Here is a 57,671-nt window from a genome sequence, read left to right as displayed (position 1 = left end):
TGCAATTGCCTGCAGTCTCTAGCGAGCAGCAACAACGCAGCGCCCTAGAGTACGTTTATAAACACAACTACCAAATAAACAGCGCGCGAGTGGGAGCAGCCAATTTAGTTAGCCGCTACGGCGAGACTAAAGAGTGGGATAATTTTCAAGCTCACGATGTGTGGATTGGAGTGCAATACTCTTTGGTAAACGCCATGGCTGCCTTGGGCATGCAACAGCAAGCGGCGGATTTACTCAGCGCCTGCTACCGAAACTTGTACCTAGATGCTCGCGTTCCTTTTGCAGCACCAGAGGGCTTTAACGCCAGTTGCCGCTTTGACGCCACGCAGTTTGCCCAGCTAGATGAGCCAGCAGCAATCGAGCTTAGCAAAGCGCTTATCGAACTAGGTTTACTCTATCCCGATGGCCGAATCGCGGCTGATATTCCACGCCAGCTCAACGAATTTAAACTGCGCAGTGCCGCTGTGTGTCAACAATTTCAGTTAGACAGCCAAACGCTGTTTTACGCCCTTCACCATACCGGATTGAAGTACACCGCTGGTCGCTACTTCCGCCCTGGAATGATCTTTTCACTGCCTTTGGTTAACTCAACAACCAAATCAGAACAGCATTCAGCTTAATAATTTGAGGTAAATATGAACAAGCAATACGGTTACTTCGATGACCAAAACAAAGAATACGTTCTAACTACGCCAAAAACGCCGATAAAATGGGCGAACTACGTAGGAACTCTAGACTTTGGTGGCTTAATTGATACCACTGGTGGCACCGTAGTATGTAAGCAAGATCCGGCATTAAACCGTATCACCAAGTATATTGCTCAGCTGCCTCAGTCTGAGTTCAAAGGCTCAACCATTTACATACGTCGTAAAACTGAGCAGGGCTATCAGCTGTTTTCTCCGTTTTATACGCCGTGTTTAGAAGCCTTAGATAAGTTTGAGTGTCGTGTGGGTTTGTCTTACACCCGCTGGGTTGTGGAAGCACAAGGCCTACAAATTGATGTAAAAATCTTTGTACCACAAGGCTCTAGCACCTTATTGCAAGACATTAAGGTGACTAACATTAGCCAGCAAACGCAAGCAGTAGATGTAGCGCCGGTGTATGAATTCACCCATTTCGATGCACTAAAGCAGCTGGTTAACGCCGACTGGGTTCCACAAACCATGACCTTAAAGGCTCACGCTGAAGATAGCGGCCATGTAGTGTTAGAGCAATACGCTTATATGAAACGCGATAGCGCAGTTAACTACCTTAGCTGTAACCGCCCTGTTGATTCATGGGAAGGTGATCGCCGAGCATTTTTAGGCGATAACGAATTTGGCTCTTGGTCTAAGCCTTTGTCTTTACAAGAGGAAAGCTTAAGTAACTCTGAATGCGACCGCGGTGATAACGTGGGTGTGTTGTTGGTTAAACTGGGCGAACTGGCACCAGGACAAACAGAGCGAGTAATCACTCAACTTGGCCAAGTACCTAGCTTGCAAGAAGCTGAAGCAGACATTGCCTTATACCGCAACGAACAAGCCGTTGACCAAGCCTTTGCCGAGCTAAGCAACTTCTGGGAAAACTATCTTGATGTAATGCAAGTAGACACCCCAGACAACGCCATGAACTCTATGCTAAATGTGCACAATCCACGTCAATGTCATACCACCAAAAACTGGTCACGCTACTTGTCGCTTTACCAGCTAGGTTATGGCGCTCGAGGTATTGGTTTCCGTGACTCCTCGCAAGATTTAATTGGGGTAATGGCGCATATGCCGCAAGAGGCACGCGAATTTGCCGAGCGCTTACTTTCGGTACAGCTAGAAAATGGTTCAGCCATGCACCAGTACTTCCCACTCACTATGGAAGCCAATGAAGGTGACTCACGTGAAGAGCCTGATTGCCCGGATTACTACGGCGATGACCACTTATGGATTGTGCTTACCGTTGCGCAATACTTAAAAGAAACTGGCGATTTAGAGTTCTTAAACAAACCCATTACTTACTACAGCAAAACTCTGGAGCTGGCCGACCGTAGCCAAGGTAGTGTTTACGAGCACCTACTAAAATCCATTGATTTTACTTGGAACAACATTGGTGAGCATGGCCTACCGCTATTGGGCTTTGCCGATTGGAACGATACAGTTAACTTACCAAGTGGCGCAGAATCTTTATTTGTAGCCAACCTATTTGGTAAAGCCTTAAAAGAGTTAATCGACATTGCGTCAGCCATTGATGATAAAGCTAGTTTAAAGCTGCTTAACGGCTACTACCAAGAAATGAAACAACGAGTGAACCAACATGCTTGGGATGGTGAGTGGTGGGTACGCTACTTTACTAACGAAGGCGAGCCTATCGGTTCTCATAAAAACCAGCATGGTAGCTTGTATACCAACGGACAGTCTTGGCCGGTTATTTCAGGTTTTGCCGAAGGCGACCGGATGCTGGCAGGCCTAGATGCTGTAAACCACAAACTAAATACCAAGTACGGCATTATGTTATCGGGCCCTGGCTACAACGGCTTTGACCCTCAACTTGGTGGGGTAAGTACTTACCCACCGGGAGCAAAAGAAAATGGCGGCATTTTCCTGCACTCTAACCCTTGGGTAATGATGGCTGAAACCATTGCTGGCAACGGTGACCGAGCATTTGAGTACTACAACCAAATTAACCCGGCTTTCCATAACGACAACTTGGATGTGTTCCAATCAGAACCTTACTGTTACCCACAAAACATACTAGGTGCAGAGCACAAACAATTTGGTATGGGGCGCAATGCTTGGTTATCTGGCACCTCAGCTTGGACTTACGTAGCGGGTACCCAATACATACTAGGTATTAAACCTACTCTGGTAGGCCTAGAAGTTGACCCATGTATTCCTAAAGCTTGGCCAAGCTTTAGCGTGAAACGTCGCTACCGTGGCGCCCAGTACAATATCACTGTGAGTAACCCTCAAGGCGTTAGCTCAGGCGTTGCAAGCATTAAAGTTAACGGTGAAGCAATTAGCGGTAAGGTGCTTCCGGTATTTAACGATGGTGAACATCAAGTAGAAGTAGTGCTAGGCTAAGCCTCGCAACAAACACAAAAAAGCCAGCGTAATGCTGGCTTTTTTATTTTGTGTCATAGCTTGGAGAATATTAAGGCTGAGCTAAAGACTCTTGAGTTTCACCATCAAACAAGTGTACGAAGGTAGCATCCAAAAAGATGTCTAATGCACTGGGTAATTTAGTGTGCTCAGCCGGCGCTTCAATAATAATGTTCTGTCCACCAAGTTCGGCTTTTACATGCATAGTTGCGCCCAATAGCTCACTATCTGTGAAAGTCGCTTTGGCAGCAATCACATGGCTAGGCTCTAGCTGCTTTTCATGCAAATGAATATCGTTAGGACGAATGCCCAAGGTTAGCTCTTGGCCTTCTTGCAACTTCCCAACGAACTTCTCAGGAGCTTTAATCTCTTGGCCTGCGAGCTCCAATAGCCACTCACCCTGCACCTGCTTGGCCTTAGCTGGGATCATATTCATTGACGGAGAACCGATAAAACCAGCAACAAACTGGTTTTTAGGTTGGGTAAATACTTCATAAGGCGTGCCGATTTGAGCAGTAACCCCTTTGTTCATTATCACAATGCGGTCGGCAAGAGTCATTGCCTCGACCTGGTCGTGAGTCACGTATAAAGTGGTTACGCCCAATTTGTTGTGCATATCTTTGATTTCTGCACGCATTTTGCCACGCAGTTTAGCATCTAGGTTAGACAGCGGCTCATCAAACAAAAATAGCTTAGGTGTGCGCACCATAGCACGCCCCATAGCAACTCGCTGGCGTTGACCACCCGACAACTGCTTAGGTTTGCGATTAAGGTAATCAGTTAGCTGCAGCATATCTGCGGCCCACTCTACCGACTTCTTAATCTCTTCTTTCTTAACCCCTTGAACCTTAAGTGCAAATGCAATGTTTTCATAGACTGTCATATGCGGGTAAAGCGCGTAGCTTTGAAACACCATCGCTAAGTCACGGTCTTTTGGGTCAACATCATTCAGGCACTTATCACCCATTTTGATTTGACCCGAAGTGATGGTTTCTAAGCCAGCCACCATCCTCAAGATGGTTGACTTACCACAACCCGACGCACCGAGTAATACAACAAATTCACCATCACTCATCTCTATGTCGAAACCTTTTACGATTTCGACCTTACCGTAGCTCTTACGAAGATCTTTAAATGACAGTGACGCCATAATTATGCTCCTGCGCGTTGTTTTAGAAACTGCTGAAAGTAAGTAGCACTTTGTTTAGGTACCCGTTGCTGGGTATCGTAATCAACATATACGATGCCAAAACGCTTTTCGTAACCAAAGGCCCACTCGAAGTTATCCATTAAGCTCCAAGCAAAATAACCTTTTAATTCAACCCCTTGCTCAATGGCATCGGCAACCGCATTTAAATGTGATTGATAGTAATCACAGCGCTGCTGATCAATCACCTTGCCATCTTCTAGAGTATCTGCCCCTGCCATACCATTTTCAGTAATGAAAATAGGCGGGAGTTCATAGCGCTCATTTAGCTTGGTGAGCAAGCCAGTTAAGGCTTGTGGACACACTTCCCAACCCATGTCGGTGCGCTCAACGCCCTCTAGGGTCACCTGTTTAGGGCCATTATCGGTGGCTTTGATCACATGGCGGGTGTAATAGTTGATGCCCAAGTAATCGATGGGCTGTTTAATTAGCTCCAAATCACCCGGCAGAATGGTTGGCCACCATAGCGGCTGCTGCTGGCGAACAGCATCTGGGTATTGCCCCTCGATGATTGGCTGTAAAAACCAATGAATACCTTGCTGCTCGTCAAAGTCGGCTGCCAATACATCTGCAGCATTATTCGGATCTGCTGGATAAGCCGGAGTGAAGTTAAGCACGATGCCATGTTCGGCGCTTGGTGCATTTTCACGCATCTTAGGCAGGGCTAAGCCATGGGCTAAAAGAATATGGTGAGCAGCCTGAAAGCCAAACTTATCTTCAGTTAAACCTGGGGCATGTTGACCATAACGATAGCCTAAAAAGGCACTACATAAGGGCTCATTAAAGGTGGCATAGCTATAAACATCATCACCAAGCGCTTTGGTCATGATGTCGGCAAACTCGGCAAACTTATACGCAGTTTCACGACTTAACCAGCCACCTCTATCTTCAAGGTATTGCGGTAGGTCCCAGTGATATAGGGTCACAAACGGCTTAATGCCTAGCTGTTTAAGTTTGGCAATTAGCTGTTGGTAAAATGCGATTCCTTTGTCATTAATTTGGCCTTCTACCGGCATAATTCGTGGCCAAGCAATTGATAAGCGATAAGCATCAACACCTAGCTCTGCAATCATCTCTAGATCTTCTTCCCAGCGATGGTAGTGATCACAAGCAATGGTTCCATCATCACCGTTGGCTACTTTTCCTGGAGTGGCACAAAAGCGATCCCATATGGATTCGCAGCGCTCATCTTCTTGGTTAGCACCTTCAATTTGGAAGGCAGCTGTCGCTACACCAAAAATAAAGTCAGAACGGCGAAACGGGGACGACTTTGGAAAATCAAAAGACATACAACAACCTCAAACTGCGCCCAATGGGTCGCATGTTACACATTTTATGGGATTAAAAAGACGACCAGTTTTCACTGGAGATCGATGTTAGCTATAAATTTGAAGAAACCTATAGCTAACACCAAGCAAGGAGTCGTTTAATGCTGGGGGGGAATAATCACATTCAAACTCCTTACATATAGATAAGCTTGTTAACTAACTGGTGGGGCAGTAGATTCACGCACAATAAGCGAGGGCTCTAATTGCACACCGTTTACTAAATTTTTGTCGGCCAAATTTTGCAGCACCATATTGGCGGCAATAGTGCCCATTTCCTCAATCGGGAAACGAATGGTGGTAAGCTTAGGGCGCAAATAACGTGAATAGAACATGTCATCGTAGCCTACCACCGAGATACGCTCAGCCGGTGATTCGTTATCTCGCGACAAAATGTCATAAACACTAATAGCGATGTTATCGTTACCACACACCACACCAGTAAAATCGATACCACGTTGAAACAACTTAGCCGCCGCTTTAGTACCACCATCTTCTTGATACAAGCCTTCAACAATAAGTTGCGGATCGTATTCTATGCCTGCTTCACTAAGCGCATTTCGATAACCTTGCAGACGCTCTCGAGCATCAAAGTGCACCAATGGACCGGTGATCGAAGCAATCCGAGTATGGCCTAAATCAATTAAATGCTTGGTGGCCAAATATCCACCTAACTCATTGTTCAAATAAATACAGCGATGCGCTAACTCTGGCACATAGCGGTTTAATACAAATACATTTGGGTTGCGGGTACACAGCTCAATCAATTCGTCATCACTCATGGCTTGAACCACCAGCAATATGGCGTCAACACGGCGCGAATTAAGAAAACGAATCGCTTCACGCTCTTGCTCGATATTGTCGTGCCCACTAGTGGCAATAAGGTGCTGACCTTCTTTGCGTAATACCGATTCAATACTGTGCATCATAGGCCCAAAAAATGGGCCCGATAAAGTACCTACTACAATCCCAACACTGTAAGAGCGGTTGGTAGCCAGAGCCTGTGCAAAAGAGTTAGGTTGGTAACCCAATTTGTCCATGGCGGCCATAACTCGCTCACGATTAACATCGGAAACTTTGTTATTACCGTTCATTACTCTGGATACGGTTGCTTGCGAAACACCCGCTAGATCAGAGACTTCCTTGATTGTTGCCATTATTACTATAGCCTCTCTGTATTTGTAAGCGCTCTCACACAAAACCTTTCTGGGCACAGTCAGATTTCAAGTTTACTCGTGAAAGCGCTTTCTCTTAATATGACCGATTAAAGTCATTTGTGTCAATTGCCTTTCTAGGCAGCAAATCTGATATGTGAGCCGCCGCAAAGTTTCGATTTTATTGATGAAAATTAAACCTGCAGCCAAAAAGTCATAGGCCCGTCATTAACCAAAGATACCTGCATATCGGCAGCAAATTCACCTGTTTCAGTAGGCATTCCGCGGTCACGACAAGCGCTAACAAAGTATTCATAAAGGTGATTGGCCTGCTCTGGGCTAGCGCCTTTAGAGAAGCCTGGGCGTAAACCTTTGTCGGTGTCTGCCACCAAGGTGAACTGAGATACCACCAATAGGCTGCCACCCGCTTGCTGCACGTTAAGATTGGTTTTGCCTTGTTGGTCAGCAAAAATACGGTATTTAATTACTTTTTCACAAAGCTTGGTGGCCTTTGCTTGGTCATCACCTTGCTCAACACCCAACAACACTAATAAGCCAGGTCCTATTTCACCAATAGTTTGATCAGACACATACACGCTGGCTTGTGTCACCCGTTGAATCAACGCAATCATTCAGACTCCTCAATGATACTACTGCTATCTTGTACTTGTTGGCCCTCGGTAAATTCGCCTAAAGCGGCGGTAATTTCGGCGCCAATTAACACCACTATCCAACTCACATATACCCATACAAATAAAATGGGTATGGTGGCGAGAGCACCATAAATAACTTGGTAGGAAGGGAATGAGGCAACATAGAAAGCAAAACCTCGTTTACCCAGTTCAAACAACAAGGCCGCCACCACAGCGCCACTTAAACCATGGACAAAGCGGATCGACTTATTTGGCACCAGCAAATACAGCAAACAAAATGCCCCGACAGAAAATAACAAGGGCACCGTGCGAAGCATTTTATTCCATATACCTAACAATGTTTCATCGGCAAACAATTGCATGGAGAAGATGTAAGAACTTAGCGCCAAGCTGCCGCCCATTAACAAGGGGCCTAAAGTTAGAATCATCCAATACATAGGAAAAGCACTACGCCAACGGCGTTTTTCCTCAACCCGCCAAATCATATTCAGGCTCTTATCAATCGCCGAAATGAGCATTAAGGCCACTACGGCTAAAGCTGCGATACCAACCGCTGTCATTTTTGAGGCGTTTTCAACAAAGCCGCGCAAGCTCTGCTTCACCACTTCACCAGAGGCCGGTACAAAGTTACTAAACACAAAATCTTCGATTAAGGTTTGAAAGCCGGAAAATACTGGGAAGGCGCTAATAATTGAAAACGTTACTGCTACTAAAGGCACCAAAGAGAGCAAGGTAACGTAAGCTAATGAGCCGGCAATCATGGTCAGTTTTTCTTGTTTTATCCGCTCAAACAAGAAAAGCGCAAACGCTTTGCTTTGCTGGAAAAGCGCTTGCCAATTAGGCGTGTTTTTCTGCCCACTCATGATTCATTTCACTCCTTTGCATTATCTCGCTAAAGGATGAACTAGTTAATGACGCAACTCAAGTTTAACAAGGGCTTAAGCCGCAAACTTGGCTAAAAAAAGCTGAACAAAAGCTGATGTTTTTTTGAACTGAATCACATTAAGTGCTAGACTCCCGCCCCATTTCCTTTCGTTCTTTATTGGATCCTAAGAACATGTTTGAATTTCCTAAATTTCGGGGAGCAACAGTCAAAAATGACTTACTCTCCGGTTTAACGGTTGCGCTAGCTTTAGTTCCTGAAGCAGTTGCCTTTGCCTTTGTTGCCGGCGTAGAACCTTTAGTAGGTTTATATGCAGCATTTATGGTGGGGTTAATTACCGCTGTAATTGGTGGCCGCCCAGGTATGATCTCGGGTGCAACTGGCGCGCTAGCAGTAGTAATGGTGGCCTTGGTAGCAGATCACGGTGTGGAGTATTTATTTGCCACCGTGGTTCTCATGGGTATTTTGCAGGTCTTAGCCGGGGTCTTCCATTTGGGTAAGTTTATCCGCATGGTGCCACACCCGGTAATGCTAGGCTTTGTAAACGGCTTGGCCATTGTGATTTTCTTGGCTCAGCTTGGTCAGTTTAAAGTGCCCAATGCCTTTGGCGAACTAGAATGGATGCAAGGCAGCCAGCTTTGGATCATGCTAGGTTTAGTGGCTATCACCATGGCAGTTATCCACTTCTTGCCTAAGCTTACTAGCGCAATCCCTGCTTCATTGGTGGCGATTGTGGGTGTTACCGTAGCAGTGCAGGTATTAAACTTAGATACCCGCACAGTGGTAGATTTTGTGCGCGGTATGACCGGTGACGCTAACGCAACTATTGCTGGCGGTTTACCAAGCTTCTCGATCCCAAGTGTGCCATTCAACTTAGAAACACTGAAAATCATCTTCCCTTATGCCATCGTACTGGCGGCTATCGGCTTAATTGAGTCACTACTAACCTTAACCGTAGTTGATGAAATGACCGGTACTCGTGGACATGGTAACAAAGAGTGTATTGGCCAAGGTGTGGCTAACGTAACCACTGGCTTCTTTGGTGGTATGGGTGGTTGTGCAATGATTGGCCAGAGCATGATTAACATTCGCTCTGGTGGTCGTGGCCGCTTATCAGGCATCACCGCAGCATTAGCACTACTGGGTTTCATTCTATTTGGTTCTTCACTGATTGAGATGATTCCTCTTGCCGCTTTGGTCGGTGTAATGTTTATGGTTGTGTTAGGCACCTTTGAATGGGCCAGCCTGCGCATGATTAACAAAGTGCCTAAAGCTGACTTCTTTGTGATTGTGCTGGTATCTGTAGTCACCGTATTCACCGACTTAGCGGTAGCGGTGGTAATTGGTGTAATCGTATCTGCGTTAGTATTTGCATGGAACCACGCTAAGCACATTTACGTAACGACCACTAGCGTAGATGACGACCATAAAGTTTATGAGTTGGATGGCCCCTTGTTTTTTGGCTCAACGGCTAACTTCTTAGAGCTGTTCAATCCAGCTAACGATCCAAAAGATGTAGTGATTGATTTTGCCAAGTCGCGAGTAAGTGATCACTCAGCGATTGAAGCCATCGATACCTTGGCAGAGCGTTACGAAAAAGCCGGTAAAACTCTTCACCTTAAGCACCTTAGCCCAGAGTGTCGTAAACTGCTGACTAAGGCAGGAAGCGCGGTGGAAGTTAACTTAATAGAAGATCCAAGCTATAAAGTGGCCACCGACACGCTCGACAACTAAGCCTATCAGTAACTAAATCTAAAGCCGCTACTCGTTTGAGTTAGCGGCTTTTTTGTGCCCTTCATGCTAAGTTATCAATAGGTTTTTTATCTAAAGGCCAAACGGTGACGAATACCTACTTATCCGACTTAGGGTTGCTCATTTATGCCTTGCTAATTGTCGCGGTGGCGCTGCAAGTAATGCTAAAGCGGCGGCCTGTGGGAGTTACTTTAACTTGGCTACTGCTGATATTTGCACTGCCACTAGTAGGTATTATCTGTTATCAACTGTTTGGCGAACGTTACCTAGGGCGACTGCGAGCCAAACGTGCTCGCCTAATGGAAACTAAGTACAAACAAAGCGTGCACCTGTTTAATCGCTCCCCTCACGTAGTTAAACAATCCTGTTCCGATGTAGCGGAGCCGCTGAATCAACTTACCCGCCGCTTACTGGGTTTACCAATTCTAGGGGGGAATCAACTGACTAACTTCGAAGACTCTCTGGAAACGTTAACCCAGCTCACTAAAGACATACAGCAAGCAAAATCTAGCATCTACATGGAATTTTACATTGTTCAGCAAGGTGGGTTGCTTGACCCTTTACTTGAGGCCCTAGCCGAAGCAGCTCAACGAAAGGTGAGTGTTTACTTACTGGTAGATTCGGTTGGTTCGAGTGAATTTCTTAAGTCTAGCGCTTCATCTCAGTTATTGAATGCCGGCGTAAATGTGGTAGAAGCACTGCATGCCAACCCAGTGCGCATGTTGTTACAACGTATCGACTTACGCCTACACCGAAAAATTGCAGCGATAGACCAACAAATTGCTTATACCGGTTCAATGAACTTAGTCGATCCACGCTTTTTTAACCAACAGCGCGGCGTCGGACAGTGGATAGACCTCATGCTAAGAGTAGAAGGCCCTGCAGCTTTGAACCTACAAGCGGTAGTTGCCTACGACATAGAAATGGAAACCGGCGAAGCACTTATCGAACAGCTTGATTTACTTTCTACAACGGCTTCGGTAGGCCAACAACGAATGCAAATAATGCCATCAGGGCCGGGTATTTTTGGCGACCACATTATTCAGCTGCTACTTACCTCGCTATACCTCGCTAAAAAACAAATAGTGCTCACCAGCCCTTACTTTGTGCCTGACGAAAGTTTACAAATGGCGCTGGTTACCGCGGCCAGCAGAGGCGTTGAAGTAAACCTGATCCTACCCGCTAGGAACGATTCATTTTTGGTCCGCTACGCAAGCCACTCTTTCTACCAGCAGCTACTAAATGCCGGGGTAAACATCTACAAATTTAACGGTGGCTTGTTGCACACTAAAAGCCTGTTAATAGACCAACAAGTTGCTCTAGTGGGAACAGTAAACTTAGATATGCGAAGTTTGTGGCTAAACTTTGAGGTGACTTCGATAATCGATGACAAATCCTATGCTGAAGATCTAGATCGCATCATGCAGCATTATCTTCAACAAAGTACACGTATTAATGCACTCGCTTGGCGAAAACGGCCAATTTACCGTCGGCTATTAGAGAATATCATCCATATATTCAGCCCATTGCTATAGAAGTCGACAATCAAAAGCTCTAGTCGGACCAACTCAAAAACGCATAAATATGCGCTATCATTCATTTCCGCCCACACTATTCCAAACCCTCTCGAATAGCTAAAAATGTCATGCACCTCCCAGAAAGGCTAATGGCACTACAATATGCCAATAAAATGAATAAGGCTTTCATAACACCAAATATGCGCTAGGACACAGTTATAGACAATAACCACCCATAAAAAGTGACTAAATTCATAAAAACCACTCTAATTGATAAAAATATAACTATGGTGAATAACTAGCCTTGCTAGACATTTAAGGGACTAATTAGGTTTACTTGTGAGTTATCAACAACCCAGTGCAATTGCTCCTAGAAAATTGCAATTATCAGCATCGTCAGTAAAGCAACTAGCTATACAGCATCAAGCGGACGAACTCGCGCAACGTTACCAACGTTACTTTCAAGCCAGTATTGCGAGCAATCAGGAAGAGGTAACCAAAATCTATCAATTACGGCATCGTGTTTACTGCGAAGAGTTTCAGTTTGAGCCAAGCAATCACCAGCAAATGGAGCGCGATGTTTACGATAGTTATTCCCATTACTGCCGAGTTCAGCACCTTAACTCCGGTTTAGATGCTGGATGCCTAAGAATGGTTAGCCCCAGCAAGCAGCAAAGCATACCTTTGCTAGACACCGGCCAATCAGTGATTAGTCATCAAGAGCTACACCCCGATAACTTTGCTAAAGAGAGCATTTGTGAAGTATCGAGGGTGGCCTTAGACACCCAATTTCGTCGCCGCAAAATCGATCTCAAAAATGGCGCTGCGCCAGCTGGAGCGGGTTTAAGCGCATTTAGCCAAAAGGAACTGCGAACCTTTCCTTATATCACTATGAGCTTGTATTTAGCGGCATCAATTGTTGCCGAGCAGTGCGGAATAAAACATGCGTACGTAATGGTTGAGCCCAAACTTGCTCGAAGCCTTTCTATGTTCGGCATTAAAATGACCAGAATTGGGCCAAATATTGATTATCACGGCATCCGCGCGGCTTACCATATTACGGTCGAACGCTTCCAAGAGCACTTACCGCTACTATATCAACCTTTGTTTGAACTAATAAAACAAACGGTCAACTCCAGCCCTGCACTATTAGCGAGCACTAATCAGTTAGATGCAGTGGGCCAGAATAGATAGTTACTTCAGGTATAAACATGCAATAAAAAAGGCAGCCTAGGCTGCCTTTATAAATCTTAGCTCACCTTAAGCTTTAGGCGGGCGAGATGCACGTTTACGCTCGTTTTCAGTTAAGTGACGTTTACGAATACGGATATTCTCTGGCGTTACTTCTACCAACTCATCGTCGTCAATAAACTCAAGCGCTTGCTCAAGGGTCATTACGATTGGCGGCGTAAGTACTTGCGCTTCATCGGTACCAGATGCACGAACGTTCGTTAGCTGCTTACCTTTCAAACAGTTTACTGTTAAGTCGTTGTCACGAGCGTGGATACCCACAACCTGACCTTCATATACTTCATCAGCATGCTGAGTAAACAAACGGCCACGCTCTTGAAGATTAAACAAGGCGTACGTTAAGGCTTTACCGGTTGCATTAGAAATAAGCACACCATTTTGACGTTGACCAATTACTCCACCTTTGTGTGGACCATAATGATCGAACGTATGGTAAAGCAGACCAGAACCAGAGGTTAAGGTCATAAACTCGGTTTGGAAACCAATCAAACCACGTGACGGGATCATAAAGTCCATACGAATACGGCCTTTGCCATCTGGCGCCATGTCAGTTAGCTCGCCTTTACGCAAACCAAGCTGCTCCATAATGCTGCCTTGATGCTCTTCTTCAACATCAATAGTCACTACTTCATAAGGTTCTTCTAACTGACCATCTACAGTGCGCAGAATTACTTCTGGGCGAGACACCGCTAGCTCGAAGCCTTCACGACGCATGTTTTCAATCAAAATGCCTAAGTGAAGTTCACCACGACCAGAAACACGGAACTTATCTGGATCATCAGTTTCTTCAACACGTAGCGCAACGTTATGCACTAACTCTTGTTGTAAACGCTCAAGAATATTTCGAGAGGTAACGTATTTACCTTCTTTACCAGCAAACGGAGAAGTGTTTACTTGGAAAGTCATGGTTACGGTAGGCTCATCCACTGACAAGGCAGGCAATGCTTCAACATTGGTTTGATCACAAATGGTGTCTGAGATTTTTAACTCGCCTAAACCAGTAATAGCGATAATGTCGCCTGCGTTAGCTTCGGTTACTTCATGGCGATCTAGGCCTAAATAACCTAATACTTGACCTACTTTTCCGTTACGGGTTTTACCATCGGCACCCACAACCGTGATTTGTTGGTTTGGTTTAACACTGCCGCGTGATACACGACCAACACCAATAACACCAACATAAGAGTTGTAATCAAGCTGAGAGATTTGCATTTGCAAACCTTCGCCTTCTTTAGCTTCAGGTGGAGCAACGTTATCAACGATAGCTTGGAACAAAGGCTCCATGTTATCAGTTTCTACGCCTTCTTCTGAGCTAGCCCAGCCGTTTAACGCAGATGCGTAAACCACTTGGAAATCTAACTGGTCATCGGTAGCACCTAAGTTATCGAACAAATCAAATACTTGGTCCATTACCCAATCAGGACGAGCACCTGGCTTATCGATTTTGTTGATTACCAGAATAGGTTTTAAACCTTGAGCGAATGCTTTCTGAGTAACAAAACGGGTTTGCGGCATTGGGCCTTCTTGGGCATCTACCAACAACAATACAGAGTCAACCATAGATAAAACACGTTCTACCTCACCACCGAAGTCGGCGTGTCCAGGGGTATCTACGATATTGATGTGGTAATCGTTCCACTCAATCGCCGTGTTTTTTGCCAAAATGGTAATACCACGCTCTTTTTCAAGATCGTTTGAGTCCATTACCCGCTCTTCAGCATCACCACGCGTTTGTAGGGTTCCAGATTGCTGCAGTAATTTGTCTACCAGGGTAGTTTTCCCGTGGTCTACGTGAGCAATAATGGCGATGTTTCTTAACTTATCTAGCACGGCTTTCAGCCCTTTTTATTGTGAGGTAAAAGTAAAAAGTGCGCCATTGTACATATAAACGGCAAATTCTCATAGTTTTAAGTTGATCACGGTTTTTCCGCTACCCAATTAGGGTATGATAGCTAAGGCCAAAAACTCACTGCACCAAAATGGACAAGAATAGCACCAACAAAGTGCAAAGCTCTGCACTAAATTGATGCCTAATCAATTTTTAGCCATTAAAATCAGCACCTTATGTGTTGGCATAGTTTTAGCTTGATGCAACACAACCACGATTATTCGTATAAATAACTATTAAATCGATTGAACCATCAATTTTGATGACACTGGAGGTTAAAAACATGTCTGCAGAAGTTTTAGCTTTGCTTAAAGAGCAAGAAGTTAAATTTGTTGACCTACGCTTTACTGATACTAAAGGTAAAGAGCAACACGTATCTATTCCATCTCACCAAGTTGACGAAGATTTCTTCTCAGACGGTAAAATGTTTGATGGCTCTTCAATCTCAGGTTGGAAAGGCATTAACGAATCAGACATGGTATTGATGCCTGATCCAGCTACTGCTGTATTAGACCCATTCACAGAAGAAGTTACACTAAACATCCGTTGTGACATTCTAGAGCCTTCTACAATGCAAGGTTACGACCGTGACCCACGTTCTGTAGCTAAGCGTGCTGAAGAGTACATGCGTTCTACTGGTATTGCTGACGCAGCATACTTTGGTCCAGAGCCAGAGTTCTTCTTGTTTGACGATGTTAAATACAAAACTGACATGTCAGGTTCTATGTACAAAATTGATGCTGATGAAGCATCTTGGAACTCAGACAAGCACTTCGAAGACGGCAACACTGGTCACCGTCCTGGCGTTAAAGGCGGTTACTTCCCAGTAGCTCCAGTTGATTCTTCACAAGACCTTCGCTCAGCAATGTGTCTAGTTCTTGAAGAAATGGGTCAAACTGTTGAAGCTCACCACCACGAAGTAGCTACAGCTGGTCAGAACGAAATCGCAACTAAATTCAACTCTATCGTTGAAAAAGCCGATGAAACTCAGGTTCTTAAGTATGTTGTTCATAACGTAGCTCACGCTTACGGTAAAACAGCAACCTTTATGCCTAAGCCAGTTGTTGGTGATAACGGTAGCGGTATGCACGTTCACCAATCAATTTGGAAAGACGGCGAAAACTTATTTGCTGGCGACCTATACGGCGGCCTATCTGAAACTGCATTGTTCTACATTGGCGGTATCATCAAGCACGCTAAAGCTATTAATGCTTTTGCTAACGCTTCAACTAACTCTTACAAGCGTTTGGTACCAGGCTTCGAAGCACCAGTTATGCTAGCTTACTCAGCGCGTAACCGTTCAGCGTCTATTCGTATCCCAGTAGTACCATCGCCTAAAGCGCGTCGTATTGAAGTACGTTTTGCGGATCCAACAGCCAACCCATACTTAGCATTCTCTGCAATGTTGATGGCTGGCCTTGACGGAATCAAAAACAAAATCCACCCTGGCGACGCTATGGACAAGGATTTATACGACCTACCTGCAGAAGAAGCGGCTGAAATTCCACAAGTGGCAACTTCACTTGAAAATGCACTAGCGAACCTAGATGCTGACCGTGAATTCTTAACTGCTGGCGGCGTATTCAGCAACGATTACATCGATTCTTACATCGCATTGAAATCTGCTGACGTTGAGCGCATCAACATGACAACTCACCCACTTGAGTTCGAATTGTACTACAGCGTATAAACAAAACGTTACACGGCTTAAAAAACCCGCTTTAAAGCGGGTTTTTTTATTGCTTTTCAATACGTTTTTGCCCACCTTTAGCAAGTTGAATGGAGGAATTATCAATGAGCAAATGGTTTGCTATAGCTTTATTAATCAGTGGCGCAGTCTTTGGTACCCAAGCTGCTGACAAAATTTACCAATGGGTTGATCAGGATGGTGTAACGCATTTCTCAGACCGCCCTCAAGTTGGCGCTACTGAACTCAAGGTAGATGTTGCTCCGCCAGCCACTGAAGGCCCTATTGTTACGCCTCGTACTCCCTTGAAGAAAAAACAAAAGCCGATTCAATATCAAGTTAACATCACTAGCCCGAGCCATGAGCAAACCATTCGTGATAACGAAGGCAAGATCTCAATCAGTGCTAGCTCTACTCCACTTCCCTTAAACAGCATGGGCTACAAATTGGTGCTTGATGGCGTACCTCAGGGGCAAATCACTAAAATGGGTAGCTTCCAGCTCACCAACATTGATCGCGGCGCCCATACAATTCAGGTGCAGCTAGTTGATGATTCAGGCAAGGAAATTGCATCGTCTAAGCCCATAACCGTATTCTTGCACCGCGCTAACGCATTTGGCGCTGGAGCGGCCGCAGCAGGGGGAGGCTAATTAGTCACTCTCTGCTTTTTGAGGCTAAACTCAGTGCAGGAGCACCAAAGTGGTGCGCATCATTCAGGAGAGAGTAGTGTTAGATATTTCTGGGCTCGAGCGCTTAGTATTGGAAAATCAAGTAACTGCCATAGTGCTGCTTGATGCAGAGCTAAAGATTCAATACGTTAATGCTTCAGCTGAACAACTACTCGGTCAAAGTGCTAAGCGGCTTATAGATGAGCCGCTGGCCACCCAAGTAAAACACAGCTCACTGGACCTTAGTAAACTAGGCACTGTGTGTAGCTCTGGGCAAAGTTTTACCGATAATGAAGTGACCTTGGTTTTCGATAGTCATCATGCGCTGGTTGAGCTTTCTGCTACGCGTATCAACAACCAAAACCAAAATTTACTCATGCTGGAAATGCGTGCTATTGGCCAGCAGAAGAAGATCTCTCAAGAACTTTATCAACACGCCCAGCAACAAGCAGCTAAAGAACTGGTTCGTGGCTTAGCCCATGAAATTAAGAACCCACTTGGCGGCTTGCGTGGGGCGGCACAGCTACTAGAAAAAGAGTTAGTTAACCCAGAGCTAAAAGAATTCACCGGCATTATTATTGAGCAAGCTGACCGTTTAAGAAAACTAGTTGATCGTTTGCTTGGCCCACAGCGTCCAGGCTTGCATGAACTGCACAACGTGCATTCAGTACTCGAGAAAGTACGCCAGCTGGTTAAGCTTGATCTACCAGAAGGCATTAGCGTTGAGCGTGACTACGACCCTAGCATTCCAGATTTTGAGATGGACCATGAGCAACTGCTACAGGCTTTCCTCAATATTGTTCAAAATGCGGTTCAAGCCTTGGGTGATAAAGGCGGGAGTATCAACATTATTACCCGTACCGCTCATCAAGCAACAATTGCCGGCCAGCGCTTTAAATTGGCCGCAGAAATAAGAATTATCGACAATGGACCAGGCATTCCAACCGAACTGCTCGATACCCTATTCTATCCAATGGTAACGGGGCGCGAAGGCGGTACCGGTTTAGGTTTGTCTATTGCACAAAATTTAATTAATCAGCATAAAGGGAAGATTGAATGTGCCAGTTGGCCAGGTCATACCGAATTTACCATTCACCTTCCTCTCAGACGTTAAGGAAGTACTAACATGGCAGCAACAATATGGGTCGTTGATGACGACAGCTCCATTCGGTGGGTGTTAGAAAAAGCGTTAAAGACTGCGGGTTACGACTGCTTGAGTTTCGCCGACGGTGAAATGATGCTTCAGCAGTTAGATTATGAACAGCCCGACGTAGTGATCTCAGACATTCGCATGCCTGGTATGGACGGTTTGAGCTTATTGGAAAAGATCCAAAGCCATTTCCCAGAGATGCCGGTTATTATTATGACCGCCCACTCAGACCTAGATAGTGCAGTAAACGCTTATCAGCGCGGCGCTTTTGAATACTTACCTAAGCCCTTTGATATCGATGAAGCGGTGGCCTTAACCGAGCGTGCAGTAACGGTTTCTCGTGAGCAAAAAGGTAATAAAGCGAATAACAAACCTAGCTCGCCAGCACCAGAAATCATCGGCGAAGCACCTGCAATGCAGGAAGTCTTTCGCGCCATAGGACGTTTATCTCGCTCGAGTATTTCGGTGCTGATTAACGGACAATCAGGTACCGGTAAAGAGTTGGTAGCCCACGCGTTACATAAACATAGCCCTCGAGCCAGCGGCAGTTTTATTGCGTTAAACATGGCGGCCATTCCAAAAGATCTTATTGAATCAGAGCTATTTGGCCACGAGAAAGGCGCGTTTACTGGCGCCAACAACATCCGCCATGGCCGTTTTGAGCAAGCCAATGGTGGCACCTTGTTTTTGGATGAAATTGGCGATATGCCGCTAGATATTCAAACCCGCTTGTTGCGTGTTCTAGCCGACGGGCAGTTCTATCGCGTAGGTGGCCACTCACCAGTGCAAGTAGATGTACGAATCATCGCTGCTACCCACCAAAACCTCGAGAAAAAAGTAGCCGAAGGCGACTTCCGCGAAGACTTATTCCACCGCCTAAACGTAATTCGTATTCACTTACCGTCGTTATGTGAGCGCCGTGAAGACATTCCGGCTTTAGCTAAGCACTTCTTAGAAATAGCCGCAAAAGAATTAAATGTAGAAAGCAAATTACTACACAAAGATACTCAACGCTTTATGATGCAGTTAGCGTGGCCAGGTAACGTTAGGCAACTGGAAAACGTTTGTCGCTGGCTAACGGTAATGGCCAGTGGCCAAGAAGTGCTGCCAGCAGACCTGCCGCCAGAATTGAGCCAACCAGTGGTGGCAGAAACAGGCGAGACAGCCGATGCTAATTGGCGTTCGCTGTTAAAAAGCTGGGTTTCTCAACAGTTAGTCTCCGGCCAAATAGACATTCTTGGTGAAGCGATGCCCGACTTTGAGCGAATCATGCTAACTACCGCGTTAGAGCATACTCACGGTCATAAACAAGAAGCTGCTAGGCTTCTGGGTTGGGGGCGCAATACTCTTACCCGTAAACTTAAAGAGCTAGACGTAGAAGCCTAGAGCGCGACTAGCAGCAAAAAGGAGAACAATGAGTTCTCCTTTTTTTATGAGCGCTTACAACTACCGATGTTGTTAAGCCTCCACCAAAGGTGCGCTTTTATAGCTGCAGGCTTTTTGCGGACAAACTTCTCGCTTACCAGCTGCCGTTTTCTTTAAGATCAATAGCTTCCAACCACAATCCGGGCAAGGCTTGGCGATAGGCTGGTCATTCACTGCATAGGAGCATTTAGGGTAAGCGTTGCAGGCATAAAACGTTTTACCATAGCGCGATTGTCTCGCGGCTAGCTTCCCATTATTGCATGATGGGCAGTTTATTTCAGGCGTGCTTTGTGCCTGCGGTTGAGCCGATTCAATATGCTGACAGCTAGGAAAAGTGCTACATCCAATGAACATGCCGTAACGCCCTTGGCGCAGCATTAACTCTTCACCGCATTCTGGACACTCAGTCCCAGGCAGTACTTTATCCAAAGAATGATCTTGCTGGTGCAAAGCTCGGCTATAGTCGCAGCTCGGATACTGGCTGCAGCCTAAAAAGGGACCTGATTTACTATTTCGATGCTGCAGCTCACCACCGCATTTAGGACAAACATCGTATTCTTTTTCTAAGGCGTGTTCGTGGGCAGAAAATAACTTTGGATCTATCTTTGACATGCTGACACCTCGTTAAACTTTGCTAAGCATAACAAAATGGCGCGAATAGGCTATTGATTCGACGCAAGCACAGCCTTTATCGAAGCAATAATTGGTGCACAGCCCTAATTGCAGCGCACCTTTTATCGTTGAGTCAGTGTTTAATGCAGCGGACCATCACCCAAATCGAATAATAACTCTTCCATTTGCTGATAAGCCGATTCACTGCCTGGAACATTAAATAGCACCATTAAAATGACCCATTTTAAGTCTTCCAGTTCTAACTCTGGTCCATCAAGTTCCATTACGCGGTCAATTACCATTTCGCGAGTTTCCGCATTAAGTACCTTCATCTGCTCTAAGAACAGTAAAAAGCCTCGGCACGGTACGTCCAACTTGGCGATTTCTGGTGCGGTATACACCCGTAATGAGGGAATCTCAGAAGGATTTAAATAAGGCTGTTTATCGCTATCTTGCAAAGCTGCAAGCTGCTCCAACCAATCTAGTGCCTTATAGATTTCTTCTTTATGAAACCCTGCGCGACTGAGCTCTTCTGTAAGCTCATCGTGATCCATCAACAGCTCTACATCACTATGAATGTAGGTTTCGAACAGATACATGAGGATATCAAACATAGTTAGTTCCTCCTCAGCTTGACGTAACCACCTGGCACAACGGCCACAACACCCAATATCTCTAACTCAGTTAACTGAGCCAGTACAGCATCAACAGGTTGTTGAGTGCTTAAGACTAAATCATCAATTGTTGTAGTCTCATAAGCTACGTTATCCAACAATTGCCGATAAGGCAAATCTTGTTCTTGCATATTTTGCTCCACCGCATGCAACGGTAAAGCTGTTTGCCCAGAAAAAACGCCTAACTCTTCTATTATATCGACCGGACAAGTCACCAATTTAGCTCCTTGTTGAATCAAATGATGACAACCGGCATGTAAGGGATCATCAATAGAACCCGGCATAGCAAATACATCACGGCCTTGTTCAGCAGCGTAATTCGCAGTGAGTAAAGAGCCACTGGGTAACCCCGCTTGCACCACTAAGGTTGCCAAACTTAAGCCACTAATAATGCGATTACGTCTTGGAAAATGATTGGCTTTGGCGGCTGTACCGGGCCAAAACTCACTCACTATTGCACCCTGTTCACTGATTTGATGCGCTAGCGCCTGATGACGCTTTGGATATACCCTATCTAAACCCGTTGCCACAACCGCAATAGTGGCATCAGGTTTTGCTAGCAGCGCTCCTTTATGCGCGGCGGCATCAATTCCCAACGCCATACCACTAGTAATGGTGATCCCTTGCTCTGCAAGTTGCTGAGCAAAGCGCTTGGCATGATTTAAACCCGAAACACTAGCATGACGACTACCAACTATTGCTAGCTGAGGTTTAACTAATAGTGCGGGATTACCACGCACAAATAGCAACAGAGGCGGACGTTGGATATTGCGTAAGCATTCCGGGTAGCGCGGGTCAAAACACCCCAATAAATGGCAATCGTCTTGTTCAAGCCAGGCTAGTGCTTGTTCAATGCGCGCCTGTTTGGGTTGCAGTAGTGCAGATATTTGCGGAGGGCTAAATTGCCAAGCAGCCAATTGGCTGGCATCAGCAGCAAATAACTGCTCGACACTGCATTGGCTTAAAGCAGCTTGCAAACGTGCCGTCGAGAAACGGGGCACGCCTGCAAGTTTAAGATATTGAACTACCGATAAATTCGGTAGCAACTATAGGTTCTCCACCAAATAGTGTGGGCGAAGAATAACTTTACTATCGGTAATAATCGCGTAGCTCAATTTCTCATAGCTCTTAAATACCATCAGCTCACCCACTTTCTCGTTAGGCAGCGATACGCGCTCGTCATCGCTATTAAAGGCACGGTCGAAGTGATTAGCGGTTTCTTCGTAAGACTTGCGTCTTACCTTATCAATCATCACTTTACCTGGCTGCGCCACGGCAAACATATCACCTGGGGCCACGTTATCGCGAGTACCTTTGTTTATCACCACTACATCGTAACGACTCATTACTGAGGTATCAGTTGCTGCAGAAAGGATGTAGCCACTGCTTTCCAACTGTTTATTATTTGGAATGAAATAAGCAGGCAAGCGATCTTGGTCTGGTAGCTCCAGCATAATATCGCCTTGGCGAATTTCTTTTAATACCTGCGTCACCTTAAACTGGGTGATGTTATCTTCATGCTGACGCTCAGACACTCCAACACCAATAAAGTTAAGCACCTGGCCTAGCTCTTCTTTAGTTTCCGGATCATAGTATTTATCCGCAACGCGATATATTCCGTAGTACTGGCCTGGCTTAGTTTCGCCACGAGCATACATTGCACGGCCAATGGCAATACGCGACTGCGCATCATTGTCACCAAGCACATAAGGTGCGCCTTTCAGCATATCTTCATCAGCAATGTGGTCATGTGATAAAAATGCGCTAATTGAGGCCAGTGGCACCGTAGGAATAGGGCTAGCCTTTTCTTCAATGCGTGCCTTAGGCGTGACTTTTACAATACGCTTACGTACTAAACGAGGCTCACCGTCTTCATAAACTAACGATAAGCGATCACCTGGATAAATCAGGTGCGGATTCTCAACTTGTGGGTTGTATTGCCACAAGCGCGGCCAAAGCCACGGAGAATGTAAATACAAGGCAGAGATATCCCATAAGGTATCGCCTTTTTTCACAACATAGACTTCGGGAAAATCCTCCTTTAGTTTCAGTGTGTCAGCAATAGCACCTCCCACTAAAAACAACAAAGAGGCCCAAAGCCAAACTAATTTTTTCCCTTTCATAGTGTCTCCCAGCGACATCCCTATATCCAAAGCTGTTTTTTAGTCACATAAATGACTAGAATTACCGACAATCTACCAAAACCTGATTGAAGACAGAAGTTATGGCTGTACTTGAAGTATTGCGTTTTCCTGATGAACGCCTGCGTACTATAGCGCAACCCGTTAATAATATTGACGATAAAGTTAAAACTATAATCGAAAACATGTTTGAAACCATGTATCAAGAGGAAGGAGTTGGCCTAGCTGCGACACAGGTCAACATTCACCAGCAAATTGTAGTGATTGACGTATCAGATACGCGAGATCAACGACTTGCGTTAATTAATCCTGAAATCATCGAAACTGATGGTGAAGCATTAAATGAAGAAGGTTGTTTATCGGTTCCTGAATATCGTGCCCAAGTGCCAAGAGCAGAAAAAATCAAAGTGAAATCTTTGGATGCCGACGGTAACGAGCAGATATTTGAGGCTGAAGGCCTACTGGCTATTTGCGTGCAACACGAACTAGACCACTTAAAAGGTAAATTGTTTATCGATTACTTGTCGCCTCTTAAGCGCCAACGAGTAAAAACCAAACTCGAAAAACTTGCTCGTCGCAAGTAAGCAACCACAAAGGTACAACACAGCATGACGCCATTGCGGATCATCTTTGCCGGCACGCCGGATTTTGCGGCGCGCCACCTAAGCGCATTAATTGCCAGTGACCACCAAGTCGTAGCCGCCTATACCCAGCCAGATCGCCCTGCGGGTCGCGGTAAAAAGCTGCAAGCTAGCCCGGTAAAACAGCTAGCGCTTGAGCACGACATTGCGGTTTTCCAACCGGAAAACTTTAAGAGCGAAGAAGCACAACAGCAGTTAGCCGCGTTAAACGCCGATTTAATGGTAGTAGTGGCTTACGGTTTGCTACTGCCTCAAGTTGTTTTAGATACACCGCGTTTAGGTTGTATTAATGTGCATGGTTCTTTATTACCCCGCTGGCGCGGAGCGGCACCGATTCAGCGCTCAATTTGGGCTGGCGATAGCCACTCGGGCGTGACCATCATGCAAATGGACATTGGTTTAGATACCGGTGACATGCTGTTATTAGATAAAGTTGAAATCGCCAAAGATGAAACCAGTGCATCACTGTATGACAAACTGGCCGAAGTAGGCCCGCATTCACTGGTTAAAGCTGTTGAAGGTTTGGCAAACGGAGAGTTGAGCGCTACACCGCAAGACGATAGCCAAGCAAATTACGCCAAAAAGCTTAGCAAAGCAGAAGCCTGTATTGATTGGCAACAAGATGCCGAATTTATCGAACGCTGCATTCGCGCCTTTAATCCTTGGCCAATGAGCTACTTCACCCTAGCGGATAAAAATATCAAAGTATGGCAAGCCAGCGTACAGCAGAACTCTGGCCAACAAGCTCCAGGCACTATCATTGCGGCAGATAAACACGGCATTGTAGTGGCCACCGGCAAAGATGCTTTGCGCCTTGAGCAAATTCAAATCCCAGGCAAAAAAGCCTTAGCCGCCGCAGACGTACTAAATGCTCGAAAAGAGTGGTTTGAACTTGGTGCTAAGCTGGAGAGTGCTAATGGCTGAACAGCCAAAAAATAAGCAAATAAATGCCCGTGCAGCCGCTGCAAACATTTTGTATCAAGTGGTAGACCAAGGCCAGTCACTAAGCCAAATGCTGCCACGAGTATTGCCTCAAGTAGTAGCGCGCGATCACGCCTTGGTAAAAGAGCTATGTTTTGGTGTGCTGCGTTGGCTACCGCGTTTTGAAGCGGTTTTGCAACAGCTAATGGATAAACCCCTAAAGGGCAAAATCCGTAATGGTCACTTTTTGCTAATGGTTGGCTTGTACCAGCTGTTCTATATGCGAGTACCAGCCCACGCTGCGGTGTCGGAGACGGTATCTGCCACCAGCCAGTTAAAACTGCATAGCCTAAAAAAACTGGTTAATGGTGTATTACGCAATGCCGAACGCCAACGTGAGCAATTAGAGCCCCAGCTAACTGCCAACGACAGCTTGCAGTATTGCCACCCGAGCTGGATAAGCAAACGCTTAAAAGCCGCTTATCCAGAACAATGGGCGCAAATACTTGAAGCTAACAACCAACATGCTCCAATGTGGATCAGGGTAAACACTCTACAAGGTGAACGCGATGCTTACCAAACAGAGCTTGCGGCTTTAGAGATCACCAGCCAAAGTTCCACGCTGGCGCAGCAAGCCTTATGTTTAGACAAAGCACAGCCCGTGCATAAACTACCTCGCTTCGCCGAAGGTGCATCTTCGGTGCAAGATGGCGCCGCGCAAATGGCAGCCAGTTTATTGGATGCGCAGCCCGGTGAGCGTGTATTAGATGCCTGTGCTGCACCAGGCGGTAAAACTTGTCACATTCTAGAACTACAACCAGCATTAGCTGAGCTGGTTGCGGTAGATACCGAACAAGCACGCTTAAACCGTGTTACAGAAAATCTTGAGCGAATAGGTTTAAAAGCCACTTTACATTGTAACGACGCCAGCAAACCAGAACGTTGGAATGATCAGCCTTTCGATCGAATTTTGTTAGACGCTCCCTGCTCGGCCACTGGCGTTATTCGCCGCCACCCCGACATCAAATGGTTGCGCCGTGATAGCGATATTGCAGAATTAGTGAAGCTACAAAAAGAAATCTTAGAGGCACTTTGGCAGCAGCTAAAACCCGGTGGAGTTATGCTTTACGCGACCTGCTCGGTGTTGCCCGACGAAAATAGCCAGCAAATTGCGGCATTTTTGCAACAAACCGCGGATGCTGAACTGGTGCCAATTAACCAAGATGAAACAGCGACTCAACCTGGTTGGCAACTTTTACCCGGCAACAATAACATGGATGGTTTTTATTATGCTCGACTACGGAAAACCACTGCTTAGGCTTGCCTTTCGCGCCATCAAGAGTAACACTAAAAAATAGCAATAAACGCTTAAGGTATTGTTAGCAAATGAAAATCATTATTCTTGGAGCGGGCCAAGTAGGTGGCACGTTAGCGGAAAACCTCGTGGGTGAGAAATCAGATATCACCCTGGTAGATACTAACCAAGACCGCTTGCGAGAGTTGCAAGATAAGTTTGATTTACAGGTTGTATTTGGTCATGCCGCCCACCCCAGCGTATTACGTGAGGCAGGTGCGCACGATGCCGACATGTTAGTCGCGGTAACGAACAGCGATGAGACCAATATGGCGGCTTGCCAGATTGCTTACACACTGTTTAATACGCCAAATAAAGTGGCGCGAATTCGCTCTGAAGAGTTGCTTGCCGAGAAAGAAGCACTGTTTTGTAATGAGGCGGTTCCGCTCGACCACCTGATTGCTCCTGAGCAACTGGTTACCGACTACATCAGCCGTTTAATTGACTACCCAGGCGCACTGCAAGTGATGCAATTTGCCCGAGGTCGAGTAGGTCTGGTAGCGATTAAAGCCTACTACGGTGGTCCTTTGGTAGGTAATGCCTTATCGGTATTACGCGACCACATGCCTGATATTGAAACCCGAGTTGCAGCAATTTTCCGCCAAGGTCGCGCAATTCGCCCACAAGGCACCACTGTGATTGAAGCAGATGATGAGGTGTTTTTTGTTGCAGCCAGCGACCATATTCGCAAAGTCATGGCCGAACTGCAGAAACTTGAGAAACCTTATCGGCGCCTAATGATTGTTGGCGGCGGTAACATTGGCGCTGCGCTAGCTAAGCGCTTAGAAAGCCAATACAGCGTTAAGCTTATCGAGCGTAACCAACGCCGCGCCGAGCAACTGGCAGAAATGCTAAACAATACCATTGTATTTTGTGGTGATGCATCCGACCAAGAGTTGCTCAGCGAAGAGAACATCGAACAAGTTGATGTATTTATCGCGGTAACTAACGATGATGAAGCTAACATCATGTCGGCCATGTTAGCCAAACGTATGGGCGCTAAAAAAGTGATGGTGCTAATTCAACGTGGCGCTTACGTAGAGTTGGTACAAGGCGGCACTATTGATATTGCTATCTCTCCGCAACAAGCAACCATCTCAGCCCTGCTTACCCATGTTCGACGTGCCGATATCGTAAATGTTTACTCACTGCGCCGCGGTGCAGCTGAAGCCATTGAGGCGATCGCGCATGGCGATAGTAATACATCAAAAGTGGTGGGGCGAAGCGTTGGTGAGTTAAAGCTTCCTCCCGGTACAACCATTGGTGCAGTAGTGCGCGGTAACGAAGTGATCATCGCCCACGACGATACGGTGATTGAGCAAGATGACCACGTAGTGATGTTCTTAGTGGATAAGAAGTTTATCCCTGAAGTTGAGCGTTTATTCCAGCCTAGTCCGTTCTTCCTGTAGGTTTTTTCACATGATGATTGCCCCCGATCTAAGGCCCATCATGTTTGTGACGGGTTTGGTATTGTCCAAGCTCAGCCTACTAATGCTAGCGCCCTTAGCCATAGGAATGGCTTACGACGAACCCGATTACGTCGAGTTTTTCTATACCATCGTTATCACCCAATCTGTGGCTTTTGCCCTCATTCGCTGGGGTAAACGGCCCAACTTTAAACTCTCGGTGCGAGGCATGTTTTTGCTTACCACCACGGTCTGGTTAGTCGCCTGCTTATTTGGTGCGCTGCCCCTTTATCGAATAGACCATATTAGCTTTACCGATGCTTTTTTCGAAACCATGTCTGGGCTAACCACCACTGGTTCTACAGTACTGGCGGGTTTGGATGAGATGCCTAAAAGCGCGTTGTTGTGGCGCTCTATGCTGCAATGGCTCGGTGGAATAGGCTTTATTGTTTTAAGTGTAGCGATATTGCCATTTTTGAATGTTGGCGGAATGCGTTTATTCCAAACCGAATCATCTGATTGGTCTGATAAAAACACCCCAAAAACCAAAAATGTCGCCAGCAACATGCTCAAAGTGTATTTGTTGCTATCCATTCTTTGCGCCGGTGCTTATCACTTAACTGGCATGGACTGGTTTGAAGCGATTAATCATTCAATGACCACCATTTCAACTGGCGGTTACTCCACCTCCGATGAATCAATGGCGCATTTTAGCAATGCCAGCCACTGGGTAGGCAGCGTATTTATGTTACTCGGCGGCCTGCCCTTCTTGCTCTTGGTGCAATCGATTCGCCATAAAGATCCTCGCTACATCTGGAAAGACGCTCAAGTTAGGGGATTTGTGAGCTTAATATTGGTGGTGGGTGGTATGATGAGTATTTGGCTATGGATGCACGGTACCTTTTCACTATTAGATGCGCTGCGCATCAGCATCTTTAATATCATTTCAATTGTTACCACCACCGGTTACGGACTCACCGACTTTAGCCATTGGGGTAACTTCACCACCGTGTTATTTATCTTTTTAATGCTAGTTGGTGCCTGTTCGGGCTCTACGTCTGGGGGAATAAAAATATTTCGTTTTCAACTGGCTAGCGGCTTGTTTTCGCGCCAACTGAAACAGCTAGTTCACCCTAATGGCATTTATCCACACCGCTACAACGGCCGTTTAGTCAGCGAGCAACACATTCGCTCCTTGGTGGCTTTTATTTTTGCTTTTTTCTTTACTCTCATCTTGCTAGCCAGCGGTTTAGCCTTGCTGGGTTTAGACCCAATAACAGCATTGTCAGGCGCAATGACCGCCTTAGCTAACGTTGGCCCAGGTTTGGGTAGAGTAATTGGCCCCGACCATAACTTCCACTTACTGCCAGACTCAGCCAAGTGGCTGCTGTCTTTAGGAATGTTATTAGGGCGATTAGAAGTACTAACAGTACTGGTATTGTTTCTGCCAGCCTATTGGCGTTACCGTTAATTTTGGCGGCGATTTCGCGCCAAATAGGGGTTTAACCACCACCATAAGCCAAGATAAACCAAGTACAAACCAACGATTATGGTTTTATGTTGGTTGGTGCCTGTATCCACAATCTCAAAATCTACATTCATAATGTGGCAATACAGCCAAGCAATCACAATCGAACTGTAGATAATCGAGAAGCGCCACAAAGTAAGTAACAATGAACGCAAAGCACCAAGTAGCATAAGCAATACCTAAGCAAATAAGCCCAACGGAGAGCGACTAAAAGCCACTACGAGTATTTGGGCAAATACAGCAATGGCGGCTAAACCCGCCAATATTCTCACTAGCTGATTTGGCGCGCGCTTAAGAGCAAACATCCCCAACACAATATACACCACCAAAAGCACCACTTTAGCGGTCAGCCAATCTTGCGCGATGGGGTATTGCTGCAGCATCATGCAAAGCAAAATTGCCGCAACCAGCAAGCCTGTATCAATAATATGCGGTAGCACTTTTAACCAAGTACGCTTGAGTAATGACGAACCAAATAAGGCAAGAATCCAGCGAAAAATAAAGCCTAATATGCTTAGCATTGCCAAGGTCATATGTAGGTGTTTTACCATTGGATAGTATTCGAGCATTGCTTGTCCTTTCTGTATTCGCAAATTTTAGTCCGACCAGTGTATTAACTTGCATTTAATACCACAAACCTTTTTCTTAAGTAACAAACTCACAACATCTGCTAGGTGGCTGATTAACAAAAGAATAACTGGACAATAGTCACACCATGGCAGCAATACTGCTGTTTTATTCATCAATCCATCGCTAATAACGTGATCTAGCTCTCTTGGGGGATCTGCTAAACTGTGGGAGAGTGTCGCCACTATCTTATCTTTTTATTAACAAATGCCGGAGCTGGCCATGTCAGAAGCACCCAATATGCTACCTGCCATCGACATATTAATGTGTCATACAGGAGCCTCGTTTTTAGATGCATGCCAAGAATTAGGCGTAGACCCTAACGAAATGGCAGAATTTGGTTCCGCAGACCCAATAGACTCACAAGAAAATTAAATTAAAGGCAGCATTAGCTGCCTTTTTCATTTAAAACACCGCCTAATTCCCCACCTGAAAATTCAGCAATCACTAAATAAAATTATGCTTAAAAGGCTTTTACAACATAGTCTTAGCTTAATTTGCAAATAAGTGTAAATAGCTCACTTCTTCACTAGCTTTGCTTTCGTTTTTACGGGTACAATCGTTCGGATTCATGCCTATTTGTAGGTATTTTTAACCAATACTTCGCTTTAAAAATGGATTAAACGGGTATCTCATGTCACAGCTGTATCGAGTGAATTTCATCTGTAACGGCAAAACCTACGAGCTGTATGCTAAACACGTAAATCAAGCCAGTTTATTTGGCTTTATTGAAGTGGGTGACTTTGTATTTGATGCTCGCGCCCAATTGGTCGTTGACCCCAGCGAAGAAAAGTTAAAGACAGAGTTCTCTGGAGTAAATCGCACCCTGGTACCTATGCATAACATCTTACGAATTGATGAAGTGGACAAACTAGGTAAATCTAAAATCCATGAAGCCAGCAACATAACGCCCTTTCCTTCTGCCATTTACACGCCTAAACCATGAACCAACAGAGCCCTATAGATTGGTTTAAACTAAAAGCACAGTTTGGCAACGAACAGTTGCTTAAAGTGTGGTTAGCAGATGTTGTTAATGGCAGCGAACAAGAAGCTCAACAGATTAGACAAGCCATTGAAGACGGCAAAGTAAATAGCGGCTTATTACAACAGCTTCAAGGCATAGCCGCTTTGGTTTGTAGCCCAGCGCTTAGCACTTGGGTTAAACAGTTGAAACAGAGTGAACAGCCCCAAGCAGATCTTGAAAAATGCTTAACTTGCTACCTTGAGGTAGTAACTGAAATCACTCACTACCTCAAGCAACACTAGGGTCTGTTGATCTTTGCTGATGGTTTTTGCAGCAATTTATTAGCCATTTAGGCAAGGCAGTGAGTGTGCAGTTAAGTGGGCTTAATAATCACTCGCTAACGCTGAATAAATGGCTAAGAAATGCTGCCCGAAGGGTTCGGATAAGCGAACTTTACTCTTTGTTAAGCACTTCTTGCTTAGCCCACTAGGCTTCTAGTGCTCGCCGCGATTAAAGCCCGCTTATCTCGAACAAAATTTCAACACCAAAGATCAACAGACCCTAACTACGCTGTAAATGTCGTAGTTAAGGTTTTTTCACCCAATCGCCCGAGGGAGATTGAATATAAGCGCCACTATCACTGCGCTCAATCGCTTTTTTGCCCGCCAGCGCAGCCACTTGTTGCTCAGTTAAACCGTTCTCTTTAGCAATTTGCTTGTATTTGGTTAAACGCTTTTGGTTAATACCATCGACTAAGGCCTTTACTTCAGCATTGTGGCTAACAATGCCTAACAAACCATTGGTTTGCTCACCCACCCAACCATTATTCTTTGCTTCACCTAAATCCAAGGCCGCCACAGAAAAGCTAAGGCTTAACAGTAAGGCTAGTATCCAGCTATTCCTTTTCATCATGCTCTCCTAAAACAGTCCGCTTTCATCACTAAATAAATCATCAAGTTGCTTATCAACGCGCACTCGAATTTCATGATCAATTTTTACATTTAGATTAACCGTAATCGGCTTATCTACCGCTACCTCTACCTTAGGTGTACAGGCCGCAAGGCCTAACACTAAAACTAGGGGGAAGAAGAAGTATCGTCTATCCATTGCTGCAGTTGTCCTGACAGTTGTTCGCCAATACGCAAACTACGTAGTAGCTGATAAATGTTTTCTTGGTGACGATAATTCAATGTCACCAACCGTGGGCTAACCTGCTGATTGCGCCCAATAAGTTTTACCTGCATGTCGAGTTGCCCATCTTCGGCAAAATCGACTTCAGCTGCAAGTGTTTCATAATCAAAGTCTTCTAATAAGCTTAACGCAAAATCGAGCGACGGGTGTTGTGCTTTAATCGCCACCAGCGATTGGTGAGTAAGTGCAATATGCCCTCTTGGCTCTTCTACAGCCAGTCTCCCTGCAGAAATCGCGATGCCTTGCTCAGCAAAATGTACTGGTAGATTGCCCGATACCGATCCTTGCATGGTTAAGCCTAGTTCTGGGTAAAGTTTTACTAACTCAGCGAGTTGCACCTTTTCCAGCTCAAGATTGGCGACATTAGGCAATGCTAGCGCTAGCTGAGCTACCTTCGCTTCGCCGCCCAATACCTTAAAGCCAATATTTCGCATCATTACGCTCTGCCACTGCGCCAATGGTGCAAATTCTGTTTGCTGCCAATTAAGGGCTAACCGCGATAAAGGAATGCCGATATCCCATTGCGCTAAGGTAAATATTCCAGAATGCTGCCAGCCCAACTGAGGCTGAAATTTGAATTCACTAGTTAACTCTCCACCATCAAAGCGGAGCTCTCCCCATAGGGCATTAATATTCTGAGCCTTAAGCTCCCCATTAAGCTGCTCATTTTGCCAAGTAAACTGCAGCTCAGCTGCTGCTGACAATAGATTGGCTGGTTTAGGCAAAGTGTAAAAATACTGCTGAAGCGCAATTAAGTCTTCACCGTTTAAGCGTCCGTTAATCGCCAACTCAGGCTGTAACCGCCAACCCCCTTCCCCTTTAAGCTGCCAATCTGCAACATTAAGTTGCCATTTATGCTGTTCAAACTGCCAATCGGCTGCCGGTAGTGCTGTTTCATCAATGCTAAAACCAGAGTGGGAAGCAGCTAACTGCCAATTGTCCCAACCAGACAACTGCGCATCAATTGTTGCTGCTAAGCTTGGCAGTTTTAGATTGGCGTTAACCAGTAGGTCATCCGAGAAGTTTGCCGCAATAGAAAACTGTAGCTTGGCCAAGCGCTCGTCAGCTAACCAAGCTTGCTCAAAGTGCTGAGCTAACGTTTTAAGTAGAAGCGGCGATAGTTCCCCGCTAAGCTGCATGGTCTGCGCTTGCACAGCAACGCTTAGCTCAATGTGACTGCCTTGTGTTTCACTTAAGCTCAACTGCCATTGCTGGTCTTGCTGGCTTAGCTTTAGCTTTCCTTCAACAAGAACTTGCTTACTGTGCTTTACAATTAGCTGCTCAACTTCGATGCGGCTGCCATTAAACGCCACAGGAATGCTGAGAAGCTGAGTAAATAGTTGTTCAACCGGCGCTTGCCATTGGGCAGGTTCAAAGGTGGCTTTTCCCTGCTTGCCTGAGCTCAGCAAACAACTCACATCCAGCTCTAGATGCTCAACCTTTAATAACAGGGGAAAGCTGCTTACCTTAAGCCCTTCAATATTTAGCTGCGGGCAAGCGCCCCACGCGCCTTTGCCTAATGCGGCTTCCATTTTAGGGTTTGCGTAACAGGCAGCAGTAAACAACACGCTAAGCACCATGCTTAGTTGTAAAAATGTAGAGAAGCCCAAGTATAGGGGCTTGTGGTAACAACCACCCAAGCTAGATTCCTTTATTGCTATATCTCTAGCAGGAATACTAAGCGCTTTTGAGTGGAATAACGAGAAAACAAACAACACAATAAGCATTTGGGCTTGACGAATTGGGGCTATCCGACAAAAACTTAGTAAAACCAGCAGCTAAGGCTGCAAAACAGGAAACAACTATGATTCTACCAATCACACTAAGTAAGTGATCAGCAATAACGCAGGAAAAATACTAGAGAACAAGGCAGGATTTTTCGATGAGTAGTTATTCTACAATCAAAAATTCTAACGCAGTTATCGAGCATTTTAACCAGATAGAATGAACAGTTACTTAGTACGATTGGTATTACACAGCAAAGCAGGAGGAAGCGCTAATGCCTTGGTGGTGGTTTTTAGTCATGCTCATCATCGTGGGCATGGTGGTATATCAATTATGGCGTAATGTTCAGCAACGTCGCTGGGACTCAGCCCAACCGCTACACAGCCTTTGGGTAACTGTATCAAAACGCGATGAGATCCCCATTACTCGTCCCGGTAAAGAAAATGAAGACAGGCATAAGCGTTATCGCTATTTTGTGGAGTTCACCCCAGTGGAAGGCGGCGAGTCGCGCCGTTTTCAAATAAAACGTAAGCAGTTTCAAGATCTTACTCAAGACTTAACCGGTGAACTCACCATTCAAGGAAGCCGACTAGTGAGTTTTGAAGCTGGCGAGCCGCCCGCGGATAGCAGCGAAGGGCAATAACGCTACCAGTAAGCCAGCGGCGATTAACAGTGCCCCTAAAGCATGATAAGCCGCTAATTGCTCACCTAAAAAAGTCACGCTCAGCACGGCGCCAAATAATGGCATTAGGTGAATGTATTGGCCAGCGATATTGGCTCCCACGCTTTTAACACCATAATTCCAAGCCAAATAAGCCAGCAGAGAAGGAAAAACCGCTACATAAGCCAATGCTGCAATAGCATCATTAGTTACCTCAAACGCGGCTTCAGGTAAATTTAGCCAATAAAATGGACTCAGCACTAAGGACCCAACAACCAGCGTGCAACCTAGAAAAGCTGCGCCACCTAGCTCGGCAGGTTTATAGCGTAAGCCAATGGAATAAAGCGCCCAAACTAAAGAGGATAAAACAATCCAACCATCGCCTTGGTTGATGCTAAAAGTCGCCAACTGCTGCCACTGCCCTTTCACCAACAAAGCCAATACACCAACAAAAGACAAGACAATGCCCGCCATTTGCCGCAGGGTAATCCGTTGTTTGAGCCACACCCAACTCACTAGCAAAATAAATATCGGAATCATCGAGTTAATAATCAGTGCGTTGGTGGCAGTGGTATTTTGTAAACCGATATAAACACAGGAGTTAAACCCCGCCACACCCAAGCAGGCCAAAACCGAAATACGTAGCCAATTTTGGCTAATAACTTCTCGCTGACGCCACATACTGCGATAAAGCAAGGGCATGGCAATCAGCATGGCTAAAGTCCAGCGCCAATAAGACAAAGACATCGCTGGCACTTGTTCTGAAATATAACGCCCAGTAACAAAATTTCCGGCCCAGAATAGTGGCGGTAGAACCAGCAAGCCATAAGCCAGTAGCTTTCCTTTCATAAAACCTTCCTTCTCCACTCTAGACGTCAGCGACTTAGGGCTGTTAGGGTATAGCATCGGGCTGGGATTTGCAGTACTATCCGCCATCGCGCGGTAGCGCTTTCTAAAACATTACTATTTCATGGATAACGATCAATGAGTCTAATAGAGGCGATTAATGCAGGACTGCATGTGACAGCAATTATTTTGCTGGCAGGTGCGCTGTACTCTGAAGCCTTTTTGTTCCGTCGCGGAATGACCCAAGATGATGTGAAAAAGTTGCTGTTGGCCGATGCCACCCATGCTTTTTCCACGGTATTGATTTTTATCACCGGCGCTTTACGGCTGTTTTTGTTTCACAGCACTAGCCATACTTACCTCGACAACCCATTCTTCGCTTTAAAAATGCTACTGTTTTTTGTTGTGGTGCTGTTGTCTCTTTATCCTTCAGCTACCTTTTATCGATGGCGCAAAGCCTTAAAACAAGGCAAACCCTCGATGATTAGCTATCGCCAACACTCCTCGGTAATTTGGTTAATTCGCCTTGAGCTAGGTGTGCTGTTACTAATCCCAATGCTAGTTACGCTAGCACGTGCCGGTTTTGGCAGCTAAGAGCCTTCTTTAGTTACCTTGCGAGAACACCGCTGCCCTGCTTAAGCTAGCTTGTATTTGAACCAACTGGCCACCACCAAAACACCACTAATGAGCAACAGCCCCTAGATATTTCTGTTCTTATTCATACGCTTGTTGTATAGATAAATGCTGATATTTAGCCAGCAGGGGTTAGCAATATGAGTACATCCAATTATCGACTCAGCCAAGAGCATGAGCTGGCCACGGTGTACCCAGAAAAAATTCAACCTTACTGGGCTAAACATGCCAGCGAAGCCAGCTTTGTTGGCGCGCAAGGTTTAAGCATAAAGTATCTAAAACTAACGGCCGCCGAACCCAACAATAAGGTAATTGTGGTTTCGCCAGGGCGAACCGAAGCCTATTTAAAATACGATGAACTAGCTTACGATCTGGCCCAACAAGGCTATGATGTGTTTATCATCGACCACCGTGGCCAAGGTTTATCTGATCGTGAAAGCGCCCGCTGGCAACCCGGTGATGTAGCCAGTTTTCAATACTACGTTGATGATTTAGCCACGCTTATTGAACAGCAAGATTTGCTAGCTAATTACCAACAGCGGTTTATATTGGCGCACTCGATGGGCGGCGCTATCGCTGCTCATTACTTACAACAGTTTCCCAATACCTTTACTGCCGCCGCTCTATCTGCACCAATGTTTGGTATTAATCTAGGCATGCTACCTAAGCCAATTGCCACCAGCTTAGCAGCGATTATGAGCAAACTTGAACGGCAATTTAAGCGCGGCCCCTACTATGCGGTTGGCCAATCAGATTACAAACACTGCAGCTTTAATAATAACCACTTAACTCACAGTGAGCAGCGCTTTAAGCAGATGCAAGCCGTGTACTTGGCCCATCCCAACATTCAGCTAGGCGGACCAACCAATCGCTGGTTAGATCAAAGCTTTACCGCTATGCAACAAATCATCGAACGCGCCGACACGATCAGCGTTCCACTACTATTATTACAAGCAGAACAAGATGAAATTGTAACCGCTGTGGGCCAGCGCGCTTTTTTTCAAGCACTAGGGCCTACAAGCGCGGCATCGGCACAATTCAAGATTATTGCTGGCGCAAAACACGAAATACTGTTCGAAAGCGACTCGATGCGAAACCCTGCTTTAAGCGGTATTCTCAACTTCTTCGAACAGCACGCTAATTAAGGGCTAGGTCGCTTTTGCGGGCTAGCTAAGGAGCATCACTATGTATCAGCTTATAGCCACCGATCTCGATGGCACATTGCTCAACGGCGAGCACCAAATCTCAGAATACACGCTGCAAACCATTACCCGTTTGTATCAACAAAACGTCAAATTTTTAATCGCCACCGGTCGCCATTACATAGATGTGCGCCCCATTGCCGATCAATTCGATTTTCCCATGTATTTAATCACTTCTAACGGTGCCAGAGTGCACAATAAGCAAGGTGAAGTGCTATTTAGGGCCGACTTAAATTCGCAAGAAATCGACCGCATTTTGGATATTTCTTCTCACTACACACTACATCGCAATATTTACCATGAAGATAACTGGTACGTTGAACAAGAAAACGAATATGTCCGCTCGTTTAATCAACATTCAGGTTTTGATTATCAGTTAACCGACTTCTCCACCTTAGAACACCAACATATTTGCAAATTGTTTTTTGTGGCCGATCACGAGGTATTGCTCAAGCTAGAAAAAGACTTCACCGAAGCCTTTGGCGATAGCCTAAATATCACCTTTTCACTACCCGATTGCTTAGAGGTAATGGCGCAAAAAGCCAATAAAGGCGAGGCGCTAAAGGCGGTATTGGCACAAAAATCGATAGCGCCAGAGCACTGTATTGCCTTTGGTGACGGCCTTAATGATAAAGAAATGCTTAGTCTAGTAGGAAAAGGTGTGATCATGGCCAACGCGCATGACCGTTTGAAGTTGACTTTACCTCATTTAGAACAAACACTTAGCAACAAAGAAAATGGAGTTGCTGAATATTTAATCGGCACTTTTAAGTTGTAGTTGTCATCTTAAGGAAAGGTAATGAGGCTTGTTAAAACACTTAGCTTAGCAATTTTTAGTTGTATCACATTGTTAGGGTGCTCCCAAACGCCTCCGCCGGAACCGCCAAAAAAAGTAGAGCCCGTTAAGGTACCAGTAAAACTTAACCCGCTTACTCCGCTAAAAGGGAGCCTCACCCTAAGCGCACCAGGCGCTATCTTCACTCCTTGTCAGGGAGATAAACAATACTGGATTGAGCTGTCTTCAGCAGATAAACAAGTACTTGGCCGTTTTGCAAACAACGCAAGCATCTACGTAGAGCTTATGGGCCGTTTTGCCAACGTGGGCAAGCAAGCGCCTCAAGCCGATTACTTGGCCAAGATCACCCCAGATGAATGGCAATACTTGGCTTCTGAAGGCCCAGGCTGCAAGCTTGATATTGCCGAGCTTAGTGCTTGGGGCAATGAGCCAGGTTGGCGAATAGATATAGAAGACAACAAGTTGTTACTCAGCACACTGTCGGGCGCAGCCAATAAAACCATTACACGCAGTGGCATTGATAAAGGCCTGCACTACTGGCAAGCCGGCAGCGAACTCTACCTCAGCGTTTCTAAACAACAGTGTTTAGATACCATGGCAGACAGTGTTTATTCCTATAGCGCCGAGTTAACTTATAAGGGCAAAATCTACCAAGGTTGTGCACGACGCCCATTCAAACAGAATGTGGAGCAACTTGCTGGCTACTACAAAGTTAAACTTCCCACAGCATCTGGCTCTGGCCGCGTAGTAGATTTAAGCCTAAACGCCGACTTTAGTGCCGAACTGCAAAACACCTATCTTGAAGAAGAAAAAACCTTTAGCGAGAAGGGCTACTGGTATCCACTTAATGATTCCAGCTTGGCCTTAACCTTAAGCCAAAGTAACCACCAGCAAGTGAAAAGCGACATGATATTTGACTGGGACGGGCGACTACTGCGCTTACGTAACCCAGAATCACAACAGCAAGGCAGTGCTGGGCTAAACATGATGAAAATGGATGGCCCTGCAGTAGCTTTAGGCACCAGCAAAAAAGTCTACCACCAACGTACCTTTGAACCTGCTACCTTAATGGCCAGCAGCGACTATGACCCTGAAGTTGAAGCAGCCTTAAAACAATACTTTAAGTTGCACCGCACCGAACTAAATGGCACCAAATACCAATGGTGGAAGTTTGATCTAAATGGCGATGGCAAAGACGAAATCATTACTTATGTAGACTGGTGCGGTAGTGGCGGATGTAGCTTATTGATATTTGAAGCCAAAGATAACAATCACCGTTTCTTAAGCAAAACCACACTGGTGCACAGCCCCTTCTTTTTAGCTACGTCTAGCAATGCTCGCTGGCAAGACTTGCTACTAGAAGTATCTGGCGGCGGAGCCACTCCAGGTCTGCGTTTACTACGCTTCGACGGCCTAAGTTATCCACTTAACCCAAGCATGCAACCAGAAGCACCACAACCAGCTCCAGTAAGCGGGATTACCTTCCATGCAGAAGCCTTTAGCAAAGGGGCCGGACGAGCGTTAAACTAAGCTCACTTCATTTGCTAGCTCAATACCAAGGCTAGCGGTACAATGTCCCTGATTTTTCAGGGGCAGGTTATGACACAGCAATTCGACGTTATCATTATTGGCGCAGGCGCCGCAGGCTTGATGTGTGCGGCTACCGCCGGCTATCGCGGGCGCTCGGTTTTGGTGATTGATAACGCCAAAAAAGCAGGTCGAAAAATCCTTATTAGTGGCGGCGGTCGTTGTAACTTTACTAATCAGAGTGTTAGCCCAGACAACTTCTTATGTGGTAACCCACACTTTGTTAAATCCGCTCTTGCACGCTACCCCTCAAGCAATTTTATAGAGTTGGTCGAGCGCCACGGCATCGAATACCACGAACGCGACCATGGTCAATTGTTCTGTAACGACAGTGCTAAAGACATCGTAGACATGCTGCTCACCGAATGCGATTGGGCAGGCGTTACCATTAGCCTACGTAGCGAAATGAAGTACGTAAAACAGCTCGATGAACAACAGTTTGAAGTGCACGCTGGCGGTCAATGCTACCAAGCCAATTCCTTGGTAATCGCCACCGGCGGGCTATCTATGCCTAAACTGGGTGCCACTCCATTTGGCTACAAGTTGGCAGAACAGTTTGGCCTTAAAGTACTGCCCACTAGAGCCGGTTTAGTGCCATTTACTTGGCATAGCGATCAAAAAGAGCGCTTTGAAGCCCTTTCGGGCATCGCGGTGCCAAGTTGCATTACTGCCGCTAACGGCAAGCAATTTAGCGAAGCGCTATTATTTACCCACCGCGGCTTATCAGGCCCCGCCATATTGCAAATATCTAACTACTGGCAACCCGGTGAAGCAGTAAGCATTAACCTGTTACCCAAACAAGATGCCGCCTCCTTAATCGAACAGGTATTATCGCAACATCCCAAACAAAGCCTAAAAAACACCTTAAGCCAATGGCTGCCAAAACGCCTGGTAGAAGCACTATTTGACGAAACCACGCTAGCCAAAGCACTTAATCAGCTAGGCCATGGCGAACGCGACAGTATTGCAGCCAAGCTAAACAACTGGCAAATAACCATGAATGGCACCGAGGGCTACCGCACCGCCGAAGTCACCCTTGGCGGCGTAGACACTAACGAACTCAGCTCCAAAACCATGCAAGCCAATAATGTAAAAGGCCTCTACTTTATTGGCGAAGTAATGGATGTAACCGGTTGGCTGGGGGGCTTTAATTTTCAATGGGCATGGGCCAGTGGCGTAGCCTGCGGCCTAGATTGTTAATTATGTGTAATGACAATTTAGTTTGCACACTTCCCGTATAGTTTGCACCACACACAAAAAAAAACCTTAAAGTTTGCACAGAATATGACTTCTTACTAGTATTTACCCAAGCAAAGGTTACTGGAATATTTATGGCTCGGAGAAAACTTGAAACATTTGACGATTTTAATCGGGCCTTAAAAAATAAATATGGCATTGGGGAAGGGATTTCTTACAAACCTTGGCTGCGGGTCCAGGATGTAAAATCAAAAGGTGTTCGGTCACAAATTTTGGGGCTAAAAACAGGTAGAGTTCACCATACACTTTCCTCAATAGAAACTGATTTCTTCTATCTAGCGGAGTATTCTGACTCCGTAACAGATATCAGGGAACAATTTCCCCTTCTGCCAATAAACCTATCGATCAAAATAGCCAAAGCGTTAGGCATTGAGCATCCTACTCACCCAAAAACTAAAGAACCAATCATTATCACAACAGATGTTCTCCTGACAAGATTAATTGGAGAACAAGTCATATACGAAGCCATTTCTGTAAAACCAGAAGATGAGTCGAACGAACAAAGGGTTCTTGAAAAGCTAGAAATTGAGAGAGTTTGGTGGCAGCTACTCGGAATAAAATTCTCTTATTATGTCGGTAATGAGTTAACGCAAACACAAAGCCGAAACATCAACTGGGCCACTCATCCTTTAAGGTCAGAAACGGGAGTATTTACTGAATATGAGATGGATTATGCGGCATCTTTTCTAACATCAGGGAATCACTTTATTAGAGATATATGCGATCAGTTCGTCAATGAGGTAGGCATGAAACATGAAATGGCTCTTACCATGTTAAGGAGCCTTATTGGGAGCAAAAGGGTCACTGTTGATTTATCTTCGCCTCTAGAGAGCGCTGATTTCATTAATATTTTTAGTATACGCTATGTTGAAAAGGACTTGATTAATGGAGCTTGTCAAAAATAGTGTATGGAATGTCAGAAAAGTAGATGGAGTACCTTCGGGTTTATACCGTGTACTGCAAATATTTGAAGATATTTCCTGCTTAATCTTATTTTATCTAGATAACCCCAAAGGCATTACTAGACCTATGGCAATTGAGTTGGATAAGTTTTCAAAGTACATAAAGCAAAAGCAGATATTAGAAGGAAGATTTTTGTTACCACCTCATTTACTTTTGAGCGAAGAAGAAATTGACGAGAGTTATAAAATGATAAGGGACGAAAATTTCTCGTTCATTGAAGGTCTCGTCAGTGACCCTGAGTTTGTTTTTGACTATGCAACTAAAAGTAGGGTTCCCAGATTAGCCAAACACGCAAATAGTAAAGGAAAGGCTCGTACAACTATTTCTAGATTGTTAAATAGCTACTGGCGGTATGGTCAGGACAAAAACGCTTTGTTGCCTGCATATCAATATAGTGGTGGAGCTGGTCAGCAACGTAAAGTATCTGAAAAACCTCTTGGAGCACCAAAAACCTCTCGAACACTGGCAGTTGAGAGACCAAAAACTTTTATCGTTACAGATACGGATAAAGACAATATTCGTAAATCCCTTAAAAAACATCATTTAAAGACAGGTGGTATTAACTTAGTCGAAACAAGAAAAGAGTTGCTGAGAGAATATTATGCTGCAGAGGTAAAGAGAGCTAAAGCTTTAGGAGAGGCTCCTTATGTTCCTTCCTACAAGCAGGTTAGAGAGTGGAAATATAAGCTATTTACAAAAAACGAAATAACAGAAAAGTCATCAACCGACAGAGATTATTTATTAAGCAAAAGAGAGTTGCTAGGTGATGCGAAGCAAAAATGGCCTGTTCCGGGGAGTTGCTTTGAAATAGATGCGACTGTCGCTGATGTTCATATAGTTTCAAGTTTCGGTAAACAGTATGTTCTGGGAAGGCCGACTATATATTCAATAGTCGATAGAGCAAGTGGCTTAATTGTTGGGTTAAATGTTTCGCTATACTTTGCATCATGGCGTGCCGCTAGGCAGGCACTAGCAAACGCTTTTTTACCAAAAGCATCTTATTGCAAAGAATTTAGCATTGGTATTCAAGAGAGCGATTGGCCTGCCGCACATATTCCTTTGCGATTAATGTGTGATAACGGTGAAATGATAGGCTTAGAACCTCAAAAGTTAGTAGTTCCATTAACAGAACTACAATTGTCCCCGCCTTATCGACCTGACTTTAAAGCGATGGTTGAACGTCGATTTGGACTACTTAATGATGAAATGATACATAAACTTCTTGGTACTACAAGAGGAGGAAAGGTTGTTCGTGGTGATAGAGATCCAAGAAAAGATGCAATTTATACTTTAAAAGAGTTTACAGCATTGCTGATCGATGCTGTGCTTGAACTAAACCGTTCAATTTACAATAGTTTAGCTACTTCTAGCTCGCTGTTAATTGAAAAAAATCTATCTCCTACTCCGCTGAACTTTTGGAAGGCGCACATTGCGGAACACAAACATGCACTCAAACTTGCTGACAGTAGTGAAGTAATAAGCAGGTTGTACCCTCCGGCTAAGGCAAGCATGACTCGTGATGGTATCGAATATAATAATATGTATTACTCATGTGACCGTGTGGTTCAAGGTAAGCTAGCATCAATCGCCAGAACAAATGGGCAATGGCAGCTAGATGCTAGGATTAACGAAAATACCACAAATTATATCTATGTCAGATTTGATAAAAATGATGTATTCACCAAATGTAATTTGCTTGGTAAAAGTAACATGATGAAAGACCAACCTATGCACGAATCTGAATTTGTTATGGATTGGTTGGACAAAAATCATGAGGAAAATCCGATAAGTGTTGAATCGATTGATAGCAAAGTCATACGAACCAACATTGAGAGAAATGCAAAAACGAGAGCGAAAAACGATGACCTTACTCCCACTGAGAAAGTTAAAAATACTAGGGAGCGTCGAAATATTGAAATCGAAAAAACGGCAAATAAGGTTGAGGACAATTCTGTGTCTTTACCTCAAGAAAAGCCCAAAAGTAACACTGAACCAAAACCCTCCAGTGTTGTTTATTTACCTCGTAGAAAACGATAAGGGTCATAGCTATGCGTAAGGAGAAAGCCAGATACAATAAAGCTATATTGCCTGAGCACCAAGGTAACCCACTCATAGAAGCTTTAAGGCCGAAAGCCAACCAAGAGACTGTCATGGAAGCCTTTAGCAGTTACCCTGAGTTGGATGAACATATAAGACAGCACCCAGATCCTCTAGTGAGGGAAGAGTACACAGTGCGTCTGAAAAACCTACGTCAACCGCTCCCCATTTACTATAAATGCTTTAGAGCAATTGAGGATGCAATTAAGGCGGGTTATTCTGCTAAAAACCCACTAAGCCCAACAACTGCACAATATTTACATTACCCTGTTGATGAAAAGCCGGAGATTGCACCTCATACTGGATATTTTGAACCAAAAGGTGACGGTATTACTCTTGTCGGGGAAAGCGGTGTCGGCAAGTCTAGTATGCTTGAGCAAGTGCTCAATTATTTCCCAAATGTTATCGTACATGACAACTATAACGGCCAAGTCATGGAACATAGAAATCAAATCGTTTGGTTAAAAGTTGATTGTCCTAATAACTCAAGCGTAAGAGATTTATGTGAAGAAATCCTAGCTACGTTAGATCAAGCTATAGGCAATAAGCGAACAAAGCCAGAACCTACAATCGGTAAGCTTACTCGTCAGATTGAACAAAAAATAAAGGCAAATTTCCTCGGTATATTGGTTATAGATGAGATGCAGCGTCTTGAATTTAAGAGAACTGGTGGCGAAAACAATTTACTGAATTTCTTACATAGCTTAGTAAACAAACTAGGTGTTCCACTTTTCTTCTGCGCTAATCCCCCCTTCGATGAGACGCTGGCTAAAACGCTAAAGGCTGCGAGACGAGCTGAAAGTGGAGGTTATTTCGAAATGGAAGCTTTATCTCGTGATGGTGACGCATGGGACTGCTTCGTTCACGAATTATGGGATTTACATTGGACCAATATTACCACTGAGCTAACTGAAGAACTTAATGATAAATTACATGAGCTGTCTGTTGGCAACTTAGATATGGTGCACAGGATTTACCGTGACGCACAAAAGCTAGTGATTGGTTCTGGCGACGAAAAAATAACCACGGCAGTATTGGAGCAGGCACATGTTTCTGCTTGCGGTCTTTCATCTAAAACCGAAGAAGTCATAAGCTTACGTGAACAAAATACGTTGCCAAGAAGACAAAAAACAGAAGCTAAGACAGGTACGCTATCGAAGAACAACGTTGCTAACGCTAAAAAAGTAATTGCTGATATTACTCGACCTCAACATCCTGAGTTCGAATTACAACTTAGAGAGTTACAGAGCGCCATTGATTTGCCAGATAGAATCGCAGAACCTGACTTGCTAAGAAGGGTAGCAGATGAAGATGATCCTCTCGGGTATCTTCGAAGCAATAAAATTCTCTGCGATTCACCAATAGAGCAGTTTAATTAGGGTGGTCTAATATATAATCAGGATAACTGGCTTTTGGGCAGAATATGCAACTCCCAGCTTCATTACCTGACGAAACTTTATTTGGTCGCTATGTTCGGCATATGACTATTCTAGGTATGAACGAGCAAGACTATCTAACTACATTGTTAAATAAGCCTCGTGCTAGCATTCATCCATACCTAACTATTGGTATTCGCAGAGCTGCAAAATTGTGCGAAGACTCTGAAACTAAAATTTATCGTCAACAAACGTTAGGAAGGTTATTTTCATATTTTTTACCCCAATACGCCAAATCAATTTCACAAGCTCTACTTCAAAGTGATGGCAGCAATGCAATCAGAGCCTGTCAAATTGTTACGTTTAAAGAGTCCGAAACATTAACACTAAAATACTGTCCTGTTTGTGCAAAGGAGGATATTCGGCAGCACGGAGTGGCATATTGGCATCTAAGCCACCAAGTTTCGGGGGTCGAAGCATGTTCTGATCATAAAGTTTGGCTTATACATGAGAAACTCCCTGAGAGACCTCATATAAAGGCACTCTTGTTACCTTCATACTCAACACCCTATAGACAATGCACCGAGCTTAGCTTTCAATTTGCTAAATTTACAAAACAATTTTTGCGTGATGTTTCAGAATCCAATAATAGTTTTAATCTGTCAGAACTGCTAACCGAATTAGGTGAACGCGGATACGTTATTGGCAAAAAACGCATTAAAAGACAAGAGCTTACGCCAGACTTATTTAAGTTCATAAAGGGCTTGGAGCGCATTTCAACAACCTTACTACCCTGCTCTGACAAAGATTATCGCTATTTGTCTTATCTGCTAACCAGTAATATTAGTCAGCATCCTTTTAAATACTTATTGTTACTGTTTTGGCTAAAAAGCACACTAAACACAGACGGCAAACCACAAGTCAAAAATATTGAAAGAAAGCGCGGTATCGAAGACAAATCAGAGTTATGCCAATACTTGCTGAGACAAGGTAACTCAATGGCTAAAGTAAGCCGTATTACTGGTAAAAGTAGGTGCTATTTGAAAGCTTTGGCAACTAAAAATAATATCCCGATACAACTCAAACCCAAAGTCATCACGGAAGAAGTTATTAGCACCGTTATATCAATGGCATACAAAGGGTTTCATCGTAAAGCTATTGCTACAGAGTTCCAAATATCAACAGGTAGCGTAGAGCAAATTATTTCGAGCGAAGAAGGTTTAGTTAAAAAACGGAAACAATTTAAATACCAATCAAAAAGGAGAAAGTACAAAGCAACAATACTTAGAGCAATGAGAGACAACCCATCCTCAATAAAACAAGAAATTAAACACTGTTGCTATGCAGCTTTTCACTGGCTGTATGCTCATGAAAGATCTTGGCTAAATAGTGCATTACCTGCACCCACTAAGCCTCAAATACTCTCAAAAGTAGATTGGAAAAAGCGAGACCTAGAACTTGCCGTAAGAGTCAGAAGCATAATGCTAAAGACTAAGGATAGAATGACCCGAACCAGACTTGACAAAGAGCTAGGAGGTCATGGTTGGCTAATTCGGATGCAGTATAAACTCCCTCTAACAATGTCTGTATTTCAAACATTAAATGCCTCTCGTTAATTGCCCCGATTGGTAAGGCCTGATAATCCTAGACACTTTCTAGGTTCTCAAAATACTGCTGCTCAAAGTCAGCAGGAGACATACGGTCATTGTTAGTATGTCGTCGCTTCGGATTGTAGAACATTTCGATATAGTGGAACATAGCTTGCCTAGCCTCATCCCTCGTTTTGTACTTAGTTTTGCGTACTTTTTCTTTCTTTAAGTTGCTAAAGAAGCTTTCTGCTACTGCGTTATCCCAACAATTTCCTCTGCGGCTCATACTGGGCTTTATACCCAATTCAGTCAGTAGCTTTCTAAAGTTACGGCTGGAGTATTGAGAGCCCTGATCAGTATGTAGGTTCACTGTATTGTTCGGCTTTCGCCGCCAATAAGCAGCAGTTAAGGCGTCAAGCACCAAGTCCTCTGTCATGCGTTCGCCCATCGACCACCCAACGATGTTGCGAACATACAGATCCATCACTACTGCAAGGAATAGGAAGCCTTCCTGGGTGTGGATATAAGTAATGCCGCTGACCCACCATTGATTAAGCTCTTCTACAGAAAACTCACGATTAAGCGTATTCGCTGCAATAATGTCTGGTTTACCGCCATAACAGCCCTTTGGTGACCTATAGCCGCGCTGTGCTTTTAACCCTACTTGACGCATTAATCGCAGCACTCGGTCTCTGCCACAGGTAATGCGTGCTTCAAGTAAATCCTTATGGGTATTACGATAGCCGTAATGCCCACCGCTCTCAATCCAGAACTGTTTTATCTGACCCAGCAGTTTTTTATCTGCACTTTCTCGTTGGCTTAATGGCTGCTTAAGCCAATCATAATAACCACTCGGGTGCACCTGCAAAGCCCGACACAGCAGCCGAACGGGGTAATGATTGCTACGAGATTTTATGAACGGGTAGCGTTCTTTTGACTCGCTTGCAAAGAACACGGCGGCTTCCTTTAAATGTCCCTCTCTTGCTGTATACGTTTCAGCTCTCGCTTAAGCCTAGCGACTTCAGCCTGAAGGTCTTGCTCTTGAACGCGCTGTTTAGGCGGCTTTGCGTAGGTACGCATCCAGTTATACGCTTATACCTAAACGCTCTGCGACATCTGCAACGGCATAACCGTGAACAGTAATTTGATTAACGGCTTCTTGTTTGAACTCTGCTGAATAGCGTGTGCCTTTAGCCATAGTTTTACCTTCTATAGTTAAGTTACATTTTTACCATAAAAAGTGTCGGGTATCCTCAGGCCTTACCAGAATCTGAGTCTAATTGTCCAATCTAAATATAAGTTTGATTCTATCTAGTATCATTAAAATATTCTTTTTGTAGCACTTTTATTTCATTAATGTTTGACTCTGATTTATCAAAGTCATAGTTGGATATGTGCTTGGCCAACTGTTCAAGCAGAGCAGTGATCTGCGGACTGTAAGCATATTGTAGTAAGTACTCTACCTTATCTTGCGCCGCCACATCGTACTCACTGATAAAGCTTGCCAGCTCATCTAGGTCTTGTTCAAAATTGGCGTTTTCAGCTAATTGCTGGCTATTGCTTTGCTGCTGTTGGTTAAGTTTTAGGTAGTGAGTAAGGTCCAGTAGTACCTCGGAAAGTGCCGATTCAACCCGGTCTAAACTGGTGGCGATAGTTTCGTGCTCGGCTTGGTCAAGGCTTTGTTGTTCGAGCGTGCCAGCGTACTCTTGCAGTTGTTGTGCGCCGATATTACCGGCGTTGCCCTTAAGAGTGTGAGCGAGGCGAGTAGCACTTTCCCAATCAAGCTCGCTCCACGCGTCATTATACTGGTCAACAAAACTGTCTTGTCCTTCTAGGAAGCGTTGCACTATTTTTAGGTAGAGAGCACTGTTACCGTTGCAAGTGGTGAGGCCGGCGTTGACGTTAACCGACACCAGATTCACTTTCTTTAGGTCCTCTGAAACACTGGCGACTTTAGCGAGCCGCGCCACTTGCTTAACTGGAGATATCCACTTGGCCATGGTAGCAAACATCTCACTGACATTGATAGGTTTAGAGATGTAATCGTTCATGCCCGCTTTGATCACTTTGTCTCTATCGCCAGCCATGGCATTTGCCGTCATCGCAATCACCGGAATGTCCAAGCCCTGCAAACGGATTTCTTTGGTTGCGCTATAACCATCCAGCACAGGCATTTGAATGTCCATCAACACGCCATCAAACTGATGCTTGGCCAGTAACTCAAGCGCAACCTTGCCATTTTCGGCAATCATCACTTCAACCTGAACGTTTTCCAATAGGTCTCGGGCGAGTTCCTGATTAAGTTCATTGTCCTCTACTAATAGTACTTTCGCCCCAGCGAGCTTGCGCTGATTGTTCTTACTCTCTTCAACCTCAATTGAAGCGCGTTGAGTAACTTCAAACTCGCGCCCCATTATCTTCATCATCGCATCAAATACGGATGAGGCCGTCAACGGCTTACGCAAGAACTGGTCGATTCCCCTAGCGGCGGCTTGGTCGATATCATGCTGCTTAGCACTGGCAGAAACCATGATAAAACCATGTAAGCGGCCTTTTGCGAGTTGTTTTAGTTCGAGGCAAGTGTCAACGCCGTTAAGCTGAGGCATTTTCCAATCAACGATGGCCAAGTCATAATTGCCTTGTGCTTGTTGCATCAACTCCAAAGCTTGCTCACCGGAGCTTGCCATAGTGACTTCGCAACCTAAACTGCGCATGATATTGCCAAGTACTTCTAGCGCGGTGCTATTGTCATCGACTAGCATGACCTTCATACCCGCGAGGCTGACTGGTTTGCTAGCCTCGTCTGTGTCACTGACGCCCAGCTTACAGTTAAAGCTAAAACAGCTGCCTTGCTCTGGCTCACTGGTGACCGATATCTTACCATGCATAAGTTCCACAAGGCGTTTAGAAATACTTAAGCCGAGCCCAGTGCCGCCATATTTACGAGTGGTAGAAGTGTCCGCCTGACTAAAGGATTGGAACAACTTAGACTGTTGCTCTTGAGTCATGCCAATCCCGGTATCTTTCACCGAGAATGAAAGGTCTATGCTCGATGCGCTTTGAGTCAACACGGATACTGAAATCAGTATTTCTCCTTGTTCGGTAAACTTAACCGCATTGGAACTTAAGTTAAGTAGTATTTGATGCAAGCGCAGTGGGTCGCCAATTATACGTTTGGGTACTTCTGGGCTTATATCAAACAGTAGCTCTAGTTGTTTCTCTTCCAACTTAAAGGACAGCACATTCGCCAAGCTTTCTAAGGTGTCATCTAGCCGGAAATCGATTTGTTCAATGGTAAGTTTGCCTGCTTCAATCTTCGAGAAGTCGAGAATGTCATTGATAATGCCCAGCAAGGACTCTGCGGCATTGTGTGCTTTGCTGATGTAGTTGCGTGCCTTACGGCTCAAATCAGTCTGCAAGGCAAGGCTAGACATGCCAATGATTGCGTTCATAGGGGTGCGGATCTCGTGGCTCATATTGGCTAGGAAGTCAGATTTAGCCTGGCTGGCGTCACGCAACGCATTAGCTGCTTTGATCTCATTTGAAACATCGCGGAGTGATACGATGGTGAGGGTTTCACTAGACAGCTCAATAGGTGTTAGCGCTACCTTTACTTGGACTAGGTGTTGCTCGCCAGTTACAACTCGCAATTGATGGTCTTCTAAGAAATCAATGGCTTGAGGCGCGCTTTGATAAGCTTGTAGCGCTTGGTCCAGCAGTTGCCGCTCATCTAGATCGAGCAGGTCACCCAAGTTTAGCTGCTCTAACTCAGAGGGCTGACGCGACAGCAATTGCTCAGCAGCTTTATTGGTTTGAACTACACGTGCGTTACTGTCGAGGGCGAGCATTGCGGTAGGCGCGCGATCCAGCATGCGTCGGGTATCTTTTTCTGACCTAGCAAGCAGGGCTTGGTTTTGTTCTAGCTCTGCAGTGCGTTCGCGCACTAAGGATTCTAATTCGTCTTGCGAACGCAGTGATAGCTCGTAAGAGCGACGTCCCACATACAGCATAAAGCCAGCAATGGCAGAGATAACCAGTAGCGCGATAAACACCGCACCAATCATGATTTCGCGAACGCTGCGGTAGTCGTAGAGCACTTCTTCGATATCAATTTCAGCAACCGTGAATATGCCAAACTGGGGCAGCCAACGCCAAGAGCCTAGGACCTGCTCGCCATGGTAATCGATATACTCATTAACGTTGGTGTCGAAGGCGTCTTTATTGCTCACATCTTCCATGAACTCCGTTAGCAACTCGCGTTCAATTTGCACGGCGAGAATGGTAGTCAAGCTGTCACCTAAGCGGCGCTCCTCTAAGAGTTGGGCTTCAAAGCGGTTGCGGGTAATCATCAAGCCTTGTTGGTTCAGTGCATACAGTTCGCCGCTGCTACCCACGTTGGACGCATGGAAGGCATTGGAGAAACCAGCTCGTGGGTCCAAACGCAGGGCAAACACGGCAACCACCCTACCTGAGTGATCAGAGATCGGGCTCAGAATGAACATCGTCGGTGGTTTTTTGTTTAGGTCGTTATGTTGTTCTACCAAATCAACATCAGAGCGCACGGGTGGCACTAACACAACTTCTCCCCCCCAAGCGCGTTCTAATAGCTCGGGCGCTTGCTCGGCTAGCAGATTGGTTGTGCCCACGTTGGTATCGCGCATTGACGCCAAGTTCAGTTGATTAGGGCCGATGATAAAGAAACCAGTGGTAGGACTGAAGTGTAAGCGCTGCTCTAAATAAGCCCTAACTTTTGTAAGCACTGGAGACTTTAACAATAACTCTTTGCGGGTTTGCTCCTCGTTAGATAGTAGTGAAAGCTGGAAGAGAATCTGGGTAAGATTGGAAAAATCGCGGGTCAATATCAAGTTTATCTTGGCGCGCTCCTCACTGAACCACTCGTTGAGGATCCGCTCGGCGCCATCTTGCGCGATGTCCATTTGCCCATGGTAGGTTTCGTAAGCGCTATGCCTTAAGCTATTTAGCGCTATGGATATAGAAGCAATAAACGCTAAACACACGGCGATAACTACACCAGTAAAGACTTTGCGTTGTTTTGCATCGCCAAAGAAACTAGTTAATTGACTACGACGGTGTAAACGCCAGACCCAAATTGCTACAAATATCGCTATCAAAGTGAAGGTGCCAATGAATACGAGGCGCATTCTTAGCGACCGGTCTATGGCTTGCTGGTCTTGATCCACTTGGCTGAGTGCTTGCTCTGAAACACCAAAATCTTTGGAATACCAGCGGTCACGTAATTCGTCGAGCTTTTCAGGACCGAGCTTTTGCAAGCCCCAATTGATGAGTTCCACCAGTTCTGGCGCATCTTGGCGAATACAAAAGGTCGCCACCTCGGGAAGGATATCTGGAAAAGGCACAAAACGTACTGAGCTTAGATTACCAAAGCGTGCCCAATAGAGAGCGCTGGATTGGTAAGCGAGAAAGGCCTGCAGGTCGCCACTAGCTACCAGATTAATCCCACGTTCGTAGTCATTAATGTCTATCAAAGAACGACTAGGGTGGTAGTGGTCTAAGTATTCGCGCAACGCACTACCTTCAATGGAACCAATGCGTAGCTTGCTGGGCCAAGCATTAATGTCTGCCAGCGCTTGGTCTTGGATATTAATCAGAAAGCCGGGGACCTGCAGTACGATAGGCTCAGAAAAGTGAAACTCTTGCTCACGCTCAGGGGTTCTAGCGCAAACTGCTACCAAGTCGATTTCTTGGGCCCGCAAGGCAGTCAATTGTTGCTGCCAAGTGAGGGTTGCCTCAGGAATAAAGCGCACTGGCAACACTTCATCCAGCGCCTTGTACAAGTCTCTGGCAAAGCCGCTGTGAACGCCTTGCTCGTTAATAAAATCATCTGGACGCAGATCAGCAGAAGGACTGTAGTGAATAGCTGGATGATTCTGAACCCACGCAGCCAAATGGCTAGGCAGGACTTGCTGGTCGGGCTCTTGCTCTGCAGCTAGCTTACCATTAAATAATAGAAGCAAAGCCAAACATGCAGCTATTAGCGAGTACTTGGCGAAGTGCCTGAGAGGTTGACGTAAGACGCGGCATAAAGGCACTGAATGTCCTCTTTCCCTGAAAACGATAACATTAAGCGTAGGATAGAAGGTAGCAAGGGAAAAGTAATAAATTCACATATACCTAACTTTGCTACACTGGAACTAAGTATATTCAGTCTGGTCAGGGAGGATATTGGGCTGTGGCGATTATCTTTAAGCTTCAAATTACGTTAGGACTGGTGATGTTAACAATTCTGATTGGCCTTAACTCCGCCACTGCAACAGAACCTGGCGAAGTTCAAGTGGTCAGAATGACTCCAAAGCAATCGGAGGTGGATGTATCTCACGACTATCTGGTTAAGCTTCTTGAACTGGCCATAAACGAAACTGAACTTGAGTTTGGCCCGGCCAAAGTCGAATTTATGCCAGTAAACCTAGGACAAAACTTGGTACTGGAGCTGCTCGATATTGAAAATGTACTGGATGTAGTGGCTTCTGCACCTACACCTGAGCGCGAAGTACAATTTCGCTCTGCACGGGTACCGCTATTTATGGGCCTGCTTGGCTATCGAATGATGCTAATTAAACCCCGTGACCAGGCTAAGTTTGCAGCGATTACCCGCCCAGACCAGCTAAAGACACTGCGAGCTTGCCAAGGCTCAGCCTGGCCGGATGCCGATATACTCGAGGCGCAAGGCTACCAAGTGGTTCGCGTCGATGAACTAGCAACCATGTTTGAGTATCTACAAGATGGTAAGTGCGATTACTTTCCAAGGGCGATTACCGAAGGCTACGGCGAACTGGCTTTTTACAATCAGCGCAATCCCAATCGCCCCTTAGCCGATTTTGACCAAATCTTACTTCATTACACCGTGCCACTCTATTTCTTCACCAGTCATCGCAATTACGTACTGGCTTCGCGTCTGCAGTTAGGTTTGGAGCGCGCCATTGCCAAAGGCCGCATGCAAGAGCTGATGGCACAGCACCCCGTAACACAAGTGGCTTATCCCTTGGATAAGTGGCGTGAAACTGTGGTGTTTGAAGTGCTGAACCCAGACTTACCTAAATCCACGCCACTGTATAACCCGCGCTTATGGCAGCAACTTCCGGTTAAGGAGCATCTGCAATAGATGCGGAGTTTGTGGTTGCTAAGCGTGCTGATATGTAGCCAAGTGGCTGCCGACAGCTTTTCTTCGGCAGTCGACGATGACGATCTTTGGGAGCAACTAGAAGATAAGGCCGAGCTCTCAGCCGACCTGTCTTACATTCAGCGCATACGTAAACGCAAGGATGAGTCGGGCTTAAGCGATCAATATCTCGATGATTTAGACCACGGCACTGTGCAGGCAGCAGGGCATTTTCGCTCTGGGTGGCTTAAGCAACACTTTGCTTTGAATGTCTCAGCCTTTGGCGCGAGTGATTTACATTATAACGAGCTGGCTACCCGCAATATCGAGAACGAATTTAGCTTTGCCGGTCAGCGCTGGGGAGAGGAGAACAACGATAGCGCACATAGCGGCGCAAGCCTCAATCGCGTGGCTTTTAAGCTAAGAACGGCCAACAAATTAGCGCGGCTTAAGTTGGGTTATGTGCCGCTGCAGGTCCCTGGAATCATCGGCGTGAATTGGTCGTTTCAGTCAGGTACTTATCGCGGGGCTCAGCTAAAAGTAGAGCCAAAAAACTGGAAGTTTGTTTATGCCTGGGCAGATAAATATAAAGCACCTTGGTATTTACACACCCAAGTCTTCTCGCGATTAAATGCCTGGGATGAAAGAGCTGTGACTAGTAAAAACCAGATTGCCTATATTCACGGCGCTGCAGCCAGCTACCAGAACAGCGATTCACCGTGGTCGGCAGCGCTTGCTGCTGGTGAAGCTAAAGACTTTATGTATACCCTGCATGCTAAGCTGGCTTACTCACCAACTAACTGGTCAGTCAGTTATTTGGTATACGCTTCAGACAGCTTGGAGGAAGATGACCAGCTCTACCATTCTTGGGCTGTTCAACAAGGTATTAGGAGTAGCTTAAGTTTGTCGCAGTGGCAACTACGTGCTGAGTTAATGCATACCAAAGCGCCAGGCTTGGGCACCTATTTGCCACGCTTAACTCGAGGCTATGCAAACTCGCAAGGCTCTAACGAATTTTGGTGGGACAGTCGCTCCGACTGGAATAACGATGGAGAGCTGGCGGGCTTTGTTGGCGCTTGGTATCAATTTAAAAACACCTGGGTAGGTGGAGCTTGGCAGTGGGGCGTTTCTGGTGCTTATGGTTTTGGCACACGTCGCTGGGTGGATGGCGAATTGGACCAAAACGCTTCCAAAGGTTCCGAAAGCGCGGTTAATTTCGATATTAGCTATCGGGTGAACGGTGGCAGCTTTGAGCATGCGGAGATACGTTTACACTTTACGTCCTATCACAATCATCAAGACGAACAGGGCAGCTTCTACTACGCCAATATGTTCACGTCTGAGCGAGATATAAAACTGCTCGCGCATTTCCCCATCACCTTACGATAGATTTAGCTCCTGCCACTCTACTTACACTTGTACTAGGTGGATCAAAACGTTACTGAGAAATGTCGGTAATAGTGCGATTCAAAGCTCATTTTAATATATCACGCCATCTTTCATAATTACTTTTATATTCTCTTGGGGAGAGCTTAATACCGATATATCTTCGAGAGGGTTTCCTTTGACCAACAAAATATCAGCATAAGCGCCTTTTGTTATCTGTCCTAACTTCGCTTCTTTATATGGGTGGCGCAGACCGCTTAGCTCAAACAGTTCAGCATTTTTGCTTGTTGCTTGTTGCTTGCTGCAAGATCTCAAAGTTAGACCAAAATCGCGATCTAGCCATGAATTCCTGGTTTTGGAGCGCCTGCTTTCCTGGTGGTCCGAACAAATCAGTACCCCACGCGATCTTCACACCATATTGCTTGGCTAGCTCAAGTACGGTTTTTGATTCTTTGTTAACCTTTCGCATCTTTGGCTCACTTGGTGTGCCAACGATCTTTAGTTGCTCCGGTGTCATTCCAAACAACAAGGCTTGCGGGGAGAGCCATATGTCGTTTTCTGCCATCAACTTAATGGTCTCTTCTGTTAAGAAAGGGCCATGTTCTATGGATTTCACTCCCGCCTCTATCGCCATTTTTACAGCTCGGTCGGTATAGGCATGCACCGCAACATAAGTGCCCCAATTCTCCGCCTCAGCAACAATGGCTTTCAATTCTTCAAGCGTATATTGAGTTGTGTCTAACGGGTCGTAATAGCTCGATACGCCCCCTCCTGCCATTACTTTTATCTGAGATGCGCCGGTGCGGAGAACTTCACGAGCCGCTTTTTCTACCTCTGGCACTCCATCAGCAACGTATGACCAGCCCATTAGCACTGCTTTATCGGGAATACCCGTAAAGCTATTAGAGATCTTGAATTTGCTGGTAGCTAAATCACCGTGTCCAGAGGTTTGGCTGATAAAAGGGCCTGAAGACAAAACTCTTGGCCCTGGAACGAGGTTTTCGTTTATTGCTTGCTGCAATCCGGCGACTGGTCCACCCATATCTCTGACGGTGGTATAGCCTCTCTTCAGCATTTGATTGGCAGCTGCCACGGACTGTGCACCGACGTAGCCCCAATTATCTTCATAAACACTTTTGTTGGGCGCTGCATTCAGCATTAAATGCACGTGGGAGTCCAACATACCAGGCATTAAGGTAAGCCCTTCCCCATTGATGGTCTCTGTGTTCTCGCCGGGCTCTAGGTTCTCTCCAATAGCTTGTATTTTGTTGCCTTCTACTAATACATCGAGCTGGGTGTATATCTTGTGTCAAGGCCATTAAACACATTTACGTCGTTAAAAAGTACGGAGGCATCGTCGATTGAAGCAGCAGAGGTAGTGGCTGAGAGAAGAGAGGCAACTAGAAAGGCGGCACTTGTATGGAATTTTGTCATTGTTGCATTTCCTTGGCTCTTTGTCTGTCGTTTAAACGAATTTTAGCAAGTACTTAGTTAATATTGCTATGAAGCTAGTACTCATAGTCCTCTATCAAAGAGGCACTCATGGTATAACCCATTGTTAAGTCGCTGTAACCGTCAACAATGTACAAATTCTCAGTCTTTAGATTAGAGCTGATAACTCCTTCAACCCATACTGGGTATTTATAGTTCTTAAGTTTAAAGCCCTTTGGGAAGGACACTCTGACTATTTGGTTTGCTGGAGGGGGGGGCATGTGGATACACGCTCCTGCGTACGGCACTAATAAAAAGTCTGTGCCAACCATAGACTCCGAGAACTCTAAAGGAACCAAAAAGCCTGGCATACGTACCAGTTTTCCATCGTGTGCTGAGGTTAAGGCCAGAGCAGCTAACTCCTGTTGTTCGATATACTGTTGTCTCAAGGCGAGAACCTTGTCGGCATCGATTCCGTCCAATCTAAGGTTGGCTTTTACCTTAGCTAGTTCAGCTTTATCCTTCTCTTGCTCTGACATCGCCAAATTCAGGACCTCTTGTAACTGAGCGATTTGTGCTTGACTGAGATCTGGTAACTTTACCTGTTCAGGAGGGTGAGGCTTCAACTCTTCCCACTGTAGCTCTACAAAATCAGCACTTTGTGCATTGAGTGTGAACAGCAAAATAGCGGCGCCAATGAGCTTATTTAGCATCTTTACTCCAATTCTTTTGTTTTGATGAGATGTCTATTACTTCGAATAAATGCATTGCTGAAAAAAAAGGCTCACTATTCCTAGCGAGCCTTTCTTAGTGAGTAGTTAAAGCGTGTTTTTGTAAATAACGCCATCTTTCATAATGAGTTGGATGGTTTCTGGGCTTTCTGGGCGTTTTTCTGCGCCAAACCACGTATCGCCAGTCCCTACTACAGAAAAGTCCTTGAGTGGGTTACCGTCTAGCAACAGAATGTCCGCATACGCACCTTTTTCGATGACACCAAGCTTCGCTTCTGGGTACGGGTTCCAGAAGTCACCAGTCAATGCTGCAATTTCGCCGCCAACAGAAGTCAATGATTTCATTGATTCATATGGACCAAAGAAATCATTGTTTAGCTTCTTCTCGTAAGCGATTTGGATGTTACATGCTTCTACTGAACCGACACAATCGGTATGGAAACCACGAGGAGCTGGACATTCTTTCTGCATGCTTGGCATGTAAGATTCGAATGCGGCTGTCGCCGATTTCGCTTTACGTAAACTAGACGGAACATTCTTAACTGCTGGTATTTCTAATAGTCCAG

General features: G+C 45.3%; 49 protein-coding genes and 1 pseudogene (2 of these 50 running past the window's edge). 29 read left to right on the top strand and 21 right to left on the bottom strand.

Going from position 1 to position 57,671, the window contains the following annotated elements; all coding sequences use genetic code 11:
* Together OV592_RS01220 and OV592_RS01215 are read left to right on the top strand one after the other, a co-directional pair.
* Positions 1 to 620, top strand: the final stretch of a protein-coding gene (locus OV592_RS01220; RefSeq protein ID WP_406610132.1) for a GH116 family glycosyl hydrolase. The gene continues 2,611 nt to the left of window position 1, outside the view; only the last 620 of its 3,231 coding nucleotides appear in the window; the start codon falls outside the window, past its left edge; the stop codon is at positions 618 to 620.
* A gap of 15 nt (positions 621 to 635) precedes the next feature.
* Entirely contained in the window at positions 636 to 3,050 is a 2,415-nt protein-coding gene (locus OV592_RS01215; RefSeq protein WP_406610131.1) for a GH36-type glycosyl hydrolase domain-containing protein, read from the top strand.
* Positions 3,051 to 3,120: 70 nt separating this feature from the next.
* Here the strand turns inward: OV592_RS01215 and OV592_RS01210 are convergent, their stop codons facing one another.
* The 5 genes from OV592_RS01210 to OV592_RS01190 form a co-directional block, all read right to left on the bottom strand.
* Positions 3,121 to 4,218: an ABC transporter ATP-binding protein gene (locus OV592_RS01210; protein WP_406610130.1), complete on the bottom strand. Its 1,098-nt coding sequence runs from the start codon at positions 4,216 to 4,218 to the stop codon at positions 3,121 to 3,123.
* A gap of 2 nt (positions 4,219 to 4,220) precedes the next feature.
* Positions 4,221 to 5,564 carry a GH1 family beta-glucosidase gene (locus OV592_RS01205; protein ID WP_152783762.1) on the bottom strand — a complete coding sequence of 448 codons (1,344 nt, stop codon included), beginning with the start codon at positions 5,562 to 5,564 and terminating at the stop codon, positions 4,221 to 4,223.
* Between the two features lie 191 nt (positions 5,565 to 5,755).
* A complete protein-coding gene (locus OV592_RS01200) occupies positions 5,756 to 6,757 on the bottom strand; it encodes a LacI family DNA-binding transcriptional regulator (RefSeq protein WP_016399887.1) in 1,002 nt (333 codons plus the stop codon).
* A 191-nt stretch (positions 6,758 to 6,948) separates the two neighbouring features.
* Positions 6,949 to 7,386 (bottom strand): D-aminoacyl-tRNA deacylase, encoded by a 438-nt coding sequence (gene dtd / locus OV592_RS01195; protein ID WP_406610129.1) that lies wholly within the window; start codon positions 7,384 to 7,386, stop codon positions 6,949 to 6,951.
* Positions 7,383 to 8,270, bottom strand: a complete 888-nt coding sequence (locus tag OV592_RS01190) for a virulence factor BrkB family protein (RefSeq protein ID WP_338623238.1) — start codon at positions 8,268 to 8,270, stop codon at positions 7,383 to 7,385. Before OV592_RS01190 ends, dtd begins: the two co-directional genes overlap by 4 nt.
* Positions 8,271 to 8,464: 194 nt before the next feature.
* On the opposite strand from OV592_RS01190, the gene OV592_RS01185 reads away from it, so the two are divergent.
* From OV592_RS01185 to OV592_RS01175, 3 genes are all read left to right on the top strand, one after another.
* Positions 8,465 to 10,024, top strand: a complete 1,560-nt coding sequence (locus OV592_RS01185; RefSeq protein WP_016399890.1) for a SulP family inorganic anion transporter — start codon at positions 8,465 to 8,467, stop codon at positions 10,022 to 10,024.
* A gap of 104 nt (positions 10,025 to 10,128) precedes the next feature.
* Positions 10,129 to 11,577, top strand: a complete 1,449-nt coding sequence (gene cls / locus OV592_RS01180; protein WP_406610128.1) for a cardiolipin synthase — start codon at positions 10,129 to 10,131, stop codon at positions 11,575 to 11,577.
* 321 nt (positions 11,578 to 11,898) lie between these two features.
* A complete protein-coding gene (locus tag OV592_RS01175; protein ID WP_406610127.1) occupies positions 11,899 to 12,753 on the top strand; it encodes a PEP-CTERM/exosortase system-associated acyltransferase in 855 nt (284 codons plus the stop codon).
* 66 nt (positions 12,754 to 12,819) lie between these two features.
* On the opposite strand, the gene typA is transcribed toward OV592_RS01175, so the two are convergent.
* Positions 12,820 to 14,640: a translational GTPase TypA gene (gene typA, locus OV592_RS01170; RefSeq protein WP_016399893.1), complete on the bottom strand. Its 1,821-nt coding sequence runs from the start codon at positions 14,638 to 14,640 to the stop codon at positions 12,820 to 12,822.
* 341 nt (positions 14,641 to 14,981) lie between these two features.
* On the opposite strand from typA, the gene glnA reads away from it, so the two are divergent.
* From glnA to glnG, 4 genes are all read left to right on the top strand, one after another.
* Positions 14,982 to 16,388, top strand: coding sequence for a glutamate--ammonia ligase (gene glnA, locus OV592_RS01165; protein ID WP_016399894.1), 1,407 nt, complete (start codon positions 14,982 to 14,984; stop codon positions 16,386 to 16,388).
* A 104-nt stretch (positions 16,389 to 16,492) separates the two neighbouring features.
* Positions 16,493 to 17,035: a DUF4124 domain-containing protein gene (locus OV592_RS01160; RefSeq protein WP_406610126.1), complete on the top strand. Its 543-nt coding sequence runs from the start codon at positions 16,493 to 16,495 to the stop codon at positions 17,033 to 17,035.
* A 76-nt stretch (positions 17,036 to 17,111) separates the two neighbouring features.
* The gene (gene glnL, locus OV592_RS01155) at positions 17,112 to 18,167 is read left to right on the top strand and encodes a nitrogen regulation protein NR(II) (RefSeq protein ID WP_406610125.1); all 1,056 of its coding nucleotides are present in this window, start codon (positions 17,112 to 17,114) and stop codon (positions 18,165 to 18,167) included.
* Positions 18,168 to 18,179: 12 nt separating this feature from the next.
* Complete coding sequence (gene glnG / locus OV592_RS01150) at positions 18,180 to 19,589, top strand: nitrogen regulation protein NR(I) (protein ID WP_016399897.1); 1,410 nt, start codon at positions 18,180 to 18,182, stop codon at positions 19,587 to 19,589.
* 72 nt (positions 19,590 to 19,661) lie between these two features.
* Here glnG and OV592_RS01145 read toward each other — a convergent pair whose 3' ends face one another.
* From OV592_RS01145 to OV592_RS01130, 4 genes are all read right to left on the bottom strand, one after another.
* The gene (locus OV592_RS01145; RefSeq protein WP_406610124.1) at positions 19,662 to 20,240 is read right to left on the bottom strand and encodes a type I DNA topoisomerase; all 579 of its coding nucleotides are present in this window, start codon (positions 20,238 to 20,240) and stop codon (positions 19,662 to 19,664) included.
* A gap of 140 nt (positions 20,241 to 20,380) precedes the next feature.
* Positions 20,381 to 20,854, bottom strand: a complete 474-nt coding sequence (locus OV592_RS01140; RefSeq protein ID WP_016399899.1) for a DUF494 family protein — start codon at positions 20,852 to 20,854, stop codon at positions 20,381 to 20,383.
* Between the two features lie 2 nt (positions 20,855 to 20,856).
* Positions 20,857 to 21,960, bottom strand: a complete 1,104-nt coding sequence (gene dprA, locus OV592_RS01135; protein WP_406610123.1) for a DNA-processing protein DprA — start codon at positions 21,958 to 21,960, stop codon at positions 20,857 to 20,859.
* Positions 21,961 to 23,037 (bottom strand): LysM peptidoglycan-binding domain-containing protein, encoded by a 1,077-nt coding sequence (locus OV592_RS01130; protein ID WP_016399901.1) that lies wholly within the window; start codon positions 23,035 to 23,037, stop codon positions 21,961 to 21,963.
* Positions 23,038 to 23,138: 101 nt separating this feature from the next.
* Here OV592_RS01130 and def point away from each other — a divergent pair, with 101 nt between their 5' ends.
* From def to OV592_RS01105, 5 genes are all read left to right on the top strand, one after another.
* On the top strand, positions 23,139 to 23,639 hold the full coding sequence (def, locus tag OV592_RS01125; RefSeq protein ID WP_220719421.1) for a peptide deformylase: 501 nt from the start codon (positions 23,139 to 23,141) through the stop codon (positions 23,637 to 23,639).
* 24 nt (positions 23,640 to 23,663) lie between these two features.
* Complete coding sequence (gene fmt / locus OV592_RS01120; protein ID WP_406610121.1) at positions 23,664 to 24,620, top strand: methionyl-tRNA formyltransferase; 957 nt, start codon at positions 23,664 to 23,666, stop codon at positions 24,618 to 24,620.
* Entirely contained in the window at positions 24,613 to 25,935 is a 1,323-nt protein-coding gene (gene rsmB / locus OV592_RS01115; RefSeq protein ID WP_406610120.1) for a 16S rRNA (cytosine(967)-C(5))-methyltransferase RsmB, read from the top strand. Before fmt ends, rsmB begins: the two co-directional genes overlap by 8 nt.
* Positions 25,936 to 26,003: 68 nt before the next feature.
* Complete coding sequence (gene trkA, locus OV592_RS01110; RefSeq protein WP_152783785.1) at positions 26,004 to 27,380, top strand: Trk system potassium transporter TrkA; 1,377 nt, start codon at positions 26,004 to 26,006, stop codon at positions 27,378 to 27,380.
* 10 nt (positions 27,381 to 27,390) lie between these two features.
* The gene (locus tag OV592_RS01105) at positions 27,391 to 28,848 is read left to right on the top strand and encodes a TrkH family potassium uptake protein (protein WP_406610119.1); all 1,458 of its coding nucleotides are present in this window, start codon (positions 27,391 to 27,393) and stop codon (positions 28,846 to 28,848) included.
* Here the strand turns inward: OV592_RS01105 and OV592_RS01100 are convergent.
* Positions 28,845 to 29,075, bottom strand: coding sequence for a hypothetical protein (locus OV592_RS01100; protein WP_016399907.1), 231 nt, complete (start codon positions 29,073 to 29,075; stop codon positions 28,845 to 28,847). The two genes, OV592_RS01105 and OV592_RS01100, sit on opposite strands and share 4 nt — an antisense overlap.
* A gap of 9 nt (positions 29,076 to 29,084) precedes the next feature.
* Positions 29,085 to 29,474: a SirB2 family protein gene (locus tag OV592_RS01095; RefSeq protein ID WP_406610118.1), complete on the bottom strand. Its 390-nt coding sequence runs from the start codon at positions 29,472 to 29,474 to the stop codon at positions 29,085 to 29,087.
* A gap of 280 nt (positions 29,475 to 29,754) precedes the next feature.
* Between OV592_RS01095 and OV592_RS01090 the strand changes: the two genes are divergently transcribed.
* The 3 genes from OV592_RS01090 (at position 29,755) to OV592_RS01080 (ending at position 30,798) form a co-directional block, all read left to right on the top strand.
* The gene (locus OV592_RS01090) at positions 29,755 to 29,907 is read left to right on the top strand and encodes a hypothetical protein (RefSeq protein WP_016399909.1); all 153 of its coding nucleotides are present in this window, start codon (positions 29,755 to 29,757) and stop codon (positions 29,905 to 29,907) included.
* Positions 29,908 to 30,166: 259 nt separating this feature from the next.
* On the top strand, positions 30,167 to 30,478 hold the full coding sequence (locus OV592_RS01085; protein WP_406610117.1) for a DUF1820 family protein: 312 nt from the start codon (positions 30,167 to 30,169) through the stop codon (positions 30,476 to 30,478).
* Complete coding sequence (locus OV592_RS01080) at positions 30,475 to 30,798, top strand: hypothetical protein (RefSeq protein WP_406610116.1); 324 nt, start codon at positions 30,475 to 30,477, stop codon at positions 30,796 to 30,798. Before OV592_RS01085 ends, OV592_RS01080 begins: the two co-directional genes overlap by 4 nt.
* Before the next feature lie 283 nt (positions 30,799 to 31,081).
* Here the strand turns inward: OV592_RS01080 and OV592_RS01075 are convergent, their stop codons facing one another.
* From OV592_RS01075 to OV592_RS01065, 3 genes are read right to left on the bottom strand one after another with little or no spacing between them, the layout of a single operon-like run.
* On the bottom strand, positions 31,082 to 31,408 hold the full coding sequence (locus tag OV592_RS01075; protein WP_040306593.1) for a YdbL family protein: 327 nt from the start codon (positions 31,406 to 31,408) through the stop codon (positions 31,082 to 31,084).
* Positions 31,409 to 31,414: 6 nt separating this feature from the next.
* On the bottom strand, positions 31,415 to 31,603 hold the full coding sequence (locus OV592_RS01070; protein WP_016399913.1) for a YnbE family lipoprotein: 189 nt from the start codon (positions 31,601 to 31,603) through the stop codon (positions 31,415 to 31,417).
* On the bottom strand, positions 31,573 to 33,327 hold the full coding sequence (locus tag OV592_RS01065) for a YdbH domain-containing protein (RefSeq protein WP_406610115.1): 1,755 nt from the start codon (positions 33,325 to 33,327) through the stop codon (positions 31,573 to 31,575). Before OV592_RS01065 ends, OV592_RS01070 begins: the two co-directional genes overlap by 31 nt.
* A gap of 359 nt (positions 33,328 to 33,686) precedes the next feature.
* On the opposite strand from OV592_RS01065, the gene OV592_RS01060 reads away from it, so the two are divergent.
* Positions 33,687 to 34,055 carry a DUF2500 family protein gene (locus OV592_RS01060; RefSeq protein ID WP_040306597.1) on the top strand — a complete coding sequence of 123 codons (369 nt, stop codon included), beginning with the start codon at positions 33,687 to 33,689 and terminating at the stop codon, positions 34,053 to 34,055.
* Here OV592_RS01060 and OV592_RS01055 read toward each other — a convergent pair.
* Entirely contained in the window at positions 34,002 to 34,922 is a 921-nt protein-coding gene (locus OV592_RS01055) for a DMT family transporter (RefSeq protein WP_406610114.1), read from the bottom strand. The two genes, OV592_RS01060 and OV592_RS01055, sit on opposite strands and share 54 nt — an antisense overlap.
* Before the next feature lie 135 nt (positions 34,923 to 35,057).
* Between OV592_RS01055 and OV592_RS01050 the strand changes: the two genes are divergently transcribed.
* The 9 genes from OV592_RS01050 (at position 35,058) to OV592_RS01010 (ending at position 46,446) form a co-directional block, all read left to right on the top strand.
* Positions 35,058 to 35,513, top strand: a complete 456-nt coding sequence (locus OV592_RS01050) for a DUF2214 family protein (RefSeq protein ID WP_016399917.1) — start codon at positions 35,058 to 35,060, stop codon at positions 35,511 to 35,513.
* A 179-nt stretch (positions 35,514 to 35,692) separates the two neighbouring features.
* Positions 35,693 to 36,697: an alpha/beta fold hydrolase gene (locus OV592_RS01045; RefSeq protein ID WP_406610113.1), complete on the top strand. Its 1,005-nt coding sequence runs from the start codon at positions 35,693 to 35,695 to the stop codon at positions 36,695 to 36,697.
* A gap of 40 nt (positions 36,698 to 36,737) precedes the next feature.
* Entirely contained in the window at positions 36,738 to 37,532 is a 795-nt protein-coding gene (locus OV592_RS01040) for a Cof-type HAD-IIB family hydrolase (protein ID WP_406610112.1), read from the top strand.
* A gap of 21 nt (positions 37,533 to 37,553) precedes the next feature.
* Complete coding sequence (locus OV592_RS01035; protein ID WP_406610111.1) at positions 37,554 to 39,080, top strand: copper resistance protein NlpE N-terminal domain-containing protein; 1,527 nt, start codon at positions 37,554 to 37,556, stop codon at positions 39,078 to 39,080.
* A 69-nt stretch (positions 39,081 to 39,149) separates the two neighbouring features.
* Positions 39,150 to 40,337 carry an NAD(P)/FAD-dependent oxidoreductase gene (locus OV592_RS01030; protein ID WP_406610110.1) on the top strand — a complete coding sequence of 396 codons (1,188 nt, stop codon included), beginning with the start codon at positions 39,150 to 39,152 and terminating at the stop codon, positions 40,335 to 40,337.
* Between the two features lie 131 nt (positions 40,338 to 40,468).
* The gene (locus OV592_RS01025) at positions 40,469 to 41,299 is read left to right on the top strand and encodes a TnsA endonuclease N-terminal domain-containing protein (protein WP_406610109.1); all 831 of its coding nucleotides are present in this window, start codon (positions 40,469 to 40,471) and stop codon (positions 41,297 to 41,299) included.
* The gene (locus tag OV592_RS01020; RefSeq protein ID WP_406610108.1) at positions 41,280 to 43,394 is read left to right on the top strand and encodes a transposase; all 2,115 of its coding nucleotides are present in this window, start codon (positions 41,280 to 41,282) and stop codon (positions 43,392 to 43,394) included. The genes OV592_RS01025 and OV592_RS01020 overlap by 20 nt, the downstream gene beginning before the upstream one ends.
* 11 nt (positions 43,395 to 43,405) lie before the next feature.
* Positions 43,406 to 44,833, top strand: coding sequence for an ATP-binding protein (locus OV592_RS01015; RefSeq protein WP_406610107.1), 1,428 nt, complete (start codon positions 43,406 to 43,408; stop codon positions 44,831 to 44,833).
* A gap of 44 nt (positions 44,834 to 44,877) precedes the next feature.
* Positions 44,878 to 46,446 carry a TnsD family Tn7-like transposition protein gene (locus OV592_RS01010; RefSeq protein WP_406610106.1) on the top strand — a complete coding sequence of 523 codons (1,569 nt, stop codon included), beginning with the start codon at positions 44,878 to 44,880 and terminating at the stop codon, positions 46,444 to 46,446.
* A 28-nt stretch (positions 46,447 to 46,474) separates the two neighbouring features.
* On the opposite strand, the pseudogene OV592_RS01005 reads toward OV592_RS01010, so the two are convergent.
* Positions 46,475 to 47,617, bottom strand: a pseudogene (locus OV592_RS01005) (IS3 family transposase).
* Between the two features lie 109 nt (positions 47,618 to 47,726).
* Positions 47,727 to 52,421: a response regulator gene (locus tag OV592_RS01000; RefSeq protein ID WP_406610105.1), complete on the bottom strand. Its 4,695-nt coding sequence runs from the start codon at positions 52,419 to 52,421 to the stop codon at positions 47,727 to 47,729.
* A 251-nt stretch (positions 52,422 to 52,672) separates the two neighbouring features.
* On the opposite strand from OV592_RS01000, the gene OV592_RS00995 reads away from it, so the two are divergent.
* Both OV592_RS00995 and OV592_RS00990 read left to right on the top strand, forming a co-directional pair.
* Positions 52,673 to 53,560: a hypothetical protein gene (locus OV592_RS00995; protein WP_406610104.1), complete on the top strand. Its 888-nt coding sequence runs from the start codon at positions 52,673 to 52,675 to the stop codon at positions 53,558 to 53,560.
* Positions 53,561 to 54,946 (top strand): hypothetical protein, encoded by a 1,386-nt coding sequence (locus OV592_RS00990; protein WP_406610103.1) that lies wholly within the window; start codon positions 53,561 to 53,563, stop codon positions 54,944 to 54,946. It abuts the gene before it with no gap.
* 268 nt (positions 54,947 to 55,214) lie between these two features.
* Here the strand turns inward: OV592_RS00990 and OV592_RS00985 are convergent, their stop codons facing one another.
* From OV592_RS00985 to OV592_RS00975, 3 genes are all read right to left on the bottom strand, one after another.
* Positions 55,215 to 56,135, bottom strand: a complete 921-nt coding sequence (locus tag OV592_RS00985) for an amidohydrolase family protein (RefSeq protein ID WP_406610102.1) — start codon at positions 56,133 to 56,135, stop codon at positions 55,215 to 55,217.
* Positions 56,136 to 56,451: 316 nt separating this feature from the next.
* The gene (locus OV592_RS00980; RefSeq protein ID WP_406610101.1) at positions 56,452 to 57,087 is read right to left on the bottom strand and encodes a DUF3299 domain-containing protein; all 636 of its coding nucleotides are present in this window, start codon (positions 57,085 to 57,087) and stop codon (positions 56,452 to 56,454) included.
* Positions 57,088 to 57,192: 105 nt separating this feature from the next.
* Positions 57,193 to 57,671, bottom strand: partial view of an amidohydrolase family protein gene (locus OV592_RS00975; protein ID WP_406610100.1) — the 3' portion only. 904 nt of this gene lie beyond the right edge of the window; the window shows 479 of its 1,383 coding nt (coding positions 905-1,383); its start codon lies beyond the right edge, outside the window; its stop codon occupies positions 57,193 to 57,195.

It is taken from the genome of Agarivorans sp. JK6 (assembly GCF_045277145.1).
Taxonomy (GTDB): Bacteria; Pseudomonadota; Gammaproteobacteria; order Enterobacterales; family Celerinatantimonadaceae; genus Agarivorans; species Agarivorans albus.
This window is presented reverse-complemented; position numbering and strand designations above follow the sequence as displayed.

Excerpts from the sequence above, each read along its gene's own strand:
- OV592_RS01075 (WP_040306593.1), bottom strand. The coding sequence starts at position 31,408 with ATGATGAAAAGGAATAGCTGGATACTAGCCTTACTGTTAAGCCTTAGC.
- fmt (WP_406610121.1), top strand. The coding sequence starts at position 23,664 with ATGACGCCATTGCGGATCATCTTTGCCGGCACGCCGGATTTTGCGGCG.
- OV592_RS01055 (WP_406610114.1), bottom strand. The coding sequence starts at position 34,922 with ATGAAAGGAAAGCTACTGGCTTATGGCTTGCTGGTTCTACCGCCACTA.
- rsmB (WP_406610120.1), top strand. The coding sequence starts at position 24,613 with ATGGCTGAACAGCCAAAAAATAAGCAAATAAATGCCCGTGCAGCCGCT.
- OV592_RS01085 (WP_406610117.1), top strand. The coding sequence starts at position 30,167 with ATGTCACAGCTGTATCGAGTGAATTTCATCTGTAACGGCAAAACCTAC.
- OV592_RS01070 (WP_016399913.1), bottom strand. The coding sequence starts at position 31,603 with ATGGATAGACGATACTTCTTCTTCCCCCTAGTTTTAGTGTTAGGCCTT.
- OV592_RS01130 (WP_016399901.1), bottom strand. The coding sequence starts at position 23,037 with ATGAAAGGGAAAAAATTAGTTTGGCTTTGGGCCTCTTTGTTGTTTTTA.
- glnA (WP_016399894.1), top strand. The coding sequence starts at position 14,982 with ATGTCTGCAGAAGTTTTAGCTTTGCTTAAAGAGCAAGAAGTTAAATTT.
- OV592_RS01010 (WP_406610106.1), top strand. The coding sequence starts at position 44,878 with ATGCAACTCCCAGCTTCATTACCTGACGAAACTTTATTTGGTCGCTAT.
- OV592_RS01095 (WP_406610118.1), bottom strand. The coding sequence starts at position 29,474 with ATGCTCGAATACTATCCAATGGTAAAACACCTACATATGACCTTGGCA.
- OV592_RS00990 (WP_406610103.1), top strand. The coding sequence starts at position 53,561 with ATGCGGAGTTTGTGGTTGCTAAGCGTGCTGATATGTAGCCAAGTGGCT.
- OV592_RS01140 (WP_016399899.1), bottom strand. The coding sequence starts at position 20,854 with ATGTTTGATATCCTCATGTATCTGTTCGAAACCTACATTCATAGTGAT.
- OV592_RS01210 (WP_406610130.1), bottom strand. The coding sequence starts at position 4,218 with ATGGCGTCACTGTCATTTAAAGATCTTCGTAAGAGCTACGGTAAGGTC.
- trkA (WP_152783785.1), top strand. The coding sequence starts at position 26,004 with ATGAAAATCATTATTCTTGGAGCGGGCCAAGTAGGTGGCACGTTAGCG.
- OV592_RS01080 (WP_406610116.1), top strand. The coding sequence starts at position 30,475 with ATGAACCAACAGAGCCCTATAGATTGGTTTAAACTAAAAGCACAGTTT.
- dtd (WP_406610129.1), bottom strand. The coding sequence starts at position 7,386 with ATGATTGCGTTGATTCAACGGGTGACACAAGCCAGCGTGTATGTGTCT.
- OV592_RS00980 (WP_406610101.1), bottom strand. The coding sequence starts at position 57,087 with ATGCTAAATAAGCTCATTGGCGCCGCTATTTTGCTGTTCACACTCAAT.
- OV592_RS01025 (WP_406610109.1), top strand. The coding sequence starts at position 40,469 with ATGGCTCGGAGAAAACTTGAAACATTTGACGATTTTAATCGGGCCTTA.
- OV592_RS01050 (WP_016399917.1), top strand. The coding sequence starts at position 35,058 with ATGAGTCTAATAGAGGCGATTAATGCAGGACTGCATGTGACAGCAATT.
- OV592_RS01205 (WP_152783762.1), bottom strand. The coding sequence starts at position 5,564 with ATGTCTTTTGATTTTCCAAAGTCGTCCCCGTTTCGCCGTTCTGACTTT.
- OV592_RS00995 (WP_406610104.1), top strand. The coding sequence starts at position 52,673 with ATGTTAACAATTCTGATTGGCCTTAACTCCGCCACTGCAACAGAACCT.
- OV592_RS00985 (WP_406610102.1), bottom strand. The coding sequence starts at position 56,135 with ATGCCTGGTATGTTGGACTCCCACGTGCATTTAATGCTGAATGCAGCG.
- OV592_RS01045 (WP_406610113.1), top strand. The coding sequence starts at position 35,693 with ATGAGTACATCCAATTATCGACTCAGCCAAGAGCATGAGCTGGCCACG.
- glnG (WP_016399897.1), top strand. The coding sequence starts at position 18,180 with ATGGCAGCAACAATATGGGTCGTTGATGACGACAGCTCCATTCGGTGG.
- OV592_RS01015 (WP_406610107.1), top strand. The coding sequence starts at position 43,406 with ATGCGTAAGGAGAAAGCCAGATACAATAAAGCTATATTGCCTGAGCAC.
- OV592_RS01105 (WP_406610119.1), top strand. The coding sequence starts at position 27,391 with ATGATGATTGCCCCCGATCTAAGGCCCATCATGTTTGTGACGGGTTTG.
- OV592_RS01145 (WP_406610124.1), bottom strand. The coding sequence starts at position 20,240 with ATGTCAAAGATAGATCCAAAGTTATTTTCTGCCCACGAACACGCCTTA.
- OV592_RS01090 (WP_016399909.1), top strand. The coding sequence starts at position 29,755 with ATGTCAGAAGCACCCAATATGCTACCTGCCATCGACATATTAATGTGT.
- OV592_RS01040 (WP_406610112.1), top strand. The coding sequence starts at position 36,738 with ATGTATCAGCTTATAGCCACCGATCTCGATGGCACATTGCTCAACGGC.
- OV592_RS01020 (WP_406610108.1), top strand. The coding sequence starts at position 41,280 with ATGGAGCTTGTCAAAAATAGTGTATGGAATGTCAGAAAAGTAGATGGA.
- OV592_RS01035 (WP_406610111.1), top strand. The coding sequence starts at position 37,554 with ATGAGGCTTGTTAAAACACTTAGCTTAGCAATTTTTAGTTGTATCACA.
- OV592_RS01160 (WP_406610126.1), top strand. The coding sequence starts at position 16,493 with ATGAGCAAATGGTTTGCTATAGCTTTATTAATCAGTGGCGCAGTCTTT.
- OV592_RS01190 (WP_338623238.1), bottom strand. The coding sequence starts at position 8,270 with ATGAGTGGGCAGAAAAACACGCCTAATTGGCAAGCGCTTTTCCAGCAA.
- OV592_RS01185 (WP_016399890.1), top strand. The coding sequence starts at position 8,465 with ATGTTTGAATTTCCTAAATTTCGGGGAGCAACAGTCAAAAATGACTTA.
- OV592_RS01060 (WP_040306597.1), top strand. The coding sequence starts at position 33,687 with ATGCCTTGGTGGTGGTTTTTAGTCATGCTCATCATCGTGGGCATGGTG.
- OV592_RS01100 (WP_016399907.1), bottom strand. The coding sequence starts at position 29,075 with ATGCTACTTGGTGCTTTGCGTTCATTGTTACTTACTTTGTGGCGCTTC.
- OV592_RS01030 (WP_406610110.1), top strand. The coding sequence starts at position 39,150 with ATGACACAGCAATTCGACGTTATCATTATTGGCGCAGGCGCCGCAGGC.
- OV592_RS01215 (WP_406610131.1), top strand. The coding sequence starts at position 636 with ATGAACAAGCAATACGGTTACTTCGATGACCAAAACAAAGAATACGTT.
- def (WP_220719421.1), top strand. The coding sequence starts at position 23,139 with ATGGCTGTACTTGAAGTATTGCGTTTTCCTGATGAACGCCTGCGTACT.
- OV592_RS01200 (WP_016399887.1), bottom strand. The coding sequence starts at position 6,757 with ATGGCAACAATCAAGGAAGTCTCTGATCTAGCGGGTGTTTCGCAAGCA.